The sequence below is a fragment of the Photobacterium piscicola genome (genome assembly GCF_046058925.1).
GTDB lineage: Bacteria > Pseudomonadota > Gammaproteobacteria > Enterobacterales > Vibrionaceae > Photobacterium > Photobacterium piscicola.
The window spans coordinates 2,018,503-2,076,173 of record NZ_CP175534.1 but is presented as its reverse complement, the minus strand read 5'-3'; the positions used below and the strand labels follow the sequence as shown (position 1 = coordinate 2,076,173).

Genomic DNA, 57,671 nt, shown 5'->3' with positions numbered 1-57,671 from the left:
CGTTGATAAATACAATAAAGCGGGTTTGCCATGACCAACATGGCGGCAATCTACTACCCATTTATTTGCTAATTTGTCAGGTAAAGAGAGCTTGAGTTTGGTGGTGATATATTCCAGTAATCTAGCTCGCCATACTTTCGCTAACGCAAAAGCATTAAATAGGTACTTATTTTTACACTGTTTCCATTGTCGTTTCTTGTCATCAAAGCCACCGCCAGTGATCACCATATGAATGTGAGGATGTAAGTCTCGACGTCGATTATGAGTATGCAAAACAGAAGTAAAACCTATTTTATTGCCAAGATGTTTATCATTATTAGCAAAGCTTTTTACAACACTGGCAGTGACGGTAAACATGGCTTGGTACAACAATTTAGGGTGTCGTTTTGAAGAGATAGGACACCCATAACTTTCATAATCTATTACGATCAATTCTGACAGTGCTCCATAAATGGTTTTTAATCGGTTGAGCAAAGTATCGCTTGAGATCATCAGTGGTTAACGTATCAGGCGATTTATTCAATGGTGACTAATGCGACGAAGTGCACGACTATAAGCATCAATAGTAGCTGGACGTTTACCTTGTAAAGTTAGGTGGGTAACATGTTGTTCATAAAGATAATCTGAACGTTGTTGTTGTTCATTATTCATCATTAATACTCCATTATAAGGAGTATTAAAGGTAGCTTAATCGCTATCTGCTTTACTTTGCCAGCGGCTTCGTTCAACAAATTCATCAACACGATTTACTACATCCGGCGTTCTAGGTTTCTTTGAGTTTACCGTGTTAAGTGGTAAATTTGAGCTTAATTTACATGGTAGCAAACGTGTTATGCTGGCGTTAATCGTACAAGGAGGTACAATGTATAAATTACGAAAACTGGAAGGTGAGCAAGATTGGCTAGATGCGGATGGAGTTAAGATTTATACCATTTCAGCAAATGAAGAACCAATCAATATGGACGTTTTTCATCAACGACTAACCGAAGTTAAATCTGAAATAACTCTCGAATGGGATCAAACTGCTGCGTTCGTTATTTTTCATAATGGCGCAAGTTGTAGGTATTTGGTTTTAGCTTGGTGGGGTAATGATAATGAATTATTTACGTCAGTATCCGTTCAAGTTAATGGGGTTTGGGTTGTAGATCCAACTAAATATTCGTTTTGCCTTTATGACATTGAAGTTATGTGGAAGGAACGTAATATCTACATAGAAACAATAGATTGTGAAAGTCCGTCATTGGTTAAGTATCGTACTAGCCGTTAGATGTACGTTTAACAGATAAGGATATGTGTCGCGCAGCCGACATCTATCCGAAGTGTTGGACAAGCCCGAGCAACCTTATATAAGTAAATATTGGTAATGTCATGAAAGGTGATACTGAAAAGAAGTCGAGCGTTATCCTTGGCGTGAATCAATCAATTTAATTCATTGATTTATAATTAGATCCTCTTTAGTTATTATGCGGTAATGCCATTATCCTTATTATTTTACGTTTTTATTTGGGTCGAAAAATCCCCGCCAATTGCATGACATGCTGAAAACATAGGACAGCCATAACTTTCGTAATCCATTACGATCAATTCTGACGATGTCCCATGAATAGGTTTTAATCCGTTGAGCAAAGTATTAAAACATAGGACACCCACAACTTTCGCAAACCATTACGATCAATTCTGACGGTGCTCCATGAATGGGTTTTAATCAGTTGAGCAAAGTATCGCTTGAGATCATCAGTGGTTAACGTATCAGGCGATTTATCTAAATGGTGAGTAATGCGACGAAGTGCACGACTATAAGCATCAATAGTAGTTGGACGTTTACTTTGTAAGATTTTGTGGGTAACTTGTTGTTTATAAATATAATCTGAACGTTGTTGTTCGTATTCATTTTTAATACTCTATTAAAAGGAGTATTAAAGGTAGCTTAATCGTTGTCTGCTTTACTCTGCCGCGCAGCGGCTTCGTTCAACAAATGTATCAACACGATGCTTATAACATTCGGCATTTTTGGTTTGAAGTATAATTGGTTTTGAAAGTTGGTCGTCAGCACGTGTTATATGGTGGCGTTAACTGTTTCTCGGTTTAAATTAATTCACCGATACTAGCTCTAATGTCTGCAATTGTAATAAACAGTTTGTTATCAGCGTCTTTAAATGCGGTAAAACCGTATTTTTCATAGAAATACTCAGCGCCATCTTTTGCATCAACAATGACGACAGGGAAGGCGACCGTTTCACTTGCCATTAATAGTTTTCTAAGCGCATCAATCAAAAGCCATTCACCGAAACCTTGACCTTTGTATCTATGGTCAACGGCTAAGCGGGCAATCAAACCACCAGAAGTTACAGTGTGATGTTTCTTCTGTAATTTAGGAGGTAAATCTTGAATATCAATAGGTGTCATTGTTAATGTGTAATAACCAATAATGTGCTCAGGACATTGCTTATCTTCAAGAACAAAGGTACGAGTATTGTCTTTCTTAGCTTGTTGGCTTGCCATAACTTTCAAGTAATTATTGAGTGCGGTAATACCACAATCAAAACGATTTCGGTCATGTTTAGTTTTTTCTAATTGGACTGTATTCATTATTGAGTTTTATCAATATAACGTGCAGCTGCTTTTTGTAATTTGCTATTTGGTTTAGCTGGTTGGTCTAACGCAGTCATTAAAGTCATAGCATCTTGCTGGCTTAGTTGTAGGGTTCGTTCACGCTCCATAATAGTTTTTGCTTTTTCTACAGCAGCACTAAGCACAAATGAGTTAATGCTAGACATACCGGCAATAGCAGCAGCTTGAGATAGTAGTTCTTGTGTATCAATATCTACACGTGCTGTAATACGAGGTAATGTAGTAGCCATAATAATCTCCATTCAGTGTCAAAGTGGCACAGGTGAATTGTAGTTTAATTATTATACGCTGACAAATTTTGTGCCATTTTGGCACGCTGTAAGAGATGGTAAGGGATAGGACATTCATAACTTTCGTAATCCATTACGATCAATTCTAACGGTGCTCGATGAATGGATTTTAATCAGTTGAGCAAAGTATCGCTTGAGATCATCAGTGGTTAATGTATCGGGGGATTTATTCAATGGTGAGTAATACGACGAAGTGCATGACTATAGCCATCAATAGTAAAAGAAACATAGGACACCCATAACTTTTTATTTCAAAAATAGATAATATTAACGCGATTATCTGACCTGATAATCATCATTCTCTACAGTGAATGTCTGTGAGGGCGATAAGATGTCTATTTAGCGTGAGTATAAATATGGTTTTTTCTACTATTACCCTAACAATCATTAAGATGCATTAGTAATATAGGATTGATGACTTCATGAGATGGCGAAGTGAATAATTAGAATCACCAAGTGAAGTTATAAATACAAGGTTATGTTTATATTGTATTTTTTAAAATAAGAAAGTAATATTTAGCTCGTAATCGTTCAAGGTAATAAATATAGGTTTCTTTCATAAAGAGTATAAAATGAGCAGTTATAAACAACTATTTACAGTGGCTACGTGTGGTTTAGTAGTATCTTTAAATGCATTTTCAGGTGAAATGCTGGATGTTAACAATATTAAATTTGAAGATAATAATTTTAAGAACTGTGTTTTAGCACAAAAAATTATGAATCCGAAAAATATAACTAAACTAGTGTGTCGTCAGGTAAATATAGATCATGCAAATGAAGTTAGTTATTTTCCTGTTCTTAAGGAGTTATGGTTATCAGGATCACAATTGACGAACATAGATTTGAGTAAAAATACTGAGCTAACATCGGTATCTATAACTAAATCAAATCTAGCTAACTTAAATTTGAATAATAATCCCAAACTTACTGAGTTGAATGTTTCTTTTAACCATATTTCTAAGTTAGATCTTACAAAAAACCCACAATTAACAGATCTGAGCATCGTTTCTAATAAAATTGAAGATATTAATCTATCAGAAAATACTAAATTAATGTATTTGTGGGCAAAAGAGAATAATTTAAAAAAGATAGACTTTAGCCACAATCTTGAATTAATTCAAGCCGGGTTAACTGATAACCAGTTGTCTCAAATCAATGTTAGTCATAATGGTCAACTTAATAACTTAAGCTTAATGTATAATCAATTATCTGAATTAGATATAAGTAAGAATATTAAATTAACAAAATTACATATTACAGATAATAAAATTACTAAGTTAGATATTAGCCATAATCCTAGATTAAGAGCATTATGGGCAACTGGGAATCCGTTAGTTGAGTTGAATATCAGCTCTAATCCTTCTTTAAATGATTATGAAGTTGATGAGACTGTTTCTGTTAAAAAATAATTATTAAAACTTAATCGATAATATATGTGTCGAATTATCGGCACTTATTTTATAGAAAAGATGTATCCATATTATTTTTCAACTATTAACATATATTTTTAATTTATTACCGTTATTATTAATGAAGAGAATTTCATGGAAGAAAAATCTCAAATCTACTTAAATAAATACCTCAATTCACTGTCTGAAATTGAGTGTAAAAAATACCAATCATTCAGTTCAGACTATTTTTGTGCTGATGAACATAATGCTAATTTGTGCGCAGAATTAATTCGAAGAGGACAAAAGACAGCAACATGTAGCCTTAATTATTGGTATGTGTCAGAAAAAAAGTTAATGCCAGTTAATGGCCATTTACAAGTGGTTGTTGATTGGAACGGTGAGCCTATTTGTATTATTGAAATTGATTCAGTAGAAACGTGTAAATATAACGAAGTATCAGCAGAATTTGCTTATGCAGAAGGTGAAGGTGATCGGTCATTACAATGGTGGCGTGAAACGCATTGGCACTACTTTGCGACTGAATGCTTAGCGTTCAATATTGCGCCAAGCGAAGATATGGTACTGGTATTGGAACGATTTCATGTTGTTTATCGTTAGGAATAAAAAATAGCAATAAAGTAAAGGGCGTTAAAATCACTGTTTGGTTTAGTATTGTTTGTGCTTTATTAGCTATAATATTGTTGATTTTACATATGAATATAGAGATCGTATACGGCAAAGAATTACCTGATGCTTGATATTAAAATCCGGCTGCCCATCTATCAAATTCATCTATATTATCAATCTCTTTTTGTGTTTTTGGTGCAGGATAATAGGGTAGTGCAAGTAACTTTTCTGAAGGTAGTAGTTCCCATTCTGGAGTGATTTTAAAACGCTTCAATTTGCCTTCATTTTTTAGGTAAATATAATAGCCATCAGCATGGGTATTGGCATAACTTGCAATAGTCGCAATATCACCAGAGGGTAATTTTACTTTTCGTCCTAAAGGGTATAGCTGATGTAAGGCAAAGCTCACTTGTGGATCATGAATATTGCCATCTCTAAAGTTTTTTAATCCGATAGCCGTTGATGTTGTACGTTCTTTCCATCCCGCTAAAGATAAGCCGTACATTGAATCTTTAAAAGGTTTTCCTTTCGTTTTTCCTTCATTAGATATAAATTGAACAATCACGGAATCACCAGATTCTTCAATGATTTCTAAAAAATTTTCACCTGTTATATCCGCTAAAAGTTTCATTCATCACCATGCGATGGTTATTGGTTATCATTCTATGTAGTGCAGTATTCTAAAGAAAAGAAATAATTATCACAAATAATAGTTAAATTTATCAATTTATTTTTATTATTACTTAAATATTAATTAATGTTTTAATCTCTATTTATTTAGCCATCTGATGATTTGTCGAAATAATGATTAATATTAAAAATGTATATCATTATATCAAGAGTTTCTGGATATTTATGTTGTAGTCTTTGATAGGGTAATACGAATTGTTGATGACACTCGGTACTGTTAGTTTTCCGAGTATCTTTATGTTTTATATGATTAATTTAACTGCAATGTGAAGTATTTAGAGACAGAGATAGATTCGATAAAAGAGTTAATATCTAAAGGGTAAGAGATATGAGAACTGATTATCGCAGCATTATATAAACAATAAACTAAATCCACCTTAATTATATTGTTTTCTAATTCATCGCCATTAATTAATTCTTCAACTTCAGTGTTAGATATTGCATTAATAGCCTTTTGTAATGACACACTTAATAATCGAGATTCTGAATCATAATTAAAGGAATGTACTGCGAATTCATCAATTGATATCTCAGCGCTATTATTATGAGTATCAATAAAAATAGGTTTGAAATTCTTCTTGAAGTTTACTGTTATTTTACCTTGCAAATCAAATGGGTATCTAATCTTTTTCATTGAATTAAACCTATAGTTATTTTCTATATGATAACTACATTTACTTTTTATTGAGATAGCATTTTATATTTTTTATTTTTACTAATGCTAAGTCAACTGACTAAATTAGGTGTTTTAGAATTGAAAACTAGCAAATTTTAGGGCGGCCGTAAGTCTGAATAATAACTATCAATTCATTTAGATTTTATAGAGAAGATACATACATTGTTTTTCTTAAACGTGATTGTATATTTCTAGATGATCAATGAGTTTATGTTTGAAATCAGGTAAAATTCTGTTTTTAAATCGTGGTGAAAATATTATGAATAAGTCTGTTGAACAAAAAATAGGTAACATTGCTTTAGTTGTTGAAAACTATGATGATGCGATTGATTTTTATACTAAGAAACTGCAGTTCGAGCTTATCGAAGACACAGATTTAGGCGGTGGTAAACGTTGGGTTCAAATTTCGCCACCAAACTCTACAGGAACTAATTTACTTCTCGCACAAGCAAGTAATGATGAGCAATTAAAGTCTGTTGGTCATCAAGCGGGTGGCCGTGTATTTCTGTTTCTTCAAACGAATGATTTCTGGCGTGACTATGAGTTTATGCAAGCGCAAGGTGTTGAATTTACAGAAGAGCCTCGTGTAGAAGAATACGGTACGGTTGTTGTGTTTAAAGACTTATATGGCACTAAGTGGGACTTGTTACAATTAAACCAAAAATAATTGGTTCGTTAAAAAGATGTTTGAACAGTATTACTATTTTTAGGAACCTATTTGATGAAACTAATATCTGAAACAGAACAACTAATAATAAGACAATTAACGCTAGATGATGTTGAATTTATTATACAGTTATTAAATGAAGAAGCGTTTATTCGTTATATAGCAGATAAAAATGTTCGAACACATGCGGATGCTGTGAATTATTTAACGAATGGACCATTAGCCAGCTATCGTGATTATGGCTTTGGATTGAATTTAGTGTTACTGAAAGAGACAGCAACGCCGATTGGGATCTGTGGTTTATTAAAAAGAGAAGAATTAGATTATCCTGACTTAGGCTATGCATTTTTGACCGAGTTTTGTAAAAAAGGATACGCAACTGAGGCGGCTTCTTCTGTGCTTAATGTCGGAATGAAAGATCACTCTTTAAACACAGTTTTAGCGGTTACATTACTTGATAATGAAGGCTCTAATCGGTTATTACAAAAAATAGGGTTTGAGCTTAAAGGAACAATGGCGTTGTACGGTTCTCAAAACAATTTATATGAGTATACGTCGGCATAAAGGTAGGACAGCCATAAAAGTTCTATATCATTTTTAAAAGCATGGAGTGCAGTATGAAAACAATCGGAATGTTAGGTGGTATGAGTTGGGAATCGACGGCAAGTTACTATAAAGCGATTAATGAAGGCGTAAAAGCTGAACTTGGCGGGCTTAGTTCAGCAAAAATTTGTTTATACAGTGTGAATTTTGAGGAAATTGAAAAATTACAGCACCAAGGACGGTGGAATGATACTGCTGTTATTCTTACACAGGCAGCAAAAGCGGTAGAGGCGGGAGGTGCGGATTTTTTAATCATCTGTACTAATACAATGCATAAAGTCGCTACAGAAATTGAAGCCGAAATATCGATTCCTATTCTTCATATTGCAGACGTAACGGCGAAAAAATTAGTCAGTGATGGCGTTAAAAAAGTTGGGTTATTAGGTACTCGTTTTACAATGGAACAAGATTTTTATAAAAGTCGGTTAACGAATAAGTTTGAAATTGATGTTATTGTTCCAAGTGCTGAGAGTCGAGCTATTGTTCATAATGTTATTTATGATGAGCTCTGCAAAGGAATCATCAGTGCTGAATCTAGAGTGAAATATTTAAACATTATCAATGAATTATATAAAAGTGGTGCTGAAGCTGTGATTTTAGGTTGCACAGAAATAGCGTTATTGATTCAGCAACAACATACCGACATTCCGTTATATGACACCACTGAGATTCATGCGTTCGAAGCTGTTCAGTTAGCGCTCTAAAATAGCAAGGACAGCCATACAATAGCAAGGACAGCCATACCTTTTAATACCGAACAAAAAACGGGACAGCCAAATCATTGCAGACTTTCGATAAGCTACTACACTTAAGCTTCATGTTGCTTATGGTAGAAGAAATGACAGTCTCAAGACGTAAATTGATCGAACCTCAAATTACTCCGTATTATCATATTATTAATCGCTGTGTTAGGCGGGCTTATTTATGTGGTGATGATCCGTATAGTGGTAAAAATTACCAACATCGACGTGATTGGATCGTTAGTAAAATCAAGCAATTGTCTGAGGTTTTTTGTATTGATGTTTGCGCCTATGCCGTCATGAATAACCACTATCATTTAGTATTAAAGATCGATATACAGCAACAACAGGCGCTATCACCTCAAGAGGTCATTTCCCGTTGGTTACAGCTATTTAATGGCCATCCTATTGCGGTAGATTTTGTTAATAATGGTGATGTTGATGTAGATAAGAAACAAGCGTTATCAACATTGGTTGCAGAATGGCAGTCACGATTAGGTAGTATTAGCTGGTTTATGCGGTGTTTAAATGAAGAAATTGCACGTAAAGCCAACAAAGAAGATGATTGTACTGGTGCTTTTTGGGAGGGGCGTTTTAAATCTCAAGCGTTGTTAGACGAACAAGCATTACTCTCTTGCATGATGTATGTTGATTTAAATCCTATTCGAGCAGGGCTCGCAACATCGTTGCACGGCTCTGATTTTACTTCAATTCAACAGCGAATTACTGAATACAATCATACTAATATGATAAAAAACACACCTTCAAATGTCTTATTATCCAAGCGCTCTAAAATTGAATTATTACCTTTTGTTGGTTCTGAGCATAAAGCTAAACAGGTAGGAATTCAGTTTGATTTTGCTGATTATTTAGAGCTGATTGATTGGACTGGACGTAGTATTCGCGATGATAAAAAAGGCTTTATTCCAGCATCTCAACCTAAATTATTGCAACAAATGGGGGTTAATGGAGATGCGTGGTTAGATAATAGCAATGACTTTATGGAGCACTATACCAATGTAAGTGGTAAATGGTCGCGAATGTGTTCGTTTCAACAGCATTTTGGTGGTCGTTGGTGTAAAGGTAAGGTAGCGAGTCAAAGATTACACCCTAATTAAAAACCTATTTTTGATAAAGAAGCTTATCACCGCAATAATCGTTTATTGTGGTATTTGGCGATCTTGTTAAACAATAAATAAGGTATTTTATTATTGTGAGGTTGGTTTTCGTTACATTAAAAACCGAAGTAAATGGTATTTGGTTGTTATTGTCTCAGTGTGTGGTGGTCTTGATGCTAGAAAGATATGGCTGTCCCATATTAAAACGTTATTGCTTCGATTTGGAAAAGATATGCCTGTCCCATCTTAGAAAATATCGCCATAAAACTGTATAACAGATCTTATGGCGATTTATATCAGTTAAACGGATTTAGGCTTACGCGTTCCGCGTGGAATGCCCGTATCACGATCCGTAATTGGCTTACGGTTTCTCGGCTTCTTTGCCTTTGGTTTATCAGTGCTTGGTGCATTGCTTCGCGGTTTACTATTGCGACGTGGCTTGTCACCGTTGTTATTATCATTTTCAGGCTTTTGGTATTTAGGCTTGAAGTTTAAAATAGAAATAGGCACTTCTTTAGTTGGTACAAAGCCTTCAATTTCTTTACGAACGATTAAGTGGCCTAACAGACGTTCAATCATGCATAAGTTTTTGAAGTTATCGCGTGATACAAATGAAATCGCTTCACCTTTAGAGCCTGCACGACCAGTACGACCGATACGGTGAACATATTCTTCAGGAGGGAAGGGCAGATCATAGTTAACAACGCGGGTTAGCTCATCAATATCAAGACCACGAGCAGCAACGCCTGTTGCGATTAAGTATTTTACTTTACCCGCTTTAAAATCTTCTAATACTTGCGCACGAGAACCTTGGCTACGCCCACTGTGGATTGCTTCTGCGGCAATACCACGTTTTTCAAGTTGGCTTACTAATTTAGCGGCACCGTGCTTGGTTTCGATGAAGATTAATGCTTGATCCCATTGTTGCTCATTAATTAAATGGCTCAATAGAGAAGACTTCATGTCTTTATCAACAGTGATCAGACATTGATCAATTTTCGGCTGTGATGCTTCATCTTTAGCAACACTGATCTCAACCGGATTACGTACTGCTGTTTTTGCAAGAAGACGTACTTGAGCTGATAAGGTCGCTGAGAACAACATGTTTTGGCGATCAAGCGGTAAACGTTCGATGATCTTATTAATATCTTCGATAAAGCCCATATCTAACATACGGTCAGCTTCATCAAGCACTAAAATTTCAATCGCATCAAAGTGGATAGCACGTTTGGTGTACATATCCAATAAACGACCAGGTGTTGCTACTAAAATATCAACACCTTCAATTAGGCGACGTTTTTGTGGTTCGTAATCGACACCACCGTACATTGCTATTGAGGTTAAATTGGTGTGTTTGCTGTATTGAACAATATTTGCTTCAACCTGAACCGCAAGTTCACGTGTAGGCGCAAGAATTAATGCACGAACGCGTTTAGCTCGCACTTGCTGGCCATCATCAAGCATTTGCAGAATAGGAAGAACAAAACTAGCCGTTTTACCGGTACCTGTTTGTGCTGCTGCAAGTAAGTTTTTGCCGGTTAGTGCCACCGGAATGGCTTTTTCTTGAATCGGCGTAGGAGTGGTGTAACCCATATCGGTTACTGCTTTAACGATAGCGTCGCTTAATCCAAGCTTAGAGAAAGGCATGTAGAATCTCAGATAAATAAATCAAATAACGGCTATCTCTAAAAGTTAAAGTAATAGCCGACGAACAATGCCGTGGATTATAGCACGGCTACCTTAGGTCATTATATTATTTCGCATTAAGCCACGGCGGACGTTTTTACATAACTTTCCAAACTGGCGAATTTCATCAAACTGTGGCGTTACGCCACGTTCAATTGCATGTTCCCAGTAACTAACTTCGGTATCGACGAGTTCTAATAATTTCTTAGGACAGCCAATACATTTATTATCTGGTCCACAAACAAAGGTTTCAGGTTCATAAAGTGGAAATGCCTGCTTAACTTCAGTCAGAAGTTGGCGCATTGCCGTTTGACGATCAGGTTTTTTATTCATGGTATCAAGTGTATCTGGGCTAAATTGGTATTCTAATTAAGCATAGTTAAAATAACCATGTTTATCTTATGAAAGGGTATTATTGGACAGATGAATTGATTGGTATTAGGGCTAGAAAGTTGATTTTGTCATCATAAAAAAACCAGCAATAAGTTATTTACTTACTGCTGGCTTATTATTAATTACCCATAGTTATTATCTAGATAATTACAGTTTGTCCCAAGCATCAGCCCAGTATTGGCTTGTTGCTGGTGCGTATGATGCACTTGCACACCAACCTGTGTATGGCCATGGCTTACATTGGTATATATTGCCATCAGACGCTAATACCTTATCACCTGCAAGGTAAGCTTTACCTGCTTCATAAGCTGGTGCATCTGTAACTGGTGGCTCAACTGTGCCTTTATCTTCTAAAGTGAAATGTGCACGTTGTTCTACGCTGTCATTGTTTGATTCAGCAATCATACGTAATGAGTATGTGCCAGTAACAACATTATCAAGCACCATATTAATGGTTTTGCTGTTATCGACCTTAGCCGTAAATTGACCACCTGAAACAGGGTAACCCATTGCATCAATGACATCGATTTGTACTGAAGCTGCTTTATTTGCGGTGTAATTAAGGGTTAATTTTGCAGTACCATTAGTGATGGTGTAGTTGCTATTAATACCGGTTAAACTCGCAGTAAAATCAAGCTCAGGTTGTTCCACATCACCGCCACAATCGGTATCACCAACTTCGCGCCACACCCCCCATTCGCCAGTGGTACCCGGTTCATTTCCTTGTGTCCACCAACCCGCTTGCCAATCTTTACCATTGTGACTGACAACATCGCCTTCAACATAAGTTGCATCTGCTTTCCATGCTGGCGTACATACGATAGAACCATCGTTAACCACTACAACACGTTTTACAGTTACTGTTTGGTTTGCACTATCAGTAATGCGGTAAATCAATTCATATGAACCTGCAATAGCTGTGTTTACAGTGCCAGAAACAGAAATGTTTGTTGTTAGATCGCCGTCTTCAGCATCTGTTGCTGAAACGCCAGCCATTGGGTCAAAAATGTCACCCACTTTAATCACACTGTTTTCTACACCAGCAAAAGTAGGAAAGGCGCTAAAGACAGTGACTTTACGTGGTGATACGGTCTCGTTGTCATTTGAATCTGTTACTGAGTAAGTCAGCACATAATCACCAACACGTTGAGTATCAACATTACCCGTTACCGCGATTGAATCGGTTAGATTACCATCTTCTTTATCGTTAGCGGTTACACCTGCCATTGGATCAAATGATGTTTTATGCTGTACGCGAGTATCTGTTATTCCAGCAATAGTAGGCTTTCCTGGTTGAACAACAGGTGGAGTTTGGCTGTGAACAAATGGACCATAGGTTTCAATAAAGCTGCTGTTGTATGCTTTACCTGAAGCATCAGTACCGATATCCCAGTTAATAGACCATGTCATCACACCACGAAGAGGCTGCGATTGTTTTTCTAAACGTGCAAAAGCATTAAACAGATCTTGAGGATTCTTAATAAAACCGGTTGCCGCGGCATCAATGTTAGTTGGAATACCAAACACTAATTTGTCGTGTGGAATAGTAGTAAAGCCACGCGTACCGTTAACCAATGAATCCGCAATGTAATAAATGAACTCTTCTTTTAGTGCATCGTTATTTTGTGCAATCCAACCAGGGCCTTCAACATAAACACCGTCGCCACCTTGGTTGTAAAACTGAGGGTTGATCCAATCGTAGTAACCATCAAGAGCGGTGATATAAGGAATATATTTACCCGCAGCAGTTAAGTATGGGAACTCAGGAGCCATAGTGATAAGGAAGTTTTTACCTTGCTCACGGTAATGATCTTTTACTATGCGCAGTGCTGCTGGAATAACGGTTTGGTTATCTTTTGCATCAATAGCCGCTTGCTCAAGATCGATATCTAAACCATCAAAGCCATAAACATCAGTGAGGCGAATAATTTCAGCGGCAAAAGCATTTTCATCGCCTTTTTGCAGCTCAACGTGTGCATCTGCACCACCAAGTGCCAGTATAACGGCACGGCCTTGATCGTTTAGTAGCTTAATTTGGTCGATAAATTGTGATTCAGTTAAACCTGTTGCAGGGTCTAAATGAAAAGTAGGGATACGACCTTCGGCAGTGTCATAAACTTTCATAAAAGAAACAGCAACCACATTATACATTGGGTTCGTGGCTTTAAGGCTCATAGCGGGAGCATTACCTGCTTTATAACCACGACCGTCAGCCCAGTTATGCCAGTAACCAACGACAACGCCATTTTCAGGGTTAACCATCTTTTCACCAGCGTTGGCGGTGAAGCTCATAGAGGTTAACGCGAGAGCAATAGCATTTAATGTGAGAAACGTTGTTTTTTTATTCATTTATTTGACCCTAAAAAGAGGTAAGAGTTGTAATAATAAAGCGAATAAATGCTACCACAAGGGTAGGAGATGAGAAGCGTGATTGTGTAACAAAAAACATTTAAATCAGTTGCTTATGTGTCAATTAATTGGCGTGTGAATATCACTTTTAGTCTGAAAACTGTCGTTATTTATTCTTAATTGAACAATGGTTTATTAGGTGGCGATTTTTTGGAATAAATGATGAATAAAATAAGCGTAAATATGAAAAAGGTCTCAGAAACAGATTGTTATCGTTGAAAGGGTTTTATGAATATATATTAATAAAATGGGTGTTTTTTATAATGTTTACGCCTTGGATTAGGATCACTTATTAAATTAATTGTTATTATCAATTGTTGTTGCAGCTTTTTTTTAGGTAAAGTAGCGTCATCAACAGAATATCGTAAGGATTTTGATCCTTTGCGGTAATCTGATAAGTTACTGCAAAGTAACCTAAGTACTCGATTAAGTAAGAGATAAAATGGCAGTTTTAGAAATTTTAACCGAACCAAATCCAAAGCTACGCGTTCAAGCTGAAGAAGTAACAGATGTAAAAGCTGAACATATCCAAACGCTTATCGACGACATGCTACAAACCATGTACGAAACGGGTAATGGTATTGGTTTAGCTGCTCCTCAAGTAGGTCGCAAAGAGTCTATTATTGTTATCGATTTATCTGAAGAGCGTAATGAACCACAGGTATTCGTTAACTCTAAGATTGTTCGTGGTGAAAACCCAGTAATTGGCCAAGAAGGCTGTTTATCAGTTCCTGATTACTACGCAGATGTAGAGCGTTTCGAGAAAATCGAATTAACTGCGCTTGATCGTGATGGTAATGATATTCACCTTGAGCGTGATGATTTTCTTGCTATCGCACTCCAGCATGAGATTGATCACCTAAAAGGTATTCTTTTCATTGATTATCTATCACCTCTTAAGCGCCAAATGGCAATGAAGAAAGTGAAGAAATTCTTGAAGACTCAAGCAAAGTAATCATTTAGCTATAGCTATTGAAAGGCTGTTGAGAACTACTCAGCAGCCTTTTTTATTGGTAAATGATGACGATTTATTTACTGTGAAAGGGGGGTTGAATACATATTACGTATTCAGTCATGTCTAATTCCGTTGAAGCTTGGTTACGTTGTAACGTTATGCTTTCACCAAGAATAAATGGTTGGTTATATTTGCCATGACCAAAGAAAGGAAAGTAATACACGGGCTTATTACATTGATCAGCAAATCGTTGTAATACTGCTTTGTACATCATTCGTTCTTGATCTGTTGGATCGGTAGAATAATATTGACCAAAAATAATCGCTTCTACATTAAATTCATTTAGAAATAATAATTGTTGTAAGTAACGATCTAATTGACGAAAAGTCACACCAATGTCTTCAAGTAATAATACTTTACCTGTGAAATCAGGCTGATATTTAGTGCCAAATGTTGCAGCAACAAGGGTGTGATTACCACCGATTAAAATTCCCGTAATAGAAGCTGCTTGTTGTGCTAGTGCATTAAGTGGCAGTGCATTGTTATAAACTATACCGTTATTCATTATTTCGAAGATATCAGGCAATGGTTGCTGATTTGTTGTACCCATATCAAGGTGGTTATTGGCATTAACACCGTGAATTGAGCGCCATCCTAATTCATCATTTAGAAAACTATGAATAGCAGTTACATCACTAAATCCTACAATCATTTTTGCAGGTATTGCTAAGAGTTGTTGTTTATAACGATGGAGATATGGAAGTAAGTTTAATGCGCCACCACCACCACGATAAAACCACAACACATCAATTGTTGAATCAAGTAATGCTTTAATTAAGTTATGGGCTCGCGCTTGATCAGTATCAACATAACCAAAATCTGAAATATTTTGTTGTAAATAATGGCAATTTACATGATAGCCATGACTCTCTAAAACGCTAACCACTTGTGGTACTTGTGTTGGGTCAAATTGAGTAGAGCAAGCAATTAAGGCAACATTTTTATAATGACAAGGCTCTTTATTTGGCAAAGGTACGGTTTTTTTTTTCATTTTAGTTCTCAAAAATAAAGAATGTGATTATTTTAAGGGTATTAATCTTACTTGTAAATTAAAGTTTATTTTATAAAACAACCACGTAAAGTAAGCCGTTTTTTAAATAAAAATACCAAGGTGGTATCTTTTTGTTTTTATAAAATACAAGGGAATGCATTACTGGTATTTTATTTAAATTTATAGTCTATTATTTTTATTATATATATAAATAATAGTTGTGATATTTAATTTTATTATTACCCTTATTATTTTTATTGTGTTTTTTATCATTATAGTAATGTATATTAACTAAACCAATCTAAAACAAATAATAAGGATCTACTGTGAAAGATAATAAGAAAATATTAATTATCACAGGAACAAGGCCTGAAGTTATTAAAATGGCTCCTGTTTTTCATGCATTAAAAACAAATAATATTCGTGTTGATTGGTGTCATACCGGACAACATGATGAATTAGCTATGCAAGCATTTAATATATTTAATATTAAACCTACTTATATATTATCGAGACCAGAAGGCAATAGTGTGACGTCATTATTGTCAGGTTTAATGAATAATGTTCAGCAAATCCTTGAAATGATAAGCTATAAGGCAGTATTGGTTCATGGTGATACAGCAACGACATTAGCTGGAGCAAAAGCGGCATTTTATAATCAAATTCCTATTATTGCTCATGTTGAAGCTGGTTTACGTTCTGGTGATTTACGCCATCCATTTCCTGAAGAATCAAATCGTATATTAGTCAGTAAGTTAGCAACAAAACATTATGCTCCAACATTATTAGCTTATGCTGCTCTTGTTTCTGAGGGAGTGCCTGCATCGAATATAATATTAACGGGTAATACCGTTGTTGATGCACAACTTTATTTATTAGAACAAGGGTTATTACCGAATGAAAAAAGCAATATTATTATTGTAACTGCGCATAGACGTGAAAATTGTAATAATATTAAAATTATTTGTAATGCATTAATTAAATTATCAGAAATAAGACCTGATCTTATTTTTAAATTTGCTGTTCACCCTAACCCTATTGTAAGAAATCAAGTAGAAGAGGCATTATTAGGTCAAGATAAAATACATATTATCGAATCATTAGACTATTTTGAATTACAAAAGTCATTAGCATCCGCTAAGCTTGTTATTACAGATTCTGGTGGCATTCAAGAGGAAACGCCGACATACCGTATTCCTACTGTTGTTTTAAGAAAAACAACAGAACGACCAGAGGCGATTAATGAGGGTTTTTCTATTTTAGCTGGCGCTGAATGTGAGGAAGAAATAATTCAAGCATGTTTATTAATGTTAGATAAAACAATCTCTAATGAGATGAAAAACCCCTTTGGTGATGGTAAAGCATCATTAAAAATAGCTGATGATTTAGTGAGAATGCTTAATGTTTTTTGATCTATTTATAAATTACTTGTATGTCCTTAAGTATATATCGTTAGTTCTGATGTTTGTTCTTGCTATTTTTGGCATTGATGATCTGTTTATTGATATTTATTTTTGGACCAGAAAATTGTGGCGTAGAGTCACGGTATATCGCCGTCATGATCATATGGACGCGGATGAATTACTGGTTAAATCCGAACAACCTATCGCTATTATGGTACCTGCGTGGCAAGAGCATGGGGTTATTGATAAAATGGCCCATTTAGCTGCAACTGGTTTAGACTATGAAAACTATCAAATTTTTGTAGGCACTTACCCGAATGATCCACAAACACAAGCCGATGTCGATAATGTTTGTGCGCAATTTTCACATGTGCATAAAGTTGTTTGTGCTCAGCCCGGTCCAACAAGCAAAGCTGATTGTCTGAATAATATTATTGCCTCAATTATTGAGTTTGAAAAGAAGGCTAAAATAGAATTTGCAGGCTTTGTTTTACATGATTCAGAAGATGTTATTTCAGCCTTAGAACTGCGTTTATTTAATCATTTATTACCACGAAAAGATCTTATTCAATTACCTGTTTATCCTTATGCACGTAAATGGTATCAAATGACGCCTGCTCACTATGTGGATGAATTCGCAGAATTACATGGTAAAGACGTTATTGTACGTGAGTCGCTAGCTGGGCAAGTACCTAGCGCGGGGGTTGGTACATGCTTTAGTCGTCAGGCTATTTTACGTTTATCCGTAGAGGGTGATGGTCTGCCGTTTGATGTGCAATCTTTAACAGAAGATTACGATATTGGTTTTCGTTTAAAGCAGTGGGGAATGGAAGAAATTTTCGTGCGTTTTCCTGTTATGGGAAAAGATCATGTGACATTACGTGAATCTCATATCGGTGTATCAAAGCGCGAAGGAAGTGTTGTATGCGTACGTGAATATTTTCCAACCACTTTTAACACCGCCGTACGACAAAAAACACGTTGGATCATCGGCATCGTTTTTCAGGGAATGAAAAACCATAAATGGACTAAAGATTGGAAAATTAATTACTTTTTGTGGCGTGATCGTCGTGGAGCGATGAGTAACCTTGGCGGATTTTTAGCTATGTTACTTTTATTTCAGATGGTTGCATTAACGCTATACAGTACATTGGTCCCTGATAGCTATCACTTTTTATCATTATTAAGTGATGATCCTATGGTCAAAGTATTGCTCTATATTAATTTTATTTTATTTTTTAATCGTACATTCCAACGGGCTTTCTTTGTCACTCAGTATTATGGTTTCTGGCAAGGATTCTTGTCATTTCCACGGATGGTATGGGGCAATATTATTAACTTTTTTGCTAATGTTCGCGCGATCCGTCAGGTTGTAGAACAAGGCGATCCTCGTCGTGTTGCTTGGGATAAAACGACACATGATTTTCCTATCGTTGATGACACTATTCGGCGTATACCGTTAGGTCAGATACTAATAGAAAAAGGGCAGATCACTGAAAAGCAATTAGAACAAGCGTTGGTGACTAAACCGACGAATATGCTTTTTGGTACACATTTGGTATTAAAACATTATGTCACTAATGAACAATTAAGTGCGGCAATTGCAGTTCAGGTTGATGCCGAGTATCAAGCTTGTGATCCTTTTGAATTAGATCCTCGTACCATCGAGCGATTGCCTAAAATGTTAGCGTTAAAATATTCAGTCTTGCCCATTAAGTATGACAATGGAACACTTATTTTAGGCTGTAATAAACGTCTAAATCCAGTTGCAATCAATGTTATTAAGCGCCAGTTACAGTGTGAAGTGTCTTGGGTCATTATTACCAATGGTGCTGTTATGTTGGGATTACGCTATTGGTATTTTGATCAGCAAGAGACTAATCCATCAATGAAATTAGACCAAGCGGTGGCAGAGAAACAACTTCCTTTATCTGAACGTCAGTATGTTATGGATCAATATTATGCTTCTCGTATGCAGTTGGGTGACTATTTGTTAGCGTTAAAACTGATAGAACCAACCGTACTAAATCAAGCAGTGTTAGCATTTGCTCGTACATCAGATATTAGGTTTGGTGACTTTTTAGTTTCTCAGCAATATGTTTCATCAGCGTCTATTAGTGCTGCGATGGAATTAAAAACCAAACAGGAAATCAGTATTAGTCAACTGATACAAGCACAAGGAGCTGGTTTAGGTGAATAATAAATTACACAGTTTATCTTTATGTTTGCTAATGGCATCAACTGTGACGTTTGCCGATGATGATAAAGCACTAAATATTAGTAAGGGTATGACGGAATATCAACATTTCGCTACTTATCCTTTTATTGATAAAGCAATGCGTGATGAAAAGAATGGCCAGTACAAGGAAGCATTTACTGAATTAGAGCATGCGTTAAAAAAAGCACCAGAGAATCATGAATTATTAAAATATGGCATTGAATTATCGATAAAAATGGATGATTACCAACTGATGGAGCCTTGGCTTGAAAAATTACCATTAGTACAACGAAATGCTTTAAGTGTACATTTAAAGCTAACGCAGCTTAATCACCCTAAGTTAATGACTTACTTTGAATTACATCAGTTATTAGAAGGGCTATCACTACACGATCAAGAATTAGGTTATCAAACCTTATTTTATGCGAATTTGCATCATTATGGTGCTAAGAAAACGCTGGCTTGGAGTCAGTCAATTCCCTTTAATCTTAAAGTAAAATCAGCGATAGCACCTGAAGCACAACTTGCTTTTTCTCAGAAAGATTACGCTGGGACTATTGATGCTTTGGCTCATTTAGCTCAAATCGATAAGCTTTCTGGGGATGATCGCTACATGCTTGCGCTTTCCTATTTGAAACTTGGGCAAATTAAGCCTGCGTTAGCATTAGCGAATACTGATCCTAATAGTCATACTTCGAATCGAATATTAACTGAATATGCTTTCCATCTACTTGGTCTGAAAGATTATGTTAAAGCGATGACTGTATTTAGTGATCTTGAAAAAAACAAAGGGCTAAATGCAGAAGCTTCCGTTGCTTATCAGGATCTGAAAAAATTAACAACCGAGCAAATAGCCCAGAAAGCAGCGCTTGAATATACACCGTGTACTCAAGAAGTGGTTGAGGCCTTACCAAATAAACACCAAGCCAGAATATTACTCGCAGGTTGTGATCCTACAACCCATTCTGCGCAATGGCTTAATTTGGCTGAAGCGAGTAATGCGATAAACTTATTAGAAAAAACATCATTTTCTAATCATCGCCTAGCGCAAAAAAGAATTAATATTTTAGTAAATAGTTATGTAAAAACAAATAACTGGAAAGCGATAGCACGGTTATCAAAACAACTGCAACAACCATCTCAATTACCTGTTCTTGCTACGAGTTATGACAAGCTTAAGCAATATCCACAAGCGGCAACAATTTGGCTTAAATTATATCAGCAGCAAGGGAAAATTAGCCTGTTGAAATCGGCTCTTTATGCGTTATCAAAGACTAACAATCATAATGAGATGAGCCAGTTGTTATCTAGCTTATTGAAACAAAACAGTGTTGCATTACGGTATTCTGCGATTACTGGTGCATTTGTTGATGACTTTTATGCAGCAAGCGATGCTTATTCACTGACACAAGTTAGACAATTAAATCAGTATCTTTCAATGAGTAAACAAATAAAGAGCGATTACTGGGTAAATACCAACCAATGTAACGATGTAATCAATACAGATCTTAGTGCTCAGCGCCCATTCGCTATTATGGCTGTTGCTCAATGTAAAGCTGAAACAAATAAGCAGCAAGCTATCACGATGGTTGAAGCGATTGAACCTAAAGGGATCATGGAACAATTGCTATTAGGCTCTTGGTATGCAGATATTAATAATAATCAACAAGCTGTTGCATATTGGCAATCAGTTCCTCAACAGCAATTAAATGATTATCAATTTCATCAGTATATTAATAGTTTATTAGATCTTAAATTATTACAACAAGCGCAAAGTTTATGGCGTCAGCGTTCTATTAATAGTTCGCAGTGGCAGCGCATTGATGGCAGTAGGATTGCTCTAGGTTTAGGTAATGCAGCCGAAGCCGAACGTTTACTGACACAAGCGCATGATCCTTTTAAAAAAGAGCCAGAAGCGATCGCATTGTTTCATGTCTACCAACAGACCCAGCAAACAGCAAAGGTCACCTCAGTTTATAACCAAATTCAGGCTCGATATGGTGCCAATAATCAGTTAACGCAAGAATATGCATTTTATTTGAGTCGACATCAGCCCCAGCAAGCTGCGTATGTTATGCAACGCTTGTTTGAACAACCAAACTATCAACCTAATGTCTTTATATTGACCGCATATGGGGATGTACTCGCTAAATTAGACCATAATAAGCAAGCTAAAATACGTTATCAGCAAGCGATAGATTTGCTATTGGAAGACAAGAAACCATTAACTGAAACAGAGAAAAAATTGCAGCATTATCTTCAAGATTCACATCGTAATGTGTATCAGGGCTGGGCTTTTTCTGTCGCTGGATGGGTTGGTCAAAATGCAAGTAGTCGCTCGTCGTTAATTACCGGTCAAACGGGGGATTATTACCAACAACTTGAAGCTAAATACTATTTTAATGAAGACCAATGGCGATTACCGCGGTCTGCTTTATATATAAATTATGGTTACAGTACCAACTTTACTGATACGGTATCTGTTGGTCGCGACCAGCAAAACTATGGTAAAGGGTTTAATGATGCGGTTGAGGTTGGTCTTGAATGGAAACCGTTAAAAGATTATACGGTATTTATTCGCGGTGGCTTAAAATCACAGAAAACCATGAATGATTATCAAGTAAATCCATATTTAACTATTCGTGGCGATCTACTTGCCAATGATGCATGGAGTAAGGCGTGGAAATACGATCAACAGCAATGGTGGTTTCAACAATTATATGCCGAAGGGGTTGCCAACCTTGCTCATATTGATAATTTATCATTCTTTGGTCGTTATGATTTAGGCCGTGTTGTTAAAGTTTCTGATAACCATAAGCAGCGTATTGTCCCCTATGGTTTTATGCAATATAGCTACTCTTCATATGATGCAGAAGAGACATTAAATATCAAAACAACAGATAACGATGTGCGTTATGGATTAGGCGTGCTGTGGTTAAGCGAATGGATGAGTAACCATTATGATGGATATAAACTCATATCCGAATTGGGGATTGAATGGCAGTATGTAGGGCAAAGCAGTACCGCAAAAGAGGGCGACAATGCCTTTTTATTACGCTATGCATTGTATTACTGATTATTACTGGTTGTTATTTAACTAAACCAAAGGCTGATGTTGGATTTCTGTATCAGCCTTTGAATCGTGATAAACCAATAACAATGCAGGAATGGAAAACGTTGCTGGTTGATATTCAACAGCAACGTATGAATTCGTTGCTGATTCAGTGGTCGCAGTATGGCACAGAAAAATTTGATGGCACAAAGGGCTGGCTAGCAAAACGTATTGAAGCATGGTTTGCTCAAGGCGGAACGGTGTGGTTTGGCTTGTATTCAGATCCAACGTATTTTAAACGCATTCATACGCAATCATTGTCGCAACAAGCGGATTATTTGAATCATTATTTTGTTGAGCTTGAAAAAACATATCAGCGCTGGAAGCCATGGATAACTCAGCATTCAGCATCGATTAAAGGCTTTTATTTGCCGCTTGAGTTGAGTGATTATGATTTTCCAACATTGCAACAGCGACAGCAACTCACTGTATTATTAGCTAAACAAGTACATAACTATAATAAACCACTGATGGTAAGTTTATATTTATCTGCCACTATTGATGCACCAGCTATTGTTCAGTGGGTTGAGCAGTTAACAGAGGCCGGTATTAAAGTGATCGTGCAAGATGGGCATGGTACGCAAGCCTTAACTGAGAAGGTGAGGCAACAATACCTGTCATTATTACCCTCAGAAAGTGGCATTATTAGAGAAATTTTTAAACAATCTTCAGCAACGCCTTTTGTCGCTCAACGATTGCCATTATCTTATTATCAACAAGTGACGCAACAAGTAATAAACAGGGATACCTACTATTTTTCATTAAGGTATGCCCCATTTAGTCAGGGCGTATTAAAGCTTACTGATTAGTTATCGTTAATCCGCAGGATAAATCGCACCTAATTGGGCTAAACGACTAGCGCCAGTCACTTCTGGTAAATTACCTGATTGATGGTGCATAGTGCGATATGCAAGCCATGCAAATGCCATTGCTTCCATGTTATCAATATCTACACCACGATCTGCGGTTGTCATAACCTGCCAACTTGGTAGCAATTCTGCCAGTCGTTGCATTAAAATCGGGTTATGAGCACCGCCGCCACAGACTAATAGTTCATTTGGCGTAACGGCAGGGGTGAGGCCTGTTTTTTTGACATCATTTGCAATAGTTTGCGCGGTATATTCAGTGAGTGTTGCTTGAATATCACAAGCAGAGAGTTGCAGTTCTGCAATCGTTGGTTCGGCTAAATAGTGTTCTAACCATGGCAGGTTAAATAACTCTCGACCAGTGCTTTTAGGCGCGGGTAGTTGTAAATACGGCTCAGACAATAAGCGGGTTAATAACACTGAGCTTACCGTACCTAAGCGGGCCCAATTACCGTTCTCATCATAACTTTTTTGCTGGTGGAGGTTGATCCACGCATCCATCAACATATTACCAGGACCAGTATCAAAGCCTGTCACTGCTTTATTGGGCTCTAAGACAGTAATATTAGCAATACCGCCAATATTTAAAATAACTCGAGTACATTGGGTTGAGCTAAATAGTTGTTGATGAAAAGCGGGAACTAGCGGTGCACCTTGACCACCAAATGCCATGTCTTTGCGACGAAAATCAGCAACGGTAGTAATGCCTGTTTTGGCGGCAATAATATTGGCATCACCAATTTGCATCGTAAACGCATATTCTGTGTGGGGAGAATGAAAGACGGTTTGACCGTGGCTACCGATAGCAGTGATATCTGTAGCATCTGTTTGGGTTTTATTCAGCAGTGCTAATACAGCATCAGCAAAAAGATGACCTAAACGGTGGTCTAGTTCACCTAATGTTTGTAAATTTGTTGGTTGGCCTAAACAGATATCTAACAATGATTGTTTGAGATTATTACCCATAGCAAAGGGATGCGAACCAAGTAATCGAATATTATTGTTGTCAATTTCTACGAGAACAGCATCAACGCCATCCATGCTCGTCCCTGACATTAAACCAATATATTTTTCCATCGCTGTTCCCACTGTATTTCAATTTAACGGCTGCTGTTTATCATGGCCGTTAAGCAGTTAATTATACTGTTCGAAGTATAAACTATACCGTCACTCTAATCAGAAGTGACTGAGAAATAAAGTAGCGATGGAATATTTACGTTAATTGTTTTAATGCATGACACTACGAGAAGCGGCAAGACTATTAGCCCCTTGCTGTTGAACGACGTTGTTCATTTTATTCGCAAACTCAGCTAATTCGAGGCTCACTGCTGAACTGGCGATCATTGCATCATCAAGATCGAAAATTTCAATCATATGTCCTATCGTACCGTCATCATAAGTGCCAGAAACAAAATGAATGGCAGTATCGGTTAGAATTGAACGACCATATGTATTCTCGACTAAACGCATCCAGTGGATTAATTCATCATGATTTTCTATGATTTTTGAGTGCATAAACACTGATCCTTTTGCATTGGAGGCATACATTGAGAGGACCGATTGTCCTTTATTTTGTGATGGCCTTTTATGCACTAAGTGTATCAGTTCAGTGAAAATGATAACTTTAGCGTTACTACAAAAATAAGTGTCAAAAAAAACAAAAAGTGACAAAAACGCACATTTTCTTATTTAATCAATGATTTACGAGTTAAAATTTGCTGTTATGTAGTCAATAAATGCTCTTAGTCGGGCGGGCATAAATTTAGTTTGAGCGTATTGCAGCGCAATATCACCATGATAATTACCGCGTATCGTCCATGCAGGTAATACTTGAATAACCGCACCTTCGAGCAAAGCATCTTTAATCACAAAATCAGGGAAGATACCAATCCCTAAGTTATCTTTTACACCATTAAGTCGCATTTGAGAGTGATTAACCGCATAACGACCACTCACGGTAACGCGATGGCGTGTATGTTGTTGTTCAAAATCCCAAATATTGTCTGTATTAGTTTCCCCTAAATACAAACAATCATGATGAATAAGATCTAATGGCGTTTGGGGTGTGCCACGTTGTGCTAAGTATTCAGGACTGGCACATAGCATTAGATCAACTTTGCCTATTTGTTTTAAGACTAAATCCTCACTTGGCTTTTCAGTTAGTCTAAATACCACATCAATCCCTTCTTTTATAATATCAATATCACCATCACGGGCTTTAAGCTTTAATTGAATATCAGGGTATTGAGTTAAAAATGGCGTCACTAATGGCTGTAATACTATCGATAGAAATGCTTTGGGTGCAGCAACTGTTATCATACCGGCAGGCACAATCGGCTCTGAATGGGAGATTTCAATCGCTTGTTTTGCGGCATCAAACATCGCTGTGCATTGACTATAAATGCGTTTACCAGACTCACTGATGACCAAGGTTCGAGTCGTACGTTCTAATAATTTAACGGAAAGCGCGCTCTCTAAGCGTGATATCTGTTTACTTAATGCAGAAGGGGTGACATTGAGCTTTTTGGCAGCCGAGGTATAGCTGCCTTCATCAACGACGACAATAAACACCGCGAGATCTGGCATTAGTGCGATTAGCTTATTAGTTTCCATTCATTTGTGCCTGAGAGTCAATAATCATTTTCCATGGTATGGGATAATACTGTGGTTAGGTTTGAATTAGAATGCTGAAAAGTGACCAATTAAGTTCTAGTTCAAAGTGTTGATAAAAAGCACCAAATAGTTGGCGATTTTCAAATAAAAAAGGTGTAAAACGAAAGCTACTCCCTAGACTTCGATATTTAATGCTGCCGTTGCAGTATGTTCTAGTCTAGATAAAAGAGCTTTTAGGTTTTATCGGCGATTGCGCTTAGTTACCATCCAATAAATCTGTGAGGAACACATGTCTTCTGCATTCTATAAGCAAATTAATCAGCAAATTGAAGATGTTAAAGCTGAAGGACTATACAAATCTGAGCGTATTATTACGTCTGCACAACAAGCTGCTGTTAAGATTCAATCTGGTGAAGAAGTATTAAACTTCTGTGCAAATAACTACTTAGGTTTGGCTAATCACCCAGAACTGATTGCTGCTGCAAAAGCGGGTATGGATCAACACGGTTTTGGTATGGCATCGGTGCGTTTTATTTGTGGCACACAAGACGCGCATAAAGAATTAGAGCAAAAACTATCGAATTTCTTAGGAATGGAAGACACCATTCTTTATACCTCATGTTTTGATGCTAACACTGGTTTATTTGAAACGATCCTTGGTGCTGAAGATGCCATCATTTCAGATGCACTAAACCACGCCTCTATTATTGATGGTGTACGTTTATGTAAAGCAATGCGATTCCGTTACTCAAATAACAACATGGAAGAGCTTGAGCAACAATTGATCGCAGCTAAAGAAGCGGGCGCACGTAATACATTGATCGTAACTGACGGTGTGTTCTCAATGGATGGCGTAGTGGCTAACCTGCCTGCTATTTGCGATTTAGCGGAGAAATATGACGCACTTGTGATGGTGGATGACTCTCACGCTGTCGGCTTTATGGGCGCAAATGGTCGTGGTACTCATGAGCACCATAATGTAATGGATCGTATTGATATCATTACAGGTACGCTTGGTAAAGCAATGGGTGGAGCATCAGGCGGTTACACGTCAGGTAAGAAAGAAGTGATTGATTGGTTACGCCAGCGTTCACGTCCATACTTGTTCTCAAACTCTGTTGCGCCAGCGATTGTTGCCGCATCAAACCGTGTTATTGATCTATTAGCTGAAAGTGGTGATTTACGCGATAACCTATGGATTAATGCGGCGCATTTCCGTACCCGTATGACAGATGCTGGCTTTACTATGGCAGGTGCTGATCACGCTATCATTCCAATTATGCTAGGTGATGCAAAAGTAGCAGCAGAATTTGCTGAGCGCGCATTAGCAAAAGGTATCTATGTGGTTGGTTTCTCATTCCCTGTAGTACCAAACGGTAAAGCACGTATTCGTACTCAAATGTCAGCAGCACATACCCGTGAGCAACTTGATAAAGCCATTGATGTCTTTATCGAAGTAGGCAAAGAGATGGCTATTATCTAGTTCGTTTTTCGTTGTTAACATCGGCACGACCTTAGCCATTGGTTAAGGTCATTGTATAGAATGCCATTAAATGGTTATTCTAGCTTTATGGAATAAGTGTTATGAAAATCAAAGCTCTGTCTAAATTAAAGCCTGAAGAAGGTATCTGGATGACTGAAGTAGATAAGCCGCAAATGGGGCATAATGATCTACTTATTCGTATTAAGAAAACAGCTATCTGTGGTACAGACGTGCATATCTATAACTGGGATGAGTGGTCACAAAAAACCATTCCAGTACCAATGGTTGTGGGTCATGAATATGTGGGTGAAGTTGTAGGCATGGGACAAGAAGTCCGTGGTTTTAACTTAGGTGACCGTGTTTCTGGTGAAGGGCACATCACTTGTGGGCATTGCCGTAACTGTCGCGGTGGTCGTACCCATTTATGCCGTAATACCGTTGGTGTTGGCGTTAACCGTGAAGGTGCGTTTGCAGAGTTTTTGGTTATTCCTGCGTTTAATGCATTTAAAATTCCAGATGATATCTCAGATGATTTAGCGTCGATTTTCGACCCATTTGGTAACGCGGTTCATACTGCATTATCGTTTGATCTTGTCGGTGAAGATGTCTTGATCACCGGTGCTGGCCCAATTGGTATTATGGCAGCTGCGGTTGCAAAACATGTTGGTGCTCGCCATGTTGTGATCACCGATGTTAACGAATACCGCTTAGATCTTGCACGTAAAATGGGTGTAACTCGCGCCGTTAACGTTGCAAATGAAAACCTAACCGATGTTATGGATGAGTTAGGCATGAAGGAAGGCTTTGATGTTGGTTTAGAAATGTCAGGTAATCCAATGGCATTTAACAGCATGTTATCAAGTATGAACCACGGTGGTAAGGTTGCATTACTTGGCATTCCACCATCAGACATGGGCATTGACTGGACTCAGGTTATCTTTAAAGGCTTAATCATTAAAGGTATCTACGGTCGCGAAATGTTTGAAACATGGTACAAGATGGCAAGCTTGATTCAATCAGGCCTAGATCTAACCCCAATCATTACGCACCATTATAAGATTGATGATTTCCAGCAAGGCTTTGACGTTATGCGTTCTGGCATGTCGGGTAAAGTTATTCTTGATTGGGAATAAGTCGTTGGCTTTCTAAACGATAAAATCGAGATCTATTATTAAGCGAGTATAGTGCTCGCTTTTTTTATTCTCTTTTTTTATTAATGATTATTTTGCTATTATCAGTATAATGCGCGCCACTCAGTGAGTCTCTGTTAGGAATTAACATGCAAGAATTAGATCAACAACCACAATCAGAAAAAAAAGTAAAAGAACTGACGCTAGAGCAGCAATTACTGCAAAATAATCCATTACATGGTCTTAGCTTAGAGAAAATGCTAACAGAACTTGTTGATCATTACGGTTGGGAAATTCTTGATACAGCAATGCGTATGAACTGTTTCAATACCAAACCGTCTATTGCAAGTAGCGTTAAATACCTGAAGAAAACAGAGTGGGCACGTGAAAAAGTAGAAGGTTTTTACCTGTCTCGCTTTAAGCGTATGCCTCGTGCTTCTGCGGCTGAATTTGAATTACCGCCACGTATGCGTACATTTGCCCACGGCATTACACCAAAAACACCAATGGAACTTACTGTTGAGTCTATTTTGTTATCGCAAGCAAAAGCGGCATCAGCACATAAAGAACGTTCTAACAGTGGTCGTAATGGTGGCCGCAATAACGGCGGTCGATCGCGTCGTTAATCATTAGTTACTAAATAGCAGCACTAATTTAGGGTGATGTATGTCACGAAAGCTGCTATACTAGACAACAATTTAGAGAAAAAGTCGCCTATATTGAGCGGCTTTTTTAATGCTTGATATATTCACAAATTTTGGAAACAGTACATTGATTTCAACAGCTAATATCACAATGCAATTTGGCGATAAGCCATTATTTGAAAACATCTCAGTTAAATTTGGTGGTGGCAACCGTTACGGCCTGATCGGCGCAAATGGTTGTGGTAAATCGACATTCATGAAAATCTTGGGTGGCGAACTAGAGCAATCTGGTGGCACTGTTTCACTTGATCCTAACGAGCGTATGGCGAAATTAGGTCAGGACCAATTTGCATTTGAAAACTACAGTGTTATCGATACTGTAATCATGGGCCATAAAGAACTATGGACTGTGAAAGAAGAGCGTGATCGTATTTACGCGATGCCTGATATGTCTGAAGACGACGGCATGCGTGTTGCTGATCTTGAAGTTGAATTCGCAGAAATGGACGGCTACTCAGCAGAAGCACGTGCAGGCGAACTTCTTTTAGGTCTTGGCATTTCTGAAGATCAACACTTTGGTCTTATGAGCGCCGTTGCTCCAGGTCTTAAAGTGCGTGTGTTATTGGCTCAAGTATTGTTTGCTAACCCAGACATCATGCTGCTTGACGAACCAACGAACAACTTGGACATTCACACCATTGCATGGCTTGAGCAGATCCTTCTTGCACGTAACTGCACAATGATCATTATCTCGCACGACCGTCACTTCTTAAACAGCGTATGTACTCACATGGCTGACCTAGATTACGGTGAAATGCGTCTGTTCCCTGGTAACTACGACGAATACATGATCGCAGCAGAGCAATCTCGTGATCAACTTCAAGCTGATAATGCGAAGAAGAAAGCACAGATGGCTGAACTACAAACGTTCGTAAGCCGTTTCTCTGCTAACGCATCTAAAGCTAAGCAAGCAACATCTCGTCAAAAGCAATTAGACAAGATCCAGCTAACAGCGGTGAAAGCATCTAGCCGCCAATCTCCATTCATTCGTTTCGATCAGGAAAAAGAACTGTTCCGTAACGCACTTGAAGTTGAGAACCTAAAACAAGGTTACGGCGATAACATTCTTATCAATGGCGTTAACCTATTGGTAGAAGTGGGTGAGCGCATTGCGATCATCGGTGAAAACGGTATTGGTAAATCAACTTTCCTAAATACTCTAGCGGGCCAAATGGACCCAATGGAAGGTATGATTAAGTGGTCTGAAAACAACAATATCGGTTTCTACGCACAGGATCACAGTGCTGATTTCGCTGAAGACATTACACTATTAGAGTGGATGGGTCAGTGGAAGAAAGAAGGCGACGACGAGCAAGTAGTTCGTGGTATCCTTGGTCGTATGCTGTTCTCACAAAACGACATTAAGAAATCAGTTAAAGTGATTTCTGGTGGTGAGCAAGGTCGTATGCTGTTTGGTAAGCTAATCATGCAACGTCCTAACATCCTACTAATGGATGAACCAACAAACCACATGGACATGGAATCTATTGAAGCACTTAACCTTGCGTTAGAGAACTTCAAAGGTACATTAATGTTCGTATCTCATGACCGTCAATTTGTAACTTCTGTTGCAACACGCATTATTGAGATCACTAAAGATGGCGTAGAAGACTTCCACGGCACTTACGATGAGTACATTGCTAAGAAAGCACTAATTGGTTAAGTTTCACTATTAATCAAGCGGCCTAAGCCAAAGAATTAAATAAAAGCCGCCTTTATTAAGGGCGGCTTTTTTATAGATAAATTTAACGTGTTCATTCACGTAATCTCAATATTTAAGGGAAATCTATGAAAATTTGGGTTGATGCAGATGCATGTCCAAACGTTGTAAAAGAGATTCTTTTTCGCGCAGCAGATCGCGCTAAAATAAGTGTAACGCTGGTGGCGAATCAATATATCCGCACACCACCATCACCATTTCTACGCTCGATTCAAGTAGAGCAAGGCTTTGATGTTGCTGATAATTATATTGTTCAGGAATGCGAAGTAGGGGACTTGGTGATCACCGCTGATATTCCTTTGGCTGATGAACTGATCACCAAAGGCGCACACGCATTAAACCCACGCGGTGAGCTTTACACCAAAGACACCATCAAGCAACGCCTACAAATGCGTGATTTTATGGAAACCATGCGGAGTAGTGGAATTCAGACAGGTGGACCGTCTGCATTAACGCAAGCTGACCGCCAAAATTTTGCTAATAAACTCGATGCTTTCTTAGCTAAAAACCATAAGATACAATAAGTTATAAGTATGGGGGTAAGCTCTGTTTTACCTCCTTTTTCCCCTTCTGCGGTATTCACATTTCTTCTTATTTTCCAGCTAAATCTACTTAGTCCTATAATTCTATTCCGTTTTGTTATTTCAAATATTAAATATCCTGCAAGAGCTGTCATGAAACTATTCATCCAACCCCGTCATTCCCTACAGTGAATGCCCGCGAGGGCGATAGGGAATCTATTCACACGTGTCGAAATCTTAAATAGTGCGAATGTAGTCTTTATCTGAAACTACGTAAATCGAATTTTTCACAATCCATCCAGCCTCGTCATCCCCTACAGTGAATGCCCGCGAGGGCGATAGGGAATCTATTCACCGCGTGTCGAAATCTTAAATTGAAGTGGTCAAGTAAAATTGGCCACAGATTTGTATTCATTATTAAATCGAATTTTTCACAATCCATCCAGCCTCGTCATCCCCTACAGTGAATGCCCGCGAGGGCGATAGGGGATCTATTCATCGCGTGTTGAAATATTAAATAATACGAATATGGAACATTATAGTTTTTAGATATATGAGTGTGTTGCAGGCTGATCGGCTTGGTGGTCAAGGTACGACAGAATCGCTTGGTGATCACAACGAGCTTGCTATCATGGCTAGCTCAGAAATGCCCCAAAACTGTTTAGATCAAATACTCATTCATATTGTATTAACGTGATTTTGGATTAGTTTTATTTATATATTCATATGCTAATCAGGCTTATTTTATACTTTCTATATTTCGAATAAACACTTTAAAACAATCAAGATCATGATATTTATGAACTAAATTGATTATGATCATGAGACTTTAGGTGCATTCTTTTGCGTGAAAGTAAGAATGCTACTAATAAGCTGTTAACTATTTCTAGAGTTTGGAGTTTAAATGACACGAAGTGAATTGGTACAAGAAGTTCTGTATATGGCTGAAGATATAACTCAGAACTTCAAACCTGTAGATGGTAGCTGTCTGTATATGAGCGCAATGTTAGTTGCGATGATGAATGATCACTTGTCTGTCGAGACTCGCTTTGTGACGGGAAGCTTATCTGTTGCTGAATCCAAGATATTTGCTCATCAACCAATTAAACCAATACTAAGTAAAAAGGAAGGTGTAATTGGCAAATGGGACGGTCACGCTTGGGTTGAGGTTGATGACTTAATCATTGATTTATCGCTATTTCGAACGGTATTTTCAAAAGTTGCTTCACCTCGCATTCAGAGCCTTTTTGAGGCGAGGTTTGAGCGTGGTACTGCCTACCTAGTTGGGCAAAAACATAAACTAATCGAAATGGGCGTTGAGTACACCCCACTTGAGCTATTGTCGGACGATGATGCGACAATCTTTATACAAAATGCGGGGAGAATGGGGCTAATAAACAGTTAACAGTAAATTTAAGAGTGATTCACAACGCTTAGCATTTTCAGTTTAAGCTTGGGTTTTGTTTACGGTGCAAGGGTTTAGGTTAGGTGGTAGCGTTGCTCATCACCTTAATGCGGCGGTTAAGCATTATGGTGTTTGCTCAAAATGAGGTTTCAATGAATAGTGAAGAGTTTGCTGGTGAATACTTGCTCAAGAAATTTAGATTAAAAGACTCAGATATAGAATGTTATGAGGAAGAGGTAAAAAATGGAGGAAACAGCCGTTACCTTTCTCTTCGGAAAATGTCACAACTTGAGAACTATCATACTCCTGATTATGTAATCTCAGACGATGTAAATGACAGTCTTGAAGACATATTGTTTGTTGACGTTAGTGGTCCGAAAGGTGGTTTGTTAACTAAGACAGAAATTGAAATCGATAAAGAAATAGCTCGCATGCAGTCTAAAATGTCAGTTGGACAAACTCGTTCTGTAGAGTTAAATAAGCAAGTGAAGCCCTTGATTCAGGGTGTCAAAAGCAAACTAATAAAAATCAACAAGAGATATGCTTGTAATAGGGACTATAAGGGGTCTATTTCACCAAACAATGGGATCGTTTACTGTATGGAAGAGGAACGTGTTCCTGAACATCATAAGAATACAATGCATAATCTTGGAGCTTTTCAGTTATCGATAACTACACTAGAGTTGCTGGATTTATTATCCAGTGGAAAATGTCAGTTTAATGATATTGAGCAACTTGGGCTTAATCGTCCTGTTGTCTTTGAGTTCAATGAATTGTACAAAAACATCAGTTTCATAGCTTTTGTTGGCAGAGAAACTTTAGAAAATCAGTCGTACATATTTGTTAATAAAGATTTTTTACGTTGTTCTAACAATATACTGGCTCGATCAATCAAAAAGATGCCCTATGTAAATGGCAATGGTTTTCGAAGTACGAGATGTCCAAAATCAAAGCTGTTAATTGACATCAATCTTTCTGAAATTAACGAAGAAAATCCATATATTTTTCCGTATGGAAATATAAATTATAAGGGTAATGCAATGCCCGGCGCAGATGTGCCTCTAGAAGAGATTGAACTGTCAAATATCCACCAACAATTCAACGATGGCCTCTCAAAATAATGCCTAACAGATATGGATAGTTGAACAAGCTAAGCCACCTTCATATAAGTAAATATTGAAATACTATGAATGGTCATGTAAAAGGGAGATTAAGCGTTATACTTACTTTTCCTAATGCCTATTAGTTTAGATAGATCAATCTTTCTGAGAAGCTTCTGTCCAAAAATTAGTTATACCTCAGATTTATTTTTTGTGATCACCAAGCGATTCTGTCGTATCGTAATTACCAAGCCTAATCCCGTCATTCCCTACAGTGAATGCCCGCGAGGGCGATAGGGAATCTACTGTCCACGCGTTGTGAAGCTTATATTTAGCTGTAAAACGTAAGGTGTTTCACTGGCATCTTTAAGGCTCGATCACGTGATGAGTAGATCACGGATAGCTTCGTTCTTCAACTTCCGAGATGACGGATATTAGGCTGAGTGAATGCCAAGCCTCAACCTCGTCATTCCCTACAGTGAATACCCGCGAGGGCGATAGGGAATCTATTGTCCACGCGTTGTTGAGTTTATATTTAGCTGGAAAATTTAAGGTGTTTCAGTGACGCCTTTAAGGCTCGGTCACGGGGTGAGTAGATCACGGATAGTTTCGTTCCTCAACTTCCGAGATGACGGATATTAGGCAGAGTGAATGCCAAGCCCAACCTCGTCATTCCCTACAGTGAATGCCAGTGAGGGCGATAGGGAATCTACTGTCCACGCGTTGTTGAGTTTATATTTAGCCGTAAAACGTAAGGTGTTTTATTGGCGTCTTTAAGGTTCAATCACGGGGTGAGTAGATCACGGATAGCTCGTTCCTCAACTTCCGAGATGACGAATATTAGGCTGAGTGAATGCCAAGCCCCAATCCCGTCATTCCCTACAGTGAATGCCCGCGAGGGCGATAGGGAATCTATTTATTTGTGTTGAAATCTTGTTGAATATAAATAGAGGTGTCCTGTTTCTGTCAGAGAATAATTTATAGCTGGATAGTTGAAGTTATTAAGTGATATTTATTGAATAGATGGGATGGATTATAATAAATAGACCTAACGCGGTCTATTTATTATGAATAAGGGATTATTATTTATGATTAAAATTTACCATTGTACGTCTAATGTAAATCGACTATTGGATGGAATAAAATTAGAACTTGTAATAACACGAATTATTGGTTGGTCATTTAGTTTGTAACAACTGATACTCATTTTTGATACGTAATTTTGTGAGTTTTTATTTAGTGAACAGTTTAATTGTGTATTGTCATTTGTTTGTTCTGAAGACATGAAAGTGTTTGGAAAAGTAATATCATATTTATGAAGTGGCATAGTTAATTTGGCCACCTAGTTAGAGGTGATATCATCACCTCATAATTTAATAGGTGACACTATGACTAAAAGAATACGCCCTAATTTTACACCTGAATTTCGATTAGAATCAGCACAACTCGTTTTAGACCAAGGCTACTCTGTAAAAGAAGCTGCGGAAGCAATGAATGTTGGTAAATCAACAATGGATAAGTGGGTTCGACAGCTGAAAGATGAACGTGGTGGAATGACACCGAAAGCAACACCAATGACGCCTGATCAGCTTAAAATTCGTGAATTAGAGAAGAAGATTAAACGGATTGAAATGGAGAAAGAAATACTAAAAAAAGCAACCGCTCTTTTGGCCTCGGACTCATTCAAAACTTCATATTAGTTGATGAATTAAAAGCTTATTATCCTGTATCTATCCTTTGTCATGTCTTTGATATTCATCGCAGTAGCTATAAATATTGGACTAAACGGCCTAAAACGCAGTCAAAAGAGCAAGTGCTATTATCTAGTGAAGTGAAGGCTGCACATCGTGCTAGTAGTGGCTCTGCTGGAGCCAGAACAATTGCAGGTATCGTTACGACTAAAGGCGTGCCGTTAAGTCGATATAAGGCAACTAACATCATGAAACAACTAGGATTAGTCAGTTGTCAGGTTAAAAAACATCGTTATAAAAAAGTAGAAAATGAACATTTAAATATTCCCAATACATTAGATCGCCAGTTTGCAGTTACTGAGCCTAATCAGGTTTGGTGTAGCGACGTGACATATATTTGGTCAGGACAACGTTGGTTGTACCTTGCTGTTGTGATTGATTTATTTGCCCGTAAAGTGATTGGTTGGGCAACGTCAGGCTCATCCAATACAGATCTAACAGGTAAAGCCCTTTCGATGGCTTATGAAGTTCGAGGGGCGCCTAAAAGTGTTATGTTTCATTCAGATCAAGGCTGTCATTACACAAGTAAACAATATCGCCGATTACTTTGGCGGTATCAAATTACACAAAGTATGAGTCGACGTGGAAATTGTTGGGATAACGCCCCAATGGAACGATTTTTTAGAAGTTTTAAAACAGAGTGGATGCCAACTGCGGGTTATCGCTCATCGAATGAAGCTAAAGTGGCGATCACTGAATATATTATCCGATATTACAACCAAGTCAGGCCCCATCAATATAACGGTGGCTTGACGCCTAATGAATCAGAACGCCGATTTAATAATGAATACAAATCAGTGGCCAATTTTACTTGACCACTTCATTACCATTAGAGAATTTTTTGGAAGTAATATCGCCTTGGTAAATTGGACCACCTTTTGTTACTGTCACATAACTAAGTTTGCCTTGTGCAGTAACATTGACAGTAATATGCTTACCTACTGCAGGATAAATTTTAGGTTCTTCAACTATATCTGTTTTTGGCTCTTTATTTATTTCAATATATTTAAAAGGTAGGGTAGATCCTTTTATTATTGGTATCGCTTCATGGGTATTACTATTTTCCATAACAAAACCTAGCCAAGGATATTTATTAGCAAAATTTTCTGGTGTGTTGCTTACTGCCTGCATATATATTCCATTATAATATCCAGTAAGTGGAGTATTTTCTTTACAAATCGGTTGAGTATCTGGTCCGAGGTTGCTCTGTGAATTAAAATTATTCATAAGTTTAGGCTTACTCAACTCATAGAACATAACTTTTTTATTTATTGTATTATCAGAAGATAAGAATAAAAAGTTCGGTCCATATTCTTCACCAGGAAATCGAGGATCTCCTGCTGCTTCTATATATATAGTTCCAGAGCAATCAGTAGATTTGTAATACATAGTCGTAGATCGAACTGCGCCTAGATAATTTATTCTGGCAGAGTCAGTGTTAATTGAAGATTGGTTAAGAATGAGATTATCTCTTGAAAAACTTTCGGATTCATAATTATTCCCAACAAAAGCACCATTAGCACCAACCCAATAACCCACTATATTATTTTGATCATTTGCTTGAGCTTGATTAATACTACACAAACTAATACCAATACATAATAATGTCTTTTTCATTTGTTACTATCTCATTTAATCTAAATTAATGGTATGAACTACCACTTCTACATTTAACTATAATTATTAATGGTAGCATTGTTTGTTAACTATAAGAGTTACTTATTGTTAAGTGAGAATAATATGGCTTAATTTATGAATTATAATAATTATTTACTTGGTTATAAAAAACATAGGACACCAATAACATTCCTTCGAATTATATATCCTTTAATCCGTCTTAGAGTAACGACTTACTGCCGTATGTTAAGCTCGATCATGTGATGAGTAGATCATGGATAATAACCAGTCTCATCTGTTGCCCGTCATTCCCCACAATAAATACTAGTGAGGGTGATAGGGCACTTACCACCAGCGTGTCAGAATGACTATTTCATTGCGTCTTTCAGGCTCAAATACACGCTAAATAGATCACTGATAGTTCGTGCTTTACTTCCGAGATGTGAATAATAACCAGCGCCATAGCCTTTTTCTCGTAATATTCTGCACCCGATATTCTTCATCTATCTCTTTTTAATATAAATTGTGCCAACTCATCATTCTTGAAATCTTTGTCACTTTTAATGGTGAATGCTTTTAATTCTAAAAAAGCATATTCTTACTTTTTTAGTAAAGGACCGTTGAATGAAATTTAATCGAAAAAAAATGACTACATTGATTCGTTCAGTAATGACCGTTTCAGCATTACTAACCTGTGGATCAGCTTTGGCTGCTGATAATGCGGTGACCAATACGTTAGATTTACATGTTCTAGATGGCGTTACAGTGAATAGCACCGCATCTTTGTGTTCAAACTCAACGGTCAAAGTGTGTAACGAAAACATTTTGGATACGCTATATGCTGAAAACAACTTCATGCCATATTGGTTAAACCCAGTGCTTGTCAATGCGATCATGCCGCAATTACAAGCGCTGGCAGATTCCAATACGCTACCAGGTATGAAGCAACGTTTAATAGAGTTGAAGAAATTAGCAGTATTGCCAGATCAGCGCGGATATGATTTGTTATTAACTGATACGTATTTAGTTTACGTGGATTATGTGCATCAATTAATGCAAGATCCTCGACCATTATACAATTCACATCCAGTAACTTTGACGCCTTTGACATTAAAAATGGTGCAGAATTATTTCCCATTGACGGCTCAAAAGATCAATTCTCTTATTCCTTCTTCGCAGTTTGTTTCGACAATGGGAGTGATCAACCATCTATTAAGTTTACCTGCTAATCCACTTGATTCGAGTAATGTTCACTTTGATAAGATTGTTTACCTCGGTGACACCATCCCTTATGGTCCTAAAGTGGCGACAGTGCTTTGGAATTTAGGCTATTTAACTCAGCCTCAGTATCAACAGATTATTGCTCAAGCGACGATTACAAATACCGGTGTGATGAATCAAGCGATAAAAACCTTTGAAGGTAATTATGGTTTGAAGATGGATGGCATTATAGGACCTGACGTTGTGAGCCAATTAACACGCCCTTATTCAAGTTTAGCGCGCATTACGGCATTGAACTTACAACGTGAACGTTTTGCGCAATTGCAAGGGAATGGCCCGCAAATTATTGTTAATATTCCTGATTTCAAAATGACGCTATACGATAATCAAAAGCCAATATTTGAATCGAAAATTATCGATGGGATGCCCAAACGCCCAACCAATTTGTTCCAGTCATACATTAATACGGTTGTGATTAACCCTTATTGGTATGTGCCTGAAACCATCAAAGTGCAGAATACTATTCCATCAGCTAAAGCTAATTCTAATTTCTTAAAGAATAACCGTATGGATGTGATTAACAGCTGGAGTGATCGTTCTGTTGTGCCACCTAGTTCAATTGATTGGGCAACGGTAAATCCGCATACCTTTACGCACCAATTCCGTCAAGATCCCGGCCCTGAGAATGCTCTAGGACGGGTAGCCTTCTTGATGCCTGATTCGTTCTCTGTATATATGCATGACGAGTCACAATCAGAATATCCATTGTTTAAACGTCATCATCGCGATTTAAGTTCTGGTTGTATGCGTGTACAAAAACCTCGTGAGATGGCGAAAATTATTTTGTCTTATCAAAATATGCCAAGTTTGCCCTCTGTCGACGATATGATTAATTCGAACAAGCACCGTGAGATTGGCTTAAAGGTGCGTGTGAATCTTGATGTGGCTTATTTAACAGCTTGGGTAACACCTAATGGCCAATTAGAGATGCGCCATGATATCTACGGTTATGATAACCCTCGAGCTAAACCAATTCAGAATCAATTTATTTCGATTCCAAACTATCGTACACATCAACGTATTAAATTGGCATTGAATGGTCAAAGTAGCTAATTGAAACATAGGAAAACAAAGGACACCCATAATTCTTTATGCAAGAAAGTAGGCAGAACCAAGGTTACTATTTGGTGTAATATTAGAGCTGCCTATCGTCATTACCAACTGTGAATATTTGTGTGGACGGTAGGGAATCTACTATTAGTATGTTGAAACTTGAAAGCATATAGATGTGGGTGTCCTGTATTGTTGGTTAGCGGCTTGAGGTGTAGATGGGTAATTTAGAAGTATTTGAAAAACAATTGCTTGAGTTCATCTCAACGGAAATGGTTACTGATGCGGCACACGATATTAATCACGTGCTGCGAGTCGTTAAGACAGCTAAACAGTTGAGTAAACAAGAAGGCGGAAACGCTGACATTGCTATTCCTGCTGCATATTTACATGACTGCTTCACCTTCCCCAAAGGACATTCTCAACGTAATCAAAGTTCATTCTTCGCAGCGGAAAAGGCAATTAAATTTTTGAATGAAATTGGATATCCCAAACAATATTGGCAAGAGATACATCACGCAATCGTCGCTCATAGTTTCAGCGCCAATGTAAAACCAATGACGATTGAGGCTAAAATTGTTCAAGATGCGGATAGGCTCGACGCGCTAGGTGCGGTGGGAATTGTAAGGTGCCTTCAAGTGAGTACAACTCTTGGGCGAACATTATATTCAACAGTTGATCCTTTCTGCGCCAATCGAGAACCTGACGATGGTACTTACACCATAGATCACTTTTATACCAAGTTATTAAAACTTGCAGACACAATGCAAACCCATTCGGCGAAAGAAGAAGCTACAAAAAGAACGAGCTTTATGCAGAGCTATTTAGATCAGCTTGCGAATGAGGTTTAATCACTGCTATTTTGTTTATTTAAAGCAACTGGTTTTGTGTTATCAATAGTAATCATACATAGTTAACATAAACCTTTGGGTTGGTGTGTTAATCTGCGCTCTTTATAGTTCAGTAAGTAGCAATGATGGTTTCAGATCATTTTAGTGGTAAATTTGAAGTCGAACTTAAATATCGATTGAAGTCGATATCTCAGTTCTTAGCGATATTAAAATCAATGCCGCATGAAATTATGCTTCAAGATAATATAGAATCTGATTGTTATTTTGATACCCCAAAACAACAGCTTTTAGCTGAAAATAAAAGCCTTTGCATTCGTGAAATGGCACCGTCAGGCATTAAGCTTTGGATCGTAAAAGGACCAGAAGCTGATCGCTGTGAAGCCGTAAATATTACTGATGTCAATAAAGCACAAAGTATGCTTACCACAATGGGTTATCAAATTGTATTGGCGATGAAGAAAACCCGCAGTATTTATTTTGTGGGTAAGTTTCATATTACTGTTGATCATCTTGATGGGGTAGGTGACTTCGCTGAATTTGCCATTATGACTGATGATGAAAGTTTACTTGATGGTTATCGAGCTGAATTGGTTATATTAGCTAATAAGTTTGGTTTGAGTGAAATAGATCTAGAACATCGTTCTTACCGACAAATGTATTTTGAAATCTGTGTCAAAAATAAATAATACTAATTGTTATTATATGTAGTAAATAAGCATAATTATGATGGGGGATATATTTATGATTAATGTATTAATATGGTCTAAAAATATATTTTATGTGTTTTTATTCTTATTTTCATCTCTTTCTTTCTCGAAAGAGTTTAAAGAATCTATAATTGATAGTGGGATTTCTAAAGGATCTGATTATATCGCGATGTTTAACATTAGTTATGAAGATAAGGATCATATAGCAAATCATAACGTTAATGTTTTTTTAAAATCAGCAATTGAAGAAAGTTTTATGACTTGTGGTGATGCTCAGTTATGTACTAGTTCAATTATGATTATACCAATTAAGAATGATGAAGTGTTAATTACATATTCTTTAAATACAATAAAACAAAATGGAAGTATTAGTGTAAATAGTAAGTTGATATTTACATTAAATGAATATATGCGACTATACAGTTCTCAAATAACGACAAAGAGAGATGATATGGTCTTATCTAATGCGAATAAGCAAAATGTTAGTGTTAGTTTGAAAATAATAAAAAACAACTTGTAGCATAATTTTACCTCCAAACAGAATTGTCTCTAAATCCCAGTCCAGAAAACGGATAATCCTCATTATTATCTGCCATTAGGTAAACATCTATTAATTTTATTTCCTGTAATAAAGCTTTAGTAAGAGCGGTAGGGAACCATAACGATTGTTATCATGGGTAGCTTCGTTTTTCTACTTATCCCTTTTTATTATGTTTACAGTGTGTTTGTTGTTATGTTATAACATAACCATTGTTGGCGGGGTCTTATTAGCGTTCAATACTATGGCAATTACACGCTGTTTAATTGGCTGATAAGACGGCTCGTTAAGACAACAATTTTTCTTATGATGTTAAAGGGTGAAAGTTAATGAAGGTTCTTAGTTCGTTGAAAAGTGCAAAAAATCGCAGTAAAGACTGTCAGGTGGTTAAACGCCGTGGTCGTATTTATGTGATTTGTAAATCTAATCCAAGATTTAAAGCAGTGCAGGGTGAAGTGGTCAAGTAAAATTGGCCACTGATTTGTATTCATTATTAAATCGGCGTTCTGATTCATTAGGCGTCAAGCCACCGTTATATTGATGGGGCCTGACTTGGTTGTAATATCGGATAATATATTCAGTGATCGCCACTTTAGCTTCATTCGATGAGCGATAACCCGCAGTTGGCATCCACTCTGTTTTAAAACTTCTAAAAAATCGTTCCATTGGGGCGTTATCCCAACAATTTCCACGTCGACTCATACTTTGTGTAATTTGATACCGCCAAAGTAATCGGCGATATTGTTTACTTGTGTAATGACAGCCTTGATCTGAATGAAACATAACACTTTTAGGCGCCCCTCGAACTTCATAAGCCATCGAAAGGGCTTTACCTGTTAGATCTGTATTGGGTGAGCCTGACGTTGCCCAACCAATCACTTTACGGGCAAATAAATCAATCACAACAGCAAGGTACAACCAACGTTGTCCTGACCAAATATATGTCACGTCGCCACACCAAACCTGATTAGGCTCAGTAACTGCAAACTGGCGATCTAATGTATTGGGAATATTTAAATGTTCATTTTCTACTTTTTTATAACGATGTTTTTTAACCTGACAACTGACTAATCCTAGTTGTTTCATGATGTTAGTTGCCTTATATCGACTTAACGGCACGCCTTTAGTCGTAACGATACCTGCAATTGTTCTGGCTCCAGCAGAGCCACTACTGGCACGATGTGCAGCCTTCACTTCACTAGATAATAGCACTTGCTCTTTTGACTGCGTTTTAGGCCGTTTAGTCCAATATTTATAGCTACTGCGATGAATATCAAAGACATGACAAAGGATAGATACAGGATAATAAGCTTTTAATTCATCAACTAATATGAAGTTTTGAATGAGTCCGAGGCCAAAAGAGCGGTTGCTTTTTTTAGTATTTCTTTCTCCATTTCAATCCGTTTAATCTTCTTCTCTAATTCACGAATTTTAAGCTGATCAGGCGTCATTGGTGTTGCTTTCGGTGTCATTCCACCACGTTCATCTTTCAGCTGTCGAACCCACTTATCCATTGTTGATTTACCAACATTCATTGCTTCCGCAGCTTCTTTTACAGAGTAGCCTTGGTCTAAAACGAGTTGTGCTGATTCTAATCGAAATTCAGGTGTAAAATTAGGGCGTATTCTTTTAGTCATAGTGTCACCTATTAAATTATGAGGTGATGATATCACCTCTAACTAGGTGGCCAAATTAACTATGCCACTTCAAGCTTCATTATATACTCAAATTGAAAATGTATACCTATACGAGATGTATAAGTATACATTAAATCATAATGTTATCTTAGTTGATTAAGATGGAACTCTACAGCTTGCGCTAATATCAAGTGCGGGGTTGATCACTTTAGATTGGACGCCATAAAGCCCTAATAGACTATGGAACAAATTGTCATGTGATAGATGACCAATATCCTCTTTATTTCTTAAGCAACTAAGATTAATGCCTTTTTGTTGAGCATATTGAGTTGGGATCCATAATAACCATGGTACATGTTTTTGTTCTTTCGGTGCGATTGGAAAAGGTGCTCCGTGTAAATAGAATCCATTTTCCCCAAGTGATTCACCATGGTCTGACATATATAGCATTGCTACATTGTATTTAGCTTCGTTTTTCTTCAATAATTTAATCACTTGTTCATCGACATAGTCGGTGTAGAGAATAGTATTGTCATAAACGTTTTTAATTTCTTGGTCAGTACAGTTTTCAATATCACTACGGTTACAAGACGGTTTGAATCGATCAAACTGTTTTGGATAACGTTGGAAATACGTTGGACCATGGCTACCAATTAAGTGTAAGACTAATAATTTGTTCTTATCGTCTTTATTAATAAAATCAGCGGCTTTCTTTAGCATTACGCCATCGTAACAACTTGTTCCATCACAGTATTGATTGTGTTGTGACGTGTCAGTTGCTACATACGGTACTCTCGCTGCAACGCCTTTTGAACCACCATCATTATCAATCCATAATACTTCAGCGCCAGCGCGATGGATAATATCAACGGCATTATCTTGGCTGTAAGCGCGATCTTGATTGTAGTGAGCACGCGTTAAATTAGAGAACATGCAAGGAACAGATAGTGCTGTATAAGTACCGCAAGATTCAACATTTTTAAATGAAATAATGCCTTCGTTTTTAGTGTAAGGATTAGTATCTCGTTTATAGCCGTTGTAAGCGTAATCATAAGTACGTGCGGTTTCGCCTAACACCATAACAAATAAGGTTGGTTTGTGGTTTTTAGTTGGCAGTAGTTTTGCATCTAAGCCTTGTTTTTTGTAGGGTAGAGGTTTGTAAATAAACTCTTTGTATAAGTATTTTCCGCCCGCGTATACATGACCAGGAATGATCATACGGTTTAAATAATGATTATTACGACCAACCGCGGCATAACTTTTATAGTTAGTCAGAGCAATAATTAGCAGTGCTGTTGTTGCAATGCCAATAAGTATAATTCGAGCAATAATTTCTTTAAAAATACTTTCACGCTTAGTGATTTTTACACAAGCGATCCAAATACTGGGTAGTAAACCAAATACGATAATATAGGTTATCGAGTGCAAATTAACATACGATAGTGCTTCATCTGAACGTGTTTGGAAGATGCTTTCGATAACTGCATTATCAAATAAGGTGTGGTAATTGACTTCAGCAAATAAAGCCATTGATGATGTTATAACTAAAAAAATCATGATGGCTTTAAAAATATATGGCCAACATAAGCAGCTGAAAATGATGATAAAAGCAGCAGTTAAAACAATAGGCGCAGTATAAGGAAATACAGGATTAGAGACTGTATTACTTAATGAGAAAATCTTTTCTAATGTCGGAAAGTTAAAACATAATGAAAAATAAAGGGATAACCATACTATAAAAGTTGTCATTTTTAAGTGGAAAATATTGCGCATTGTTTACTCTGTGTCAAATAACGAATGCTGCTATTATCTTGAGCGTAACTTAAGGCTTACTTAAGAATGATCACTGAAAGCATAGAATAGAGGTCATTTTGTGTGTTAGCGATGCTATATTATTCCATTAAGTGTGATTCTCATTTTTTGGTTATAGTATCTAAAGATTTTATTTATATATTATGCATAATCAATGTTGTGCACACCAGATCGTGATGTTGCTACTGTAAAATAAAATGCTCACAATATGCCTTTGGGGAATTTTATGTGTGTCAGATTGTATTTAAGATTAGCGGTGCTTTGTTGTTAATTATACTATTTTAGTAGAGTAAAGCACCGTAATTAATAAAGTGTCATTTGTTTTCTAAATTACTATTTATTAACAGTGGTTGTTGATATTGCGTATCAGTTAGAGGTACAGCTTTGGAAAATAGATATCCTTGATACATTTCTATATCTAATGTTGCTAATATTTTAAAAACATGTTCATTTTCTACACCTTCAGCGATGATCGGTAAATTAAAGTAATGTATTAATTGTATCATTGACTGCAAGGACTCTCGTTTTTGAACGTCATTATCAATATTTCTGATAAACATTTTATCAATTTTGACGTAATCAAAAGGGTAGTCAAATAATCTATCATTGATATTATTACCACAACCAAAATCATCAAGTGCTATTTTTATACCTTTGATTTTCAAATAATGTAGTATTATTTTAAAGTCATTAGCATTACTAATGTCGTCGTTTTCTAATATTTCAATAACAATATTAATAAAAACATTTAATTCTGTTAATAGATTAATTATAGATATAGTTAAACTATGACTATAAATATTTATAGATAGAAATAATTCCTTATTTTGATGTACTGTAAAATGCTTAATGAGCTGTTGTAATAAACTAATGGTTAAACTTTCAGACAGTGGTTGATCATCTTTTATTATTGGGATAAATTTCACGGGTAATTGAATTTCGTGTTCAGATACAATCCATCGAGCAAGTACTTCAAATCCAACTAACTTTTTGTTTATATTAACTATTGGTTGTATAAACGGTTGTATTTTATCTGTTGCAATCGCATTTTTAATTTGTGCTTTTCGAGTAGCAATGCTGTTCATTTTTGGCCATTAAGACAAAGGATTATTTTTGTTTTGTTCGATGAGTAACTCTAGTAATTCAATATAGTGTGCTTTTTCTATATCTGTTTTTCCTTGGAATAAAAAGATAAGTGTATCTAGTTGGTTTGGATGACACTCATTATAAAAGAAGGTGATATTTTTTTTAGTTATTAAAGATATATTAAATAAGATATCGGACCGTGGCACTCGGGTTCCATTTTCAATATCAATGTAGGATTGTCTTGAAATATTTAGCAGTTCCGACATTTCTAATTGTGATATTTTTGATACTATTCGAGCCGTTTTTATATTGTTATGCATGTAAATTAGTTGGCATCTCCAGATGTTAAATCAATAAGTGATGATAATTCTTTAATTTTTAAATAGTATAGATCGAGAAGTTGTTCTATATCTGATAAATCATCATTTAATATTTTTTGTTGTATGAAGTTTCGCATTATTTTTACAGAAACTACGCTTTTATCATAATGTCTTTCTATCATAAACTGTCGCTAATGAGCTCTTCTTCTATTTGTTTGATTAATAATGATAAAATATCATTACTAACGTTTTTCTCAATGAGAATATTTTGAATTTTTTCTATATGTCTATCTTTCGTGTGATAAAAATAACTGATGTTCTTTCCTGATAAAACGGATAGTTTTTTTATAATATCTGCTTTAGGTGATATATCACCACGTTCAATTCTAACTAAGGTACTTCTAGAAATGCCTAAAGCCAAGGCCATATCACTTTGTGACAGTTTTAATGAATATCTAAGCCTAAGAATTTTTATATTCATTTTAAAGTTATTAGCTAGCAGAACATTTGTGTATTCTACAATATGCTTCTGTTTTTTTTAAATAAAATAATAGCTAAAAATTGTTTTTGTATTAAAAATAGGACACCTATTAAAAGTGCTATTAAGTATTGATTAATTCTTTATTGGAATATAATTTAGTGAGGGAAACTTATGTATATCTAATAGCTATTTTGAATTTATTATCACTTTGATTAAATAATTAGTTCATTTTTTTATTTTTTTTATAAAATAATTATTAGATTCTCAAATAGTGATAATGAAGCATAATTAGTGAATTTATAAAGTGTGACAATGCTGTTTCAAATGAAACATTTGTTATTACTTATTTGCTCGTAATCAATGTTCAAAACCCTATAATCCGCTCGTTTTTGATCTCATCAAGTTATACGTTCGGAGTTGGTTTTAAATGAAAAAATTTGTACTTAAAGCAGTAGTAATTACAGTATTGGCTACAACACTTACAGGCTGTATTGGTCAAATGGGTGTATCAAAGGTCGTGACTAAAGCTAACTTATCTGCTGTTGATAACCGTTATGGGCGTGCTGGATTATATGTACTCTTAAGTCCTGTATATGGTATTGCAGCTGCTGCTGATTTATTTATCTTTAACTCAATTGAGTTTTGGACGGGTAAGAATCCAATTACGGGTAAATCACCAGCCGTTGCAGATATGAAAGTAAAAACATATATCAAACTGAATAGTATGTTAGATCGTTCTTTAACCACGGTTCCTTTGGCTAGTGTTCAACAAAGTGATATTGAAGCGGCGACGTTTAAACAGCTTGATGATAATAGTTTAGAAATGCAGGTTTCTCACAATAATGGCACAACAACATTATTACGTGGAGAAAAAGCAGGTGATGCCGTTAATTTTTATTTAGATGGTAACTTTATTACGGCTGTTACTATTGCCGATCTTGATCAGTACGCTGATTTACAAGCGTCGTAATAAATTCATTATCTAATTAAGTTATTAAATTTAAACCGCATATTTATTTCAAATATGCGGTTTTTTTATGTCTAATACAGTTATGGCAATTAAGGTAATGTTATTTTTTCTTGGGTCGTAGTGCGAGTACTACAGTTAAGAGAATCTTCTGTTCTTGGGCACTGACTACCAAAACTATGTTGGGTTGTAGTGATTGTCATTGTGTGACTTGCTATGTTGATATTTTTAATCGCATAGCTGGTATCAGAGTGCTCTTTCGTCATTAACACTTGATCTGTGTTTACATTTTTAATGACTAGTTTTCCGTTATTAGAACCACCGCCTGGTTGGGGGTAGTTAGGTAATAAGGGGGAGTTCTCTAAATAGGCAACGCGGGTACCATTAGCATAGAAATCTGCATTAGCCGGTGCTAAATAATGTTGTGTAGTTGTTGATAGTTGTTGTTTATCATTATGAATAAGTACGTCATAGCCATAATTAATATTACCACCACCGGCACCAGATGGTCTCATCATCGCTTTTAGAATGATGTTTTTACCATTAGGACTAAATTTATAAGGAATAAAGATAGCACTACTATTACCTGTTCTACTAGTGGTGGCTAATGTACCAATAATATATGGATGTTGATTTTTTGCATCAGAAGCAACGAGCTTGAGCTGCCAGTTACTGCAACGGTTATTTTTAAGTGCACTGCATCCAACGAATGTTCTCACTACGGTATCACATTGAGCATTAACCAAAGATTTAGCGTAAACGTATTGACTTGGAATTAATTGAGTCACATTTTTAGGAGGGCGACGGGTAATACCTGAGCATTGTTGAGTATTATTTTTTACGCTATTTGCATATTCTCGTAATGACCCATTTAAACGTTGCCACTTTTTACTTACTGTCATTAATGCTGTTGCATTATGCTTTATATCATATAATTGGCGTTGAATATTAAGTTGAATACAACCTTCCATATATTTTTGTTGGTTGCATTGTTTTTTTATATGTTCATGCCATTGATTTTGCGTATTTGTTGTTACCACTTGATCAACAGGGGACTGTTTTTTTTTTAATTGTGTATACGCTTGCTCAAGTTGGTTATTCATTTTGGTTAATGCTGAGGAAGCGCAGATCGTTTTTTCTATTGCAGAAGCTGGGCTATTGCATTGCAGACCTTGAGCATTAACGTTAAAACTAATGATAAGAGCACTACCCATCATCACCAAAGGTAATAATGGTTTGTAAGAGGATAATGGCATGATAATGTCCTTAATATTTCTATAAGTGATGTTTGGCGTTATCTTGCCGTAGTGGTAAAAAATAATGTATTTAATATTAAAACGGATAACGATATTTATAAGATGAATATATTTCTATATTATTGTCTGATAATAGTCTATTAACTTATAAAATTGCAAACCATTGTATATTGGTTTTTTTTATTGATAAAAACGCCTGCCATTATTGAGCAAGCGTTTTTGTATATCAAAGAGAGATAATCGTATCAATTAATGTGTGCGGCGGGGGCCTTTGCTCACTAATTCTTTACCGTTTTCAAATACAGCATCGCTCACCCAACGCCCATAAATAAGCTGATGTTGGTTATTAAAAACAGCAACAAAGTGACGACCATCAGTATTGTTAGTTGCCATACCGATACCTTCGACACCCTGTAAACCTAGACCGCCGTTTTCAACTGAAAGCAGAAAAGCTTCTAGTTCTTCAAGGCTATCGATAACACTTAGTTCATTATTAATCATTTTTGTTCTCTTTTACGTGATTACATGTTGCGATAGCGTATTTTAAGGAAAAACGACCAATTACACTAGCCTAATTGTTGAGATAACAATAGTGCAGCGACAATGAAACCATCTTGACGTTGATTATTGCCTTCAATATAAGCATTCGCAATTGTACTGTTATTGGTTGATAACCATAAGGTTCCATCAGGTTTAATTACTGCATTGGCAACGGTGCTATGATTATCTTGTAACCAAATTTGATTACCACTACGCAAGATTGCAAATGGAGGTTGAGTGCTCGTTTCATTAATCCAAAGATGGTTGTTTTTAAGGATCACAACACCTTGGTTATTCGTTAATGCTTGAATGATCTTATTTTTATCCATTTGATGAAAAATAACAAAGTTTGGTGTTTGAGTTTCATTAGTCGGTAACCAAACTTGATTGTTTTTTATTATTGCATTTGGCGTAATGCTTTTACTGTTGCTATTTAACCAGATATTACTTTCAGCGAAAGCATGGCTAGAAAATAGTATGGTGAGCAGGATTAGATGATATATTTTTTTCATTGGATTATGACCATCAATATAGAATATGAACAATATACATTATTAAAGTTCTGTTGTGATGATCGAAGAGTAGTAATTAATAACTTTTAGTTTCTAGTTAGATACGGTTATTCATGCTATACAATGAATATTCAATAACATACTGACGACACATTGAGGGAGTAACATGTCTAGTCATAAAATAAATACTCAGCTGATTACGGCAGGAAGATCGAAGAAATTTGGGTTAGGAGCGGTGAATAGTGTTATTCAACGAGCATCTTCATTAGTGTTTGATTCTGTCGCAGATAAAAAGCAAGCCACGATCAATCGTGCTAATGGTGAATTGTTTTATGGTCGTCGAGGCACATTAACTCATTTCTCATTACAACAAGCGATGGTTGAAATAGAAGGTGGTGCTGGGTGTTATCTTTATCCTTGTGGCGCGGCAGCTGTAGCGAATTCAATTTTAGCATTTGTAAAAGCGGGCGATCATTTGTTAATGACGGGCGCGGCTTATGAACCAACTCAAGATTTCTGCAATGTGGTATTAAAAGGGCTTAATGTTGATACTACATATTATAATCCTCTCATTGGCGCTGGTATTGCGGGTAAAGTACAGCCCAATACTAAAGTGGTATTTTTAGAGTCACCAAGTTCAATCACCATGGAAGTGCAAGATATTCCGGCTATTGTTAAAGCGGTTAGGGCGATTAACCCTGAAGCGGTGATCATTGTTGATAATACATGGGCTGCTGGAGTGTTATTTAAAGCACTTGATCATGATGTAGACATCTCTGTTCAAGCGGGCACCAAATATATTGTGGGCCATTCTGATGCGATGTTAGGTACTGCTGTTGCAAATAGCCGTTGCTGGGATCAATTGCAAGAACGATCATATCTGATGGGGCAAATGGTGGACGCTGACACTGCTTATGTCGCAGCCCGTGGCTTACGTACGATGGGAGTGCGTTTAAAGCAACACCATGAAAGTAGTATTAAAATTGCAGAGTGGTTAGCACAACACCCTCAAGTTGAACGAGTTAACCATCCCGCGTTACCTAGCTGTAAGGGGCACGAATTTTTCCTACGTGATTTTAATGGTAGCTGTGGTTTATTCTCTTTTGTGTTAAAAAAACGTCTTGATAGTCATCAGATTGCGGATTTTTTAGATAATTTTAAACATTTCAGTATGGCGTATTCATGGGGGGGCTATGAATCTCTTATTTTAGCCAATCAACCTGAAGAACTTAATCGTATTCGCCCTGCGGGTAAGGTTGATTTCGAGGGTACATTGGTACGCGTTCATATAGGATTAGAAGATTGTGACGATTTGCTTGATGATCTTGCGCAAGGGTTAATGCGTATTGCTTAACTTTTATAAATTAAACGTCTTAGCATCAGTATGTTAAGACGTTTAATTGGTTTTAGCTATTGCAACAATAGCTATAAATTTTGTATTGCATTATCTATTTTTCATTTACCTCCAAAATATTATTATTCATTTAAAATCATATTCTTATTGTTACTTTTGATATTGATCAATGGGTAGCTATTCTTATTTATTCTGTTTTTAGCTCTTGCTACGGAATTTACCAGTATTGGCGCTATTGCCATGATGAAACGAGAGTGGTATCTTTTTTGGTATAGATAAGAATGATTATCAATAAGATTTAGCATTTAAGAACCCGTTATTAATAAATATCATGACCTAATGAAGCATATGAAAGCGTGATAAGGTAATAATTGTTTACTATTTATTGTTGTTTCATACTAGGTTTTTTTATTTTTAATTACTATTAATAAGATTATTAATATATATATCCCAATAACAGTAATTAGCGCCGATCTTAATATCAAAAATAAAAATATAGAGGTTGCTATGAAAAATACTCGAATTGTTTTAATCCGTCATGGTCAAAGTCAGTGGAATAAAGAGAACCGTTTTACAGGTTGGGCTAATATACCATTAACAGAACAAGGTGAAGCAGAAGCACATATAGCAGGTAAAAAATTAATAGAAAATAATTTTAAATTTGATTTTTGTTATACTTCAATGCTGAACCGTGCAATAAAAACGTTATCAATTGTTTTAGAAGAGCTTGATTTATTATGGTTGCCTGTTGATCATTGTTGGCAATTAAATGAACGCCATTATGGTAATTTGCAAGGCTTAAATAAGGCTGAAACAGCAGAAAAATTTGGTGATGAACAAGTGTTTACGTGGCGTAGAAGCTATGATACACGACCACCAGCCGTTGATAAAACCAGTTACTATTACCCAGGTAACGATAAGCGATATGCAAATCTTACTATTGACGAATTACCTGTTGGCGAATCACTGAAAGACACTTATGAACGTGTTATACCATTTTGGAACGAGGAAATTGTTCCTAAAATAAACAGCGGAGCTGATATTCTTATTGCTGCTCATGGCAACAGTTTACGGGCGTTAATGAAACATCTTAGTGATATTGCTGATGATGAAATAACACAGATAGAAATTCCTACTGGAGTACCGCTAGTCTATGAATTAGACAGCAATTTGAAAGCAATAAAATATTATTATTTATAAGAGTACCTAAGTACCTAAGTACTTAATGAGTTAATGTCAAAAATAAAACCTCACTTCATGTTATTGTTGAAGTGAGGTTTTTTTATGCATAAATTTAACTGTTGGCGTTATTATGATGAACAACTGATTTCAAGATGCTTACCCCAATGTGGCGGCAGTTGAGCTAATATTTCTGCGTCTTCATGCTCATCAAAGGGGCGGGCTAATACCGTCATTAATTGATCTATGAGTTTATAATCACCTTGTTGTGCTTTTTCAATGGCTTGTTGGGCAAGGTAATTACGTAAAATATACTTAGGGTTGTGTTGCTGCATAATAGCTAAACGTTGGCTATCATTAGGTTCAAGTCGCACCCGTTGCTGATAACGATCTAGCCACTTTTTAAGATCTGAAGTGCATTGGAATAATTCACTGAACAAAGGATTGCTATGAGGTAAGTCTGTCACCGTAATATATGACAATGTTCGAAAGAATAAAGTGTAATCAACATGATGGTGCTGTAACAATTGAAATAGATCTGAAAATAAGACGCTGTCGACATCGTCAGTTAATGTTAATCCTAATTTTTGACGCATGTTATGGCTATATTGCTGCTGTAACTGGTGTTGGTAATGCTCTAAACCATGATCTATAGCGTTTTTTTCTAAAAGTGGCGTTAGGGCGTAACCTAAAGCCGATAAGTTCCATAAGGCTATGGCAGGTTGTTGATCAAAAGCATAACGGCCAGAATAATCTGAATGATTACAAATATAATGAGGGTCATAATCGTCAAGAAAACCAAATGGACCATAATCAAATGTTAGTCCGAGTATCGACATATTGTCAGTATTCATGACGCCATGTGCAAATCCTACTGCTTGCCAAGCTGCTATCATTGTTGCAGTGCGATGACAGATCTGTTTAAACATTTCGGCATAAGGGGAGCTTGCAGTGGTTAATTCAGAAAAATGGTGTTCAATTACATAATCCGCTAAGTGTTGTAGTTCGGTATGTTGGTTACTATAAAATAAGTATTCAAAATGCCCAAAACGAAGATGACTTTCTGCAACTCGAATCAGTGTGGCGGCTGTTTCTATTTTTTCTCGTACAACCGATGTTTCGCTACCTATAATGGCTAAAGCATGTGTTGTTGCAATACCTAGACCTTCCATTGCGGCACTGGCAAGGTATTCACGAATAGATGAGCGTAAAACCGCACGTCCATCTCCCATTCTAGAATAAGGTGTTTTGCCTGAGCCTTTTAGATGTAAATCCCACTTAGCGCCAGCACTGGTAATGACTTCACCAAGTAGAAGTCCACGTCCATCACCAAGATCGGGATTATATTGCCCAAATTGGTGCCCACAATATTTCATTGCTAAAGGTGATAATCCTGCCAATGTTGCTTTACCGCTAAATACATCAACAAAGGTTGGCTCAAGTGCGGTAATGGAAGCTAGCTCAAGTTTTTCTGCTACAAGTGGATTAAAATGCACTAGAAAAGGGTTATCTAAAGGCTGTGGAGTAACCCGTGTCCCTAAATTATCAGGAAGATCACAATAGCTATTAGCAAATGTCAGTGTCGATAATGTTTTCATGGGCATACCTAAAGCTAAAAGGGCGTTATTTAAGCTTATCGAGTTATGATAAATAAACAAGGGATGAAAAGTAGGGGCATTAGTTATAATCATGTCAGAGTTTATTTTTTATAAAATTGATAGCTCTTTTAATAAAAAACAAAATAAGCATGTATTTATTAACCATTCATATGATGTTCATTGAAAATATATTATAAATAACGCACTTCTCTATATGTGGAATTATTTTATAGGATTTGACTGCTAATATTTTTTGTAATTTTAGATTTAAATAATGCATCTGATAATTTATTAAATCTTATTTTTCAAGAATTCATCTTGTCGCTAACCTTATTTAAAGGCAATTTGTCATACAAATTGTTATATAAGGAATATTCGCGATGACAAATGAAAAATTTTTCCAAAATCTATTATCCCATGCTGATATTATTATTAATGGATCTCGCCCTTGGGATCTGCAAGTTCATGATGAACGATTATATGATCGAGTATTAACGGATGGTTCATTAGGCTTTGGTGAAAGCTATATGGATGGCTGGTGGAGCTGTAATGCGATTGATGAAATGATTAATCGCGTTTTACATGCTCGTATTGATGAAAAGCTGGATTTATCAACTAAACTTGCTGTTGGTTTAAAAATTGGCGCATCAAAAGTAAAACACCTTTTTAATCATCAAAGTATTGATCGAGTTACTAAGGATGTACCTTTCCATTATGATTTAGGTAATGACTTATTTGAGTCAATGCTTGATAAGCGAATGACATATACCTGTGGGTATTGGAAAGATGCAATCGATCTTGATAGTGCTCAAGAGGCTAAACTTGACTTGGTATGCCGTAAAATGGGGCTTAAACCAGGTATGCGCTTATTGGATATTGGTTGTGGTTGGGGCAGTTTTATGAATTATGCTGCAGAACATTACGGGGTTATTTGTGATGGTTTAACGCTGTCCAAAGAACAAGCCGCATTAGGTCAACAACGTGCTGATGATTTAAACCTTCCTGTGAAATTCATCCTTAAAGATTATCGTTTACATGAGCCAGAGCAGCCTTATGATCGGGTGGTTTCTATTGGAATGATGGAACATGTAGGTCCTGATAATTATCCTGATTATTTCAACGCTGCTTACCGTTATCTTGCTGATGATGGAATCTTTTTATTACATACCATTGGTAGCCCAAACTCTAAAACAGAAACAGACGCGTGGATAAACAAATATATTTTTCCAAACGGTGTTGTGCCATCAATGACGCAGATTGGCTCTGCTGCAGAAGATTATTTTAATATTGAAGATGTGCAAAATATCGGCCCTGATTATGATAAAACATTAGTCGCATGGAACGATAAGTTTGAACAGAATTGGCCTAAAATATCAGAGCAATACGGTGAGAAATTCTATCGTATGTGGCGTTATTATTTATTGTCATGCGCAGGAGCATTTCGTTGCCGTGATCTTAATGTCTGGCAATTTGGTTTAACGAAAAAAGGTGCTGAATTACCGTTATGTGTACGTTCTAACTAAGATTTGAATAGAATGCATAACTGATAAAAATGCCCTCAAGATGAGGGCATTTTTGTAGGTTAGTTCTTTATATTGAGTGTTTGTTTAGGTTTTGATTTTTTAGGCTCTGGAGTAATGATGGCCTCAATATCAACAATTTTTGAACGACTCATAATGATCTTCCACCGTTGAATACGTACTGTTTTATCTTCGTCGGTTTCTTTGGTGATCAAGTTAATTAGATGTCTTTTCTCTACCGATTCTTTGGTTACTTGGCCATCTTTAAGTTGGTAAAGACGTTGTGAACCTTTTTCCATTAATGTCGCCACCGCTCGCATATCAAGAATAATAGATTCACGCGTTTGCTCGTAACCACTTAAAAACTTTGTGGGTGACATTCTGGTGGTACTTTTGTAATGCAAAATGGTTTCTTCACGGTGAGAGACATTATGCTTACGGGTTTTTCGAATAATTTCGGGTAAACTGTCGTAGTTTATAAACTCTAACCATTCAAGTTGTTGTCCAATAACATTACCTGTATTAGCATCAAAAAATTGCTTCTTCCACCGTGCTTTACCTTTTCTCATCCATCGCCATAACATGGTTTTTAAGTCATCTTTAAACACTTCACGTGCGGCATAAATGAATGACAGTACAACAATGAAAGAAGCGGTAATATCACCCAACATACCACGTGCTTTTATTAATATTAAAGTAACAAAAATCATCACAATACCCGCGGCAGCACCCGTTACAATCTTACGGGTATTTTTACCGAGCTCGATGGTTTTTTCATTCATGGTGACAGGGTATTCAATTAAACGGCGTAATAAACGCATTTTATTCGACATACGTGTTGGATCTTGCATCGCCCTGACTGAGTTATAATTGTTATCAGTTCGGTGTTGGGATTCCTTTTGACAGATTTCTAATAGCTGTGGCTTAATTTCATTGTACTCAGCTCCACGGGGTAGATGGGCGATGATTTGTAGAAGCCGTTGTTCTGTAAACCAAGATAAATAATTATCAATATTCTCGTAATATTTGAGCAGCTTTTTATCTGTTGGAATGTTGCGACGTAATCGTTTTAAAATTCGAACAGCCAATTGTGCCGCTTCTTCAATTTCTTCTTGTTTAGACTCACTACTATCGCCTAATAATTGCTGGGTTGTTTTTTCCAAGGCTAATGCATATTGGTAGGCATAGAGGCTTAAACTTAAACGATATTGTTCAATAGATAACTTGCCTCGACTTGCAAGGCGACTATGCACTAAAGGCAGATGGTTTATATCACTGAAATAAGTCCGTTTGCCATGAATGGCATTGTGATAAAACTCTTCTTCAGAGATGATATTGGCATTTAAACCCAGCTCTCCTGGGATAAAGATGTACATATCAAGCTGTCGATTAGTTGTTTCTTGAATCACATG

Annotated in this window: 52 protein-coding genes and 3 pseudogenes (2 of these 55 only partly in view); 29 read left to right on the top strand and 26 right to left on the bottom strand. The window is 36.7% G+C overall.

The genetic code is table 11. The features are described 5' to 3' along the window. Both ACJZU6_RS09915 and ACJZU6_RS09910 read right to left on the bottom strand, forming a co-directional pair. Window positions 1-357, bottom strand: partial view of a transposase gene (locus tag ACJZU6_RS09915; RefSeq protein ID WP_408900938.1) — the 5' portion only. It extends 357 nt beyond the left edge of the window; the window shows 357 of its 714 coding nt (coding positions 1-357); its start codon is at window positions 355-357; its stop codon lies beyond the left edge, outside the window. A gap of 58 nt (window positions 358-415) precedes the next feature. Further along, window positions 416-651: pseudogene (locus ACJZU6_RS09910) on the bottom strand (phage integrase N-terminal SAM-like domain-containing protein); the annotation flags it as partial. Between the two features lie 211 nt (window positions 652-862). Here ACJZU6_RS09910 and ACJZU6_RS09905 point away from each other — a divergent pair. After that, complete coding sequence (locus ACJZU6_RS09905; RefSeq protein ID WP_372041753.1) at window positions 863-1,267, top strand: hypothetical protein; 405 nt, start codon at window positions 863-865, stop codon at window positions 1,265-1,267. A 388-nt stretch (window positions 1,268-1,655) separates the two neighbouring features. Here ACJZU6_RS09905 and ACJZU6_RS09900 read toward each other — a convergent pair. The 4 genes and pseudogenes from ACJZU6_RS09900 to ACJZU6_RS09885 all read right to left on the bottom strand — a co-directional run. Further along, a pseudogene (locus tag ACJZU6_RS09900) lies at window positions 1,656-1,898 on the bottom strand (phage integrase N-terminal SAM-like domain-containing protein); the annotation flags it as partial. Window positions 1,899-2,085: 187 nt separating this feature from the next. Beyond that, window positions 2,086-2,592, bottom strand: a complete 507-nt coding sequence (locus ACJZU6_RS09895) for a GNAT family N-acetyltransferase (RefSeq protein ID WP_327769071.1) — start codon at window positions 2,590-2,592, stop codon at window positions 2,086-2,088. Further along, window positions 2,589-2,861, bottom strand: a complete 273-nt coding sequence (locus tag ACJZU6_RS09890; protein WP_107276132.1) for a DUF1778 domain-containing protein — start codon at window positions 2,859-2,861, stop codon at window positions 2,589-2,591. The genes ACJZU6_RS09895 and ACJZU6_RS09890 overlap by 4 nt, the downstream gene beginning before the upstream one ends. Before the next feature lie 123 nt (window positions 2,862-2,984). Beyond that, window positions 2,985-3,139 (bottom strand): annotated as a pseudogene (locus tag ACJZU6_RS09885) (phage integrase N-terminal SAM-like domain-containing protein); the annotation flags it as partial. 354 nt (window positions 3,140-3,493) lie between these two features. Between ACJZU6_RS09885 and ACJZU6_RS09880 the strand changes: the two are divergent. Then, entirely contained in the window at window positions 3,494-4,330 is an 837-nt protein-coding gene (locus ACJZU6_RS09880; RefSeq protein WP_408900190.1) for a hypothetical protein, read from the top strand. Between the two features lie 135 nt (window positions 4,331-4,465). Next, the gene (locus ACJZU6_RS09875; RefSeq protein WP_408900189.1) at window positions 4,466-4,930 is read left to right on the top strand and encodes an ASCH domain-containing protein; all 465 of its coding nucleotides are present in this window, start codon (window positions 4,466-4,468) and stop codon (window positions 4,928-4,930) included. A gap of 142 nt (window positions 4,931-5,072) precedes the next feature. On the opposite strand, the gene ACJZU6_RS09870 is transcribed toward ACJZU6_RS09875, so the two are convergent. Both ACJZU6_RS09870 and ACJZU6_RS09865 read right to left on the bottom strand, forming a co-directional pair. Next, entirely contained in the window at window positions 5,073-5,570 is a 498-nt protein-coding gene (locus ACJZU6_RS09870; protein WP_080157233.1) for a hypothetical protein, read from the bottom strand. Window positions 5,571-5,879: 309 nt separating this feature from the next. Further along, window positions 5,880-6,263 carry a hypothetical protein gene (locus tag ACJZU6_RS09865; protein WP_080157234.1) on the bottom strand — a complete coding sequence of 128 codons (384 nt, stop codon included), beginning with the start codon at window positions 6,261-6,263 and terminating at the stop codon, window positions 5,880-5,882. Between the two features lie 301 nt (window positions 6,264-6,564). Between ACJZU6_RS09865 and ACJZU6_RS09860 the strand changes: the two genes are divergently transcribed. The 4 genes from ACJZU6_RS09860 to ACJZU6_RS09845 all read left to right on the top strand — a co-directional run bounded on the left by ACJZU6_RS09860 (window position 6,565) and on the right by ACJZU6_RS09845 (window position 9,433). Next, a complete protein-coding gene (locus tag ACJZU6_RS09860) occupies window positions 6,565-6,972 on the top strand; it encodes a VOC family protein (RefSeq protein ID WP_080157762.1) in 408 nt (135 codons plus the stop codon). A 54-nt stretch (window positions 6,973-7,026) separates the two neighbouring features. After that, a complete protein-coding gene (locus tag ACJZU6_RS09855; RefSeq protein ID WP_080157235.1) occupies window positions 7,027-7,536 on the top strand; it encodes a GNAT family N-acetyltransferase in 510 nt (169 codons plus the stop codon). Window positions 7,537-7,589: 53 nt separating this feature from the next. Next, window positions 7,590-8,279: an aspartate/glutamate racemase family protein gene (locus ACJZU6_RS09850; RefSeq protein WP_408900188.1), complete on the top strand. Its 690-nt coding sequence runs from the start codon at window positions 7,590-7,592 to the stop codon at window positions 8,277-8,279. Window positions 8,280-8,413: 134 nt separating this feature from the next. Beyond that, a complete protein-coding gene (locus ACJZU6_RS09845; RefSeq protein ID WP_408900187.1) occupies window positions 8,414-9,433 on the top strand; it encodes a transposase in 1,020 nt (339 codons plus the stop codon). Between the two features lie 300 nt (window positions 9,434-9,733). Here the strand turns inward: ACJZU6_RS09845 and ACJZU6_RS09840 are convergent, their stop codons facing one another. From ACJZU6_RS09840 to ACJZU6_RS09830, 3 genes are all read right to left on the bottom strand, one after another. Continuing rightward, the gene (locus ACJZU6_RS09840) at window positions 9,734-11,080 is read right to left on the bottom strand and encodes a DEAD/DEAH box helicase (RefSeq protein ID WP_408900186.1); all 1,347 of its coding nucleotides are present in this window, start codon (window positions 11,078-11,080) and stop codon (window positions 9,734-9,736) included. A gap of 93 nt (window positions 11,081-11,173) precedes the next feature. After that, window positions 11,174-11,452, bottom strand: coding sequence for a hypothetical protein (locus ACJZU6_RS09835; protein ID WP_045038647.1), 279 nt, complete (start codon window positions 11,450-11,452; stop codon window positions 11,174-11,176). A gap of 207 nt (window positions 11,453-11,659) precedes the next feature. Continuing rightward, complete coding sequence (locus tag ACJZU6_RS09830; protein WP_408900185.1) at window positions 11,660-13,861, bottom strand: immunoglobulin-like domain-containing protein; 2,202 nt, start codon at window positions 13,859-13,861, stop codon at window positions 11,660-11,662. 502 nt (window positions 13,862-14,363) lie between these two features. On the opposite strand from ACJZU6_RS09830, the gene def reads away from it, so the two are divergent. Further along, window positions 14,364-14,876 (top strand): peptide deformylase, encoded by a 513-nt coding sequence (def, locus tag ACJZU6_RS09825; protein ID WP_107276123.1) that lies wholly within the window; start codon window positions 14,364-14,366, stop codon window positions 14,874-14,876. Between the two features lie 73 nt (window positions 14,877-14,949). Here def and ACJZU6_RS09820 read toward each other — a convergent pair whose 3' ends face one another. After that, on the bottom strand, window positions 14,950-15,927 hold the full coding sequence (locus tag ACJZU6_RS09820; protein ID WP_107276122.1) for an LD-carboxypeptidase: 978 nt from the start codon (window positions 15,925-15,927) through the stop codon (window positions 14,950-14,952). Between the two features lie 326 nt (window positions 15,928-16,253). Here ACJZU6_RS09820 and wecB point away from each other — a divergent pair, with 326 nt between their 5' ends. The 4 genes from wecB to ACJZU6_RS09800 are packed head-to-tail and all read left to right on the top strand — an operon-like array spanning window position 16,254 to window position 23,469. Beyond that, on the top strand, window positions 16,254-17,339 hold the full coding sequence (gene wecB / locus ACJZU6_RS09815) for a non-hydrolyzing UDP-N-acetylglucosamine 2-epimerase (RefSeq protein WP_408900184.1): 1,086 nt from the start codon (window positions 16,254-16,256) through the stop codon (window positions 17,337-17,339). Then, a complete protein-coding gene (locus ACJZU6_RS09810; RefSeq protein ID WP_408900183.1) occupies window positions 17,329-19,530 on the top strand; it encodes a glycosyl transferase family protein in 2,202 nt (733 codons plus the stop codon). The genes wecB and ACJZU6_RS09810 overlap by 11 nt, the downstream gene beginning before the upstream one ends. Next, window positions 19,523-22,624, top strand: a complete 3,102-nt coding sequence (locus tag ACJZU6_RS09805) for an NfrA family protein (protein ID WP_408900182.1) — start codon at window positions 19,523-19,525, stop codon at window positions 22,622-22,624. Before ACJZU6_RS09810 ends, ACJZU6_RS09805 begins: the two co-directional genes overlap by 8 nt. Beyond that, window positions 22,546-23,469: a DUF4434 domain-containing protein gene (locus tag ACJZU6_RS09800; RefSeq protein ID WP_408900181.1), complete on the top strand. Its 924-nt coding sequence runs from the start codon at window positions 22,546-22,548 to the stop codon at window positions 23,467-23,469. Before ACJZU6_RS09805 ends, ACJZU6_RS09800 begins: the two co-directional genes overlap by 79 nt. A 6-nt stretch (window positions 23,470-23,475) precedes the next feature. On the opposite strand, the gene ACJZU6_RS09795 is transcribed toward ACJZU6_RS09800, so the two are convergent. The 3 genes from ACJZU6_RS09795 to ACJZU6_RS09785 form a co-directional block, all read right to left on the bottom strand. Then, window positions 23,476-24,603: an anhydro-N-acetylmuramic acid kinase gene (locus ACJZU6_RS09795; RefSeq protein ID WP_080157245.1), complete on the bottom strand. Its 1,128-nt coding sequence runs from the start codon at window positions 24,601-24,603 to the stop codon at window positions 23,476-23,478. Between the two features lie 150 nt (window positions 24,604-24,753). Further along, entirely contained in the window at window positions 24,754-25,041 is a 288-nt protein-coding gene (locus ACJZU6_RS09790) for a hypothetical protein (RefSeq protein WP_080157246.1), read from the bottom strand. Window positions 25,042-25,227: 186 nt separating this feature from the next. Further along, window positions 25,228-26,139, bottom strand: coding sequence for a LysR family transcriptional regulator (locus ACJZU6_RS09785; protein ID WP_080157247.1), 912 nt, complete (start codon window positions 26,137-26,139; stop codon window positions 25,228-25,230). A gap of 289 nt (window positions 26,140-26,428) precedes the next feature. On the opposite strand from ACJZU6_RS09785, the gene ACJZU6_RS09780 reads away from it, so the two are divergent. The 8 genes from ACJZU6_RS09780 to ACJZU6_RS09745 all read left to right on the top strand — a co-directional run bounded on the left by ACJZU6_RS09780 (window position 26,429) and on the right by ACJZU6_RS09745 (window position 36,768). Next, complete coding sequence (locus ACJZU6_RS09780) at window positions 26,429-27,622, top strand: glycine C-acetyltransferase (RefSeq protein ID WP_080157248.1); 1,194 nt, start codon at window positions 26,429-26,431, stop codon at window positions 27,620-27,622. Window positions 27,623-27,723: 101 nt separating this feature from the next. Next, window positions 27,724-28,755, top strand: coding sequence for an L-threonine 3-dehydrogenase (tdh, locus tag ACJZU6_RS09775; protein ID WP_327766058.1), 1,032 nt, complete (start codon window positions 27,724-27,726; stop codon window positions 28,753-28,755). Between the two features lie 146 nt (window positions 28,756-28,901). Next, on the top strand, window positions 28,902-29,378 hold the full coding sequence (locus ACJZU6_RS09770; protein WP_080157250.1) for a VF530 family DNA-binding protein: 477 nt from the start codon (window positions 28,902-28,904) through the stop codon (window positions 29,376-29,378). Window positions 29,379-29,523: 145 nt separating this feature from the next. Further along, window positions 29,524-31,119 carry an ABC-F family ATPase gene (locus ACJZU6_RS09765; RefSeq protein WP_080157764.1) on the top strand — a complete coding sequence of 532 codons (1,596 nt, stop codon included), beginning with the start codon at window positions 29,524-29,526 and terminating at the stop codon, window positions 31,117-31,119. A 125-nt stretch (window positions 31,120-31,244) separates the two neighbouring features. Further along, window positions 31,245-31,700 carry a YaiI/YqxD family protein gene (locus tag ACJZU6_RS09760; RefSeq protein WP_045038663.1) on the top strand — a complete coding sequence of 152 codons (456 nt, stop codon included), beginning with the start codon at window positions 31,245-31,247 and terminating at the stop codon, window positions 31,698-31,700. Between the two features lie 901 nt (window positions 31,701-32,601). Then, the gene (locus tag ACJZU6_RS09755) at window positions 32,602-33,102 is read left to right on the top strand and encodes a hypothetical protein (protein WP_408900180.1); all 501 of its coding nucleotides are present in this window, start codon (window positions 32,602-32,604) and stop codon (window positions 33,100-33,102) included. A 152-nt stretch (window positions 33,103-33,254) separates the two neighbouring features. Then, window positions 33,255-34,223 carry a hypothetical protein gene (locus tag ACJZU6_RS09750; protein ID WP_408900179.1) on the top strand — a complete coding sequence of 323 codons (969 nt, stop codon included), beginning with the start codon at window positions 33,255-33,257 and terminating at the stop codon, window positions 34,221-34,223. A gap of 1,367 nt (window positions 34,224-35,590) precedes the next feature. Continuing rightward, a protein-coding gene (locus ACJZU6_RS09745; RefSeq protein ID WP_408900178.1) for an IS3 family transposase occupies window positions 35,591-36,768 on the top strand; the annotation gives its coding sequence in 2 pieces (ribosomal slippage) (window positions 35,591-35,849 and window positions 35,849-36,768; 1,179 coding nt in all). Here ACJZU6_RS09745 and ACJZU6_RS09740 read toward each other — a convergent pair. Beyond that, window positions 36,761-37,570, bottom strand: coding sequence for a hypothetical protein (locus tag ACJZU6_RS09740; RefSeq protein WP_408900177.1), 810 nt, complete (start codon window positions 37,568-37,570; stop codon window positions 36,761-36,763). The genes ACJZU6_RS09745 and ACJZU6_RS09740 overlap by 8 nt on opposite strands. A gap of 624 nt (window positions 37,571-38,194) precedes the next feature. Here ACJZU6_RS09740 and ACJZU6_RS09735 point away from each other — a divergent pair. The 5 genes from ACJZU6_RS09735 to ykgO all read left to right on the top strand — a co-directional run bounded on the left by ACJZU6_RS09735 (window position 38,195) and on the right by ykgO (window position 42,464). Further along, window positions 38,195-39,904, top strand: coding sequence for a L,D-transpeptidase family protein (locus ACJZU6_RS09735; protein ID WP_408900176.1), 1,710 nt, complete (start codon window positions 38,195-38,197; stop codon window positions 39,902-39,904). Between the two features lie 215 nt (window positions 39,905-40,119). After that, a complete protein-coding gene (locus tag ACJZU6_RS09730; protein ID WP_080157266.1) occupies window positions 40,120-40,752 on the top strand; it encodes an HD domain-containing protein in 633 nt (210 codons plus the stop codon). A gap of 125 nt (window positions 40,753-40,877) precedes the next feature. Next, complete coding sequence (gene cyaB, locus ACJZU6_RS09725; protein WP_327766577.1) at window positions 40,878-41,438, top strand: class IV adenylate cyclase; 561 nt, start codon at window positions 40,878-40,880, stop codon at window positions 41,436-41,438. A 55-nt stretch (window positions 41,439-41,493) separates the two neighbouring features. Beyond that, window positions 41,494-41,979, top strand: coding sequence for a hypothetical protein (locus ACJZU6_RS09720; protein ID WP_408900175.1), 486 nt, complete (start codon window positions 41,494-41,496; stop codon window positions 41,977-41,979). 347 nt (window positions 41,980-42,326) lie between these two features. After that, a complete protein-coding gene (gene ykgO, locus ACJZU6_RS09715) occupies window positions 42,327-42,464 on the top strand; it encodes a type B 50S ribosomal protein L36 (protein ID WP_408900174.1) in 138 nt (45 codons plus the stop codon). Here ykgO and ACJZU6_RS09710 read toward each other — a convergent pair. The 5 genes from ACJZU6_RS09710 to ACJZU6_RS09690 form a co-directional block, all read right to left on the bottom strand. Beyond that, a protein-coding gene (locus ACJZU6_RS09710; protein WP_408900069.1) for an IS3 family transposase occupies window positions 42,457-43,634 on the bottom strand; the annotation gives its coding sequence in 2 pieces (ribosomal slippage) (window positions 42,457-43,376 and window positions 43,376-43,634; 1,179 coding nt in all). The two genes, ykgO and ACJZU6_RS09710, sit on opposite strands and share 8 nt — an antisense overlap. A gap of 156 nt (window positions 43,635-43,790) precedes the next feature. Next, window positions 43,791-45,383 carry a phosphoethanolamine transferase gene (locus ACJZU6_RS09705; RefSeq protein ID WP_080157765.1) on the bottom strand — a complete coding sequence of 531 codons (1,593 nt, stop codon included), beginning with the start codon at window positions 45,381-45,383 and terminating at the stop codon, window positions 43,791-43,793. Between the two features lie 377 nt (window positions 45,384-45,760). Then, a complete protein-coding gene (locus ACJZU6_RS09700; protein WP_408900173.1) occupies window positions 45,761-46,531 on the bottom strand; it encodes an EAL domain-containing protein in 771 nt (256 codons plus the stop codon). A gap of 9 nt (window positions 46,532-46,540) precedes the next feature. Beyond that, complete coding sequence (locus ACJZU6_RS09695; protein WP_080157297.1) at window positions 46,541-46,852, bottom strand: helix-turn-helix transcriptional regulator; 312 nt, start codon at window positions 46,850-46,852, stop codon at window positions 46,541-46,543. Between the two features lie 178 nt (window positions 46,853-47,030). Further along, complete coding sequence (locus ACJZU6_RS09690; protein ID WP_408900172.1) at window positions 47,031-47,333, bottom strand: helix-turn-helix domain-containing protein; 303 nt, start codon at window positions 47,331-47,333, stop codon at window positions 47,031-47,033. 427 nt (window positions 47,334-47,760) lie between these two features. On the opposite strand from ACJZU6_RS09690, the gene ACJZU6_RS09685 reads away from it, so the two are divergent. After that, window positions 47,761-48,303 carry a DUF3332 domain-containing protein gene (locus ACJZU6_RS09685; RefSeq protein ID WP_080157300.1) on the top strand — a complete coding sequence of 181 codons (543 nt, stop codon included), beginning with the start codon at window positions 47,761-47,763 and terminating at the stop codon, window positions 48,301-48,303. An 89-nt stretch (window positions 48,304-48,392) separates the two neighbouring features. Here the strand turns inward: ACJZU6_RS09685 and ACJZU6_RS09680 are convergent, their stop codons facing one another. From ACJZU6_RS09680 to ACJZU6_RS09670, 3 genes are all read right to left on the bottom strand, one after another. Next, complete coding sequence (locus ACJZU6_RS09680) at window positions 48,393-49,556, bottom strand: hypothetical protein (protein WP_408900171.1); 1,164 nt, start codon at window positions 49,554-49,556, stop codon at window positions 48,393-48,395. Between the two features lie 249 nt (window positions 49,557-49,805). After that, window positions 49,806-50,054 (bottom strand): hypothetical protein, encoded by a 249-nt coding sequence (locus ACJZU6_RS09675; protein WP_080157766.1) that lies wholly within the window; start codon window positions 50,052-50,054, stop codon window positions 49,806-49,808. 68 nt (window positions 50,055-50,122) lie between these two features. Then, a complete protein-coding gene (locus ACJZU6_RS09670; RefSeq protein ID WP_327768850.1) occupies window positions 50,123-50,608 on the bottom strand; it encodes a hypothetical protein in 486 nt (161 codons plus the stop codon). Window positions 50,609-50,774: 166 nt separating this feature from the next. Here ACJZU6_RS09670 and metC point away from each other — a divergent pair, with 166 nt between their 5' ends. Together metC and gpmA are read left to right on the top strand one after the other, a co-directional pair. After that, entirely contained in the window at window positions 50,775-51,962 is a 1,188-nt protein-coding gene (gene metC, locus ACJZU6_RS09665) for a cystathionine beta-lyase (protein WP_408900170.1), read from the top strand. Between the two features lie 507 nt (window positions 51,963-52,469). Beyond that, entirely contained in the window at window positions 52,470-53,162 is a 693-nt protein-coding gene (gene gpmA / locus ACJZU6_RS09660) for a 2,3-diphosphoglycerate-dependent phosphoglycerate mutase (RefSeq protein ID WP_107275808.1), read from the top strand. Between the two features lie 110 nt (window positions 53,163-53,272). Here gpmA and ACJZU6_RS09655 read toward each other — a convergent pair whose 3' ends face one another. Continuing rightward, complete coding sequence (locus ACJZU6_RS09655; protein ID WP_408900169.1) at window positions 53,273-54,739, bottom strand: protein adenylyltransferase SelO; 1,467 nt, start codon at window positions 54,737-54,739, stop codon at window positions 53,273-53,275. A 380-nt stretch (window positions 54,740-55,119) separates the two neighbouring features. Between ACJZU6_RS09655 and cfa the strand changes: the two genes are divergently transcribed. Next, window positions 55,120-56,262, top strand: coding sequence for a cyclopropane fatty acyl phospholipid synthase (gene cfa, locus ACJZU6_RS09650; protein WP_107275810.1), 1,143 nt, complete (start codon window positions 55,120-55,122; stop codon window positions 56,260-56,262). A gap of 59 nt (window positions 56,263-56,321) precedes the next feature. On the opposite strand, the gene ACJZU6_RS09645 is transcribed toward cfa, so the two are convergent. Next, on the bottom strand, window positions 56,322-57,671 hold the 3' portion of the coding sequence (locus ACJZU6_RS09645) for a hypothetical protein (RefSeq protein ID WP_080157311.1). The gene runs 45 nt beyond the window's last position; only the last 1,350 of its 1,395 coding nucleotides appear in the window; the start codon falls outside the window, past its right edge; it ends in the stop codon at window positions 56,322-56,324.

Excerpts from the sequence above, each read along its gene's own strand:
- ACJZU6_RS09905 (WP_372041753.1), top strand. The coding sequence starts at position 863 with ATGTATAAATTACGAAAACTGGAAGGTGAGCAAGATTGGCTAGATGCG.
- ACJZU6_RS09890 (WP_107276132.1), bottom strand. The coding sequence starts at position 2,861 with ATGGCTACTACATTACCTCGTATTACAGCACGTGTAGATATTGATACA.
- ACJZU6_RS09880 (WP_408900190.1), top strand. The coding sequence starts at position 3,494 with ATGAGCAGTTATAAACAACTATTTACAGTGGCTACGTGTGGTTTAGTA.
- ACJZU6_RS09875 (WP_408900189.1), top strand. The coding sequence starts at position 4,466 with ATGGAAGAAAAATCTCAAATCTACTTAAATAAATACCTCAATTCACTG.
- ACJZU6_RS09870 (WP_080157233.1), bottom strand. The coding sequence starts at position 5,570 with ATGAAACTTTTAGCGGATATAACAGGTGAAAATTTTTTAGAAATCATT.
- ACJZU6_RS09865 (WP_080157234.1), bottom strand. The coding sequence starts at position 6,263 with ATGAAAAAGATTAGATACCCATTTGATTTGCAAGGTAAAATAACAGTA.
- ACJZU6_RS09860 (WP_080157762.1), top strand. The coding sequence starts at position 6,565 with ATGAATAAGTCTGTTGAACAAAAAATAGGTAACATTGCTTTAGTTGTT.
- ACJZU6_RS09855 (WP_080157235.1), top strand. The coding sequence starts at position 7,027 with ATGAAACTAATATCTGAAACAGAACAACTAATAATAAGACAATTAACG.
- ACJZU6_RS09850 (WP_408900188.1), top strand. The coding sequence starts at position 7,590 with ATGAAAACAATCGGAATGTTAGGTGGTATGAGTTGGGAATCGACGGCA.
- ACJZU6_RS09845 (WP_408900187.1), top strand. The coding sequence starts at position 8,414 with ATGACAGTCTCAAGACGTAAATTGATCGAACCTCAAATTACTCCGTAT.
- ACJZU6_RS09840 (WP_408900186.1), bottom strand. The coding sequence starts at position 11,080 with ATGCCTTTCTCTAAGCTTGGATTAAGCGACGCTATCGTTAAAGCAGTA.
- ACJZU6_RS09835 (WP_045038647.1), bottom strand. The coding sequence starts at position 11,452 with ATGAATAAAAAACCTGATCGTCAAACGGCAATGCGCCAACTTCTGACT.
- ACJZU6_RS09830 (WP_408900185.1), bottom strand. The coding sequence starts at position 13,861 with ATGAATAAAAAAACAACGTTTCTCACATTAAATGCTATTGCTCTCGCG.
- def (WP_107276123.1), top strand. The coding sequence starts at position 14,364 with ATGGCAGTTTTAGAAATTTTAACCGAACCAAATCCAAAGCTACGCGTT.
- ACJZU6_RS09820 (WP_107276122.1), bottom strand. The coding sequence starts at position 15,927 with ATGAAAAAAAAAACCGTACCTTTGCCAAATAAAGAGCCTTGTCATTAT.
- ACJZU6_RS09810 (WP_408900183.1), top strand. The coding sequence starts at position 17,329 with ATGTTTTTTGATCTATTTATAAATTACTTGTATGTCCTTAAGTATATA.
- ACJZU6_RS09800 (WP_408900181.1), top strand. The coding sequence starts at position 22,546 with ATGGCAGTATGTAGGGCAAAGCAGTACCGCAAAAGAGGGCGACAATGC.
- ACJZU6_RS09795 (WP_080157245.1), bottom strand. The coding sequence starts at position 24,603 with ATGGAAAAATATATTGGTTTAATGTCAGGGACGAGCATGGATGGCGTT.
- ACJZU6_RS09790 (WP_080157246.1), bottom strand. The coding sequence starts at position 25,041 with ATGCACTCAAAAATCATAGAAAATCATGATGAATTAATCCACTGGATG.
- ACJZU6_RS09785 (WP_080157247.1), bottom strand. The coding sequence starts at position 26,139 with ATGGAAACTAATAAGCTAATCGCACTAATGCCAGATCTCGCGGTGTTT.
- ACJZU6_RS09780 (WP_080157248.1), top strand. The coding sequence starts at position 26,429 with ATGTCTTCTGCATTCTATAAGCAAATTAATCAGCAAATTGAAGATGTT.
- tdh (WP_327766058.1), top strand. The coding sequence starts at position 27,724 with ATGAAAATCAAAGCTCTGTCTAAATTAAAGCCTGAAGAAGGTATCTGG.
- ACJZU6_RS09770 (WP_080157250.1), top strand. The coding sequence starts at position 28,902 with ATGCAAGAATTAGATCAACAACCACAATCAGAAAAAAAAGTAAAAGAA.
- ACJZU6_RS09760 (WP_045038663.1), top strand. The coding sequence starts at position 31,245 with ATGAAAATTTGGGTTGATGCAGATGCATGTCCAAACGTTGTAAAAGAG.
- ACJZU6_RS09755 (WP_408900180.1), top strand. The coding sequence starts at position 32,602 with ATGACACGAAGTGAATTGGTACAAGAAGTTCTGTATATGGCTGAAGAT.
- ACJZU6_RS09750 (WP_408900179.1), top strand. The coding sequence starts at position 33,255 with ATGAATAGTGAAGAGTTTGCTGGTGAATACTTGCTCAAGAAATTTAGA.
- ACJZU6_RS09740 (WP_408900177.1), bottom strand. The coding sequence starts at position 37,570 with ATGAAAAAGACATTATTATGTATTGGTATTAGTTTGTGTAGTATTAAT.
- ACJZU6_RS09735 (WP_408900176.1), top strand. The coding sequence starts at position 38,195 with ATGAAATTTAATCGAAAAAAAATGACTACATTGATTCGTTCAGTAATG.
- ACJZU6_RS09730 (WP_080157266.1), top strand. The coding sequence starts at position 40,120 with ATGGGTAATTTAGAAGTATTTGAAAAACAATTGCTTGAGTTCATCTCA.
- cyaB (WP_327766577.1), top strand. The coding sequence starts at position 40,878 with ATGGTTTCAGATCATTTTAGTGGTAAATTTGAAGTCGAACTTAAATAT.
- ACJZU6_RS09720 (WP_408900175.1), top strand. The coding sequence starts at position 41,494 with ATGATTAATGTATTAATATGGTCTAAAAATATATTTTATGTGTTTTTA.
- ykgO (WP_408900174.1), top strand. The coding sequence starts at position 42,327 with ATGAAGGTTCTTAGTTCGTTGAAAAGTGCAAAAAATCGCAGTAAAGAC.
- ACJZU6_RS09705 (WP_080157765.1), bottom strand. The coding sequence starts at position 45,383 with ATGACAACTTTTATAGTATGGTTATCCCTTTATTTTTCATTATGTTTT.
- ACJZU6_RS09700 (WP_408900173.1), bottom strand. The coding sequence starts at position 46,531 with ATGAACAGCATTGCTACTCGAAAAGCACAAATTAAAAATGCGATTGCA.
- ACJZU6_RS09695 (WP_080157297.1), bottom strand. The coding sequence starts at position 46,852 with ATGCATAACAATATAAAAACGGCTCGAATAGTATCAAAAATATCACAA.
- ACJZU6_RS09690 (WP_408900172.1), bottom strand. The coding sequence starts at position 47,333 with ATGAATATAAAAATTCTTAGGCTTAGATATTCATTAAAACTGTCACAA.
- ACJZU6_RS09685 (WP_080157300.1), top strand. The coding sequence starts at position 47,761 with ATGAAAAAATTTGTACTTAAAGCAGTAGTAATTACAGTATTGGCTACA.
- ACJZU6_RS09680 (WP_408900171.1), bottom strand. The coding sequence starts at position 49,556 with ATGCCATTATCCTCTTACAAACCATTATTACCTTTGGTGATGATGGGT.
- ACJZU6_RS09670 (WP_327768850.1), bottom strand. The coding sequence starts at position 50,608 with ATGAAAAAAATATATCATCTAATCCTGCTCACCATACTATTTTCTAGC.
- metC (WP_408900170.1), top strand. The coding sequence starts at position 50,775 with ATGTCTAGTCATAAAATAAATACTCAGCTGATTACGGCAGGAAGATCG.
- gpmA (WP_107275808.1), top strand. The coding sequence starts at position 52,470 with ATGAAAAATACTCGAATTGTTTTAATCCGTCATGGTCAAAGTCAGTGG.
- ACJZU6_RS09655 (WP_408900169.1), bottom strand. The coding sequence starts at position 54,739 with ATGAAAACATTATCGACACTGACATTTGCTAATAGCTATTGTGATCTT.
- cfa (WP_107275810.1), top strand. The coding sequence starts at position 55,120 with ATGACAAATGAAAAATTTTTCCAAAATCTATTATCCCATGCTGATATT.